This window comes from Pseudomonas sp. PA-7-1E, from assembly GCF_021605325.1.
Taxonomy (GTDB): Bacteria; Pseudomonadota; Gammaproteobacteria; order Pseudomonadales; family Pseudomonadaceae; genus Aquipseudomonas; species Aquipseudomonas fluorescens_BV.
The window spans coordinates 1-57,671 of sequence record NZ_WKFA01000010.1 but is presented as its reverse complement, the minus strand read 5'-3'; the positions used below and the strand labels follow the sequence as shown (position 1 = coordinate 57,671).

Below are 57,671 nucleotides of genomic sequence, written 5' to 3'. Positions count from 1 at the left end.
CCCGGAACAGGTGGTGACCCACTACATCAAGCGCCTGATCGAAATTCCAGGTGCGTTGCAAGTCATCGACTTCGCCGAAGGCAAAGCGCAACTGGTGGCAGTGAAGGCCTATTACGGCGGGCCGCTGGTGGGCCAGCAACTGCGCCAGCTGCGTGAGCACATGCCAAACGTGGAAACCCGCGTCGCCGCGATTTTCCGCCGTGACCGGCCGATCCTGCCCCAGGGCGACACGGTGATCGAGGCTGACGACGAAGTGTTTTTCATCGCCGCCAAGGCGAACATTCGTGCGGTCATGAGCGAAATGCGCAGGCTCGACGAGAGCTACAAACGCATCGTCATCGCCGGCGGTGGGCAGATTGGCGAGCGTTTGGCCGAAGCCATCGAAAGCCGCTATCAGGTGAAGATCATCGAGATGAGCCCGACGCGGTGTCGGCATTTGTCCGACACCCTCGACAGCACTGTCGTACTGCAAGGCAGCGCCTCGGACCGTGATCTCCTGATGGAAGAGAACATCGCCGACGCGGATATCTTCCTGGCCCTGACCAACGATGACGAAGCCAACATCATGTCGTCGTTGCTGGCCAAGCGGCTGGGGGCGAAGAAGGTGATGACCATCATCAACAACCCGGCCTATGTGGACCTGATCCAGGGCGGCGATATCGACATTGCCATCAGCCCGCAGTTGGCGACCATCGGTACCTTGCTCGCCCACGTGCGCCGTGGCGACATTGTCAGCGTGCACTCGTTGCGCCGTGGCGCAGCGGAAGCCATCGAGGCGATTGCCCACGGTGACTCCAAGTCCAGCAAAGTGATTGGCAAGGCGATCCGCGATATCGGCCTGCCGCCCGGTACCACCATTGGCGCGATCATTCGCGATGAAGAAGTGATCATTGCCCATGACGATACGGTGATCGCCACCGGAGACCACGTGATTTTGTTCCTTGTGGATAAAAAATATATTCGCGATGTTGAGAAGCTGTTCCACGTGGGGCTGAGTTTTTTCTGATTAAAAAATTGTGTGAGCCTGCCGCCGCCATCGCGGGCAAGCCCGCTCCCACATGTGATCGCGCTCCAAGTGTGGGAGCGGGCTTGCCCGCGATGACGATATCGAAACCGCTATGTAGCTAAAGGATGCACAGCCATGCTCGAATCCCTGGAAAAAATGCTCGCCAAGGGTGTGGATAATTCATTGCTGCGCTTTGGCCTGGGCAAGGGTTATCTGGACCTGAAGGACAACGCAAAGGCGGCCGAGCATTTGCAGCGATGCGTCGAGTTCGATCCGAAGTATTCGGCGGCGTGGAAGTTGTTGGGCAAGGCGCGGCTGGGATTGGAAGATCGCGCGGCAGCACACCTGGCATGGGAGAAGGGCATCGAAGCCGCCCAGGCCCATGGCGACAAACAGGCCGAAAAAGAAATGACGGTGTTCCTGAAGAAACTTGATCGCCAAACCTGAGGTGATCACCTGTGGGAGCTGGCTTGCCTGCGATGCAGACACCTCGGTATATCAGGCACTCCGAGGTGATGCTATCGCAGGCAAGCCAGCTCCCACATTTGATCTCCATTGGGCTGGAGGTCAGCGGTGAGTCAGTACCACCGCGCCTCACCCGGCGGGCGTTTCTTGAAGCGCTTCATGCTCCACATGTACTGGCTTGGGTAAGCACCTACATAGCGCTCAACTACCTTGCTCATCGCCGCACAGGACGTCGCGGTATCGGTGCTGTACATGTCCTCCGGCGCCGCTTCCAGGATCACCTTGTAGCCCGAGCCGTCCGGCAGGCGCAGGGCGTGCAGGAATACGCCAACGGCCTTGTGGCCCGCGAGCATGTTCGGCACGAATTTACTGGTGAGCGCCTGGGTGGCAAAAAACGGTACGAAGATCCCGGCGGACTCAGCCGGCTCCGGGTCGGCAGGAATACCCACCTGGCCGCCTTTGCGCACTTCCTTGATCACACTGAGAATGCCTTCCTTGGTGGAAGCCGCCACGCGGTTGCCCAACTGCACGCGCTGCTTGCGCAGCAACTCGTCCACGGCCTTGAGCTTGGGCGGGCGATAGAAAATGATCGGTTTGCACTGGCTGCAGTAGAAGTGGTTCAACACTTCCCAGTTGCCCAGGTGGCTGGTGATGCCCACCACGCCTTTGCCAGAAGCCAGGGCCTCGTGCAGCACTTCCAGGCCCTCGACTTCGCGGACCAGGTCGATGGAGCGCTGCGCCGGCCAGATCCACGCGCAGGCGCTTTCGGTGAGGGACTTGCCGATGTCCATCAGGCTGCGGCCCACCAGGCGCTCGCGCTCTGCCGGGTCCATGTCCGGGAAGCATTTGGAGAGGTTGATCCGCACCGTATCGCGGGAACGGTTGGGGGTTTTCCACATGATCCAGCCGATCCCTGTGCCGACGGCTTGTACAGCGCGCCAGGGCAGCAGGGCAAACAACCGAAGAGCGCCTACCAGCAAGGCGCCTTTAAACTTTTCCACAGGTCACTCCTGATCGTGTGTGGTGCGCAAAGCCGGCATTCTAACCGGCGTTGACCAAGTCCGCGTAACGGTCGCAGTCCTGGGTGTGGTCCATGACCATGCCCGAGGCCTGCATGAAGGCGTAGCAGATGGTCGGCCCGACGAAAGTGAAGCCGGCCTTTTTCAAGGCTTTGCTCATGGCTTCGGCTTCGGGCGTGATCGCCGGGACGTCGCTGCGATCCTTGAAGTGATTGACCTTGGGTTTGCCGCCGACAAACGACCACAGCAACCCCACCGGGTCTTCCAGCGCCAGCCAGGCCGCGGCGTTGCGCCGGGTAGCGTTGAGCTTCAAGCGATTGCGCACGATGCCCGGGTCCTGCATCAGCACCTCGATTTCTTCATCGCTCAATTGCGCCAGACGCTGCGCGTCAAAGCCGAACAACACCTTTCGATAATGCTCGCGTTTGCGTAAAACGGTGATCCAGGACAGGCCTGCCTGGAACCCTTCGAGCAAAAGCAACTCGAACAAACCCTGCGCATCGCGCAGCGGCGTTCCCCACTCTTGATCGTGATAAGCCATGTACAGCGGATCTTCAGAACACCAAAAGCAGCGTGGCATAAGGCTCCAGGGAGTGGTGGCGGGGCCGAATCGGGTATACTCCCGCTCTTTAAATCGCAGCCCAAGTAACAGGTGAATTTCGTGAGCCAGCCTACGCCAGCCGTGCGTACCTTCCAAGACTTGATCCTCGCCCTCCAGCAATACTGGGCCGAGCAAGGTTGTGTGGTACTTCAGCCCTACGATATGGAAGTAGGCGCCGGCACTTTCCACACCGCTACATTCCTGCGGGCCATCGGCCCGGAAACCTGGAACGCCGCTTATGTGCAGCCCAGTCGCCGCCCGACTGACGGCCGCTACGGCGAAAACCCGAACCGTCTGCAGCACTACTACCAGTTCCAGGTGGTATTGAAGCCCAACCCGGACAACTTCCAGGAGCTGTACCTGGGCTCGCTCAAGCATGTGGGCCTGGACCCACTGGTGCACGACATTCGTTTCGTCGAAGACAACTGGGAATCGCCAACCCTGGGCGCCTGGGGCCTGGGCTGGGAAGTCTGGCTCAATGGCATGGAAGTGACGCAGTTCACCTATTTCCAGCAAGCCGGCGGCATCGAGTGCTACCCGGTCACTGGCGAGATCACCTATGGCCTTGAGCGCCTGGCCATGTACCTGCAAGGCGTGGACTCGGTCTACGACCTGGTATGGGCTGACGGCCCGTTCGGCAAGGTGACCTACGGCGATGTGTTCCATCAGAACGAGGTGGAGCAGTCCACCTACAACTTCGAACACGCCAACGTCGACAAGCTGTTCGAACTGTTCGACTTCTATGAAAGCGAAGCCAAGCGCCTGATCGAACTCGACCAGCCGCTGCCGTTGCCAAGCTATGAAATGGTGTTGAAGGCGTCCCATACCTTCAACCTGCTGGATGCCCGCCGTGCTATTTCGGTTACTGCGCGCCAGCAATACATCCTGCGTGTGCGCACCCTGGCGCGTTCCGTCGCCCAAGCCTACCTGCTGGCTCGCGCCAAGCTGGGCTTCCCGATGGCAACCCCGGATTTGCGTGATGAAGTGTTGGCTAAGCTGGAGGCTGCACAATGAGTGCTCAAGATTTCCTGGTTGAACTGGGCACCGAAGAGCTGCCACCCAAGGCACTCAATACCCTGGCCGATGCGTTCCTGGCCGGTATCGAAAAAGGCCTGCAGACTGCCGGCCTGAAGTTTGAAACCAAAAAAGTCTACGCCGCGCCGCGCCGTCTGGCTGTGCTGCTGACCGCGCTGGAAACCCAGCAGCCGGACCGCAACATCAACCTGGACGGCCCACCGCGTCAGGCAGCTTTCGATGCCGACGGCAACCCGACCCAGGCCGCCCTTGGCTTTGCCAAGAAGTGTGGCGTAGAGCTGAGCGAGATCGACCAAAGTGGCCCGAAACTGCGTTTCAGCCAGGTCATCACCGGCAAGCCGACCGCCAGCCTGTTGCCGACCATCGTTGAAGACTCCCTGAACGACCTGCCTATCCCCAAGCGCATGCGCTGGGGTGCGCGCAAGGAAGAGTTCGTGCGTCCGACCCAATGGCTGGTGATGCTGCTCGGTGACCAGGTCATCGATTGCACCATCCTCGCCCAGAAGGCCGGTCGTGAGTCCCGTGGTCACCGCTTCCATCATCCAGAAAGCGTGCGTATCACTTCGCCGGCCAACTACCTCAACGACCTGCGCGCTGCTTATGTGCTGGCCGACGCCAATGAGCGTCGCGAGCTGATCAGCAAGCGCACCGAAGAATTGGCCCGCCTGCAGGAAGGCACCGCCATCGTGCCGCCAAGCCTGCTGGACGAAGTGACCGCCCTGGTGGAATGGCCGGTGCCGCTGGTGTGCTCGTTCGAAGAGCGTTTCCTCGATGTGCCGCAAGAAGCCTTGATTACCACCATGCAGGACAACCAGAAATACTTCTGCCTGCTGGATGTGGACGGTAAGTTGTTGCCGCGTTTTATCACCGTCGCCAACATCGAAAGCAAAGACCCGCAGCAGATCATCGCCGGTAACGAAAAAGTCGTGCGCCCGCGCCTGACCGACGCCGAGTTCTTCTTCAAGCAAGACAAGAAGCAGAAGCTGGAAGACTTCAACCTGCGCCTGCAAAACGTGGTGTTCCAGGAAAAACTCGGCAGCGTCTACGACAAGGCCGTGCGTGTGTCCAAGCTGGCGGCCTACATTGCCCCACGTATTGGCGGTGATGCCGCATGGGCTGCGCGTGCCGGCTTGCTGTCCAAGTGCGATCTGGCCACCGAAATGGTCGGCGAGTTCCCTGAGATGCAAGGTGTTGCCGGTTACTACTACGCCCTCAACGACGGCGAGCCGGACGATGTCGCCCTGGCCCTGAACGAGCAGTACATGCCACGCGGTGCCGGTGCAGAACTGCCGACCACCCTGACGGGTGCGGCTGTGGCGATTGCCGACAAGCTCGATACGCTGGTGGGTATCTTCGGTATCGGCATGCTGCCCACCGGCAGCAAAGACCCGTATGCCCTGCGCCGTGCGGCATTGGGCGTGCTGCGTATCCTGATCGACAAGAAGCTGGACCTCGACCTGACCCAGGCCGTGGTATTCGCCGTCGGCCAGTTCGGCACCAAGGTCAAGCAAGCCGGCCTGGCCGAGCAAGTGCTGGAGTTCGTGTTCGACCGCCTGCGTGCGCGTTACGAAGACGAAGGCGTGGACGTTTCCGTCTACCTGTCGGTACGTGCCCTGCAACCGGGTTCGGCACTGGACTTCGACCAGCGTGTACAAGCCGTGCAAGCGTTCCGCAAGCTGCCGGAAGCCGATGCCCTGGCCGCCGTGAACAAGCGCGTGTCGAACCTGCTGAGCAAGGCCGATAACCGCGGCAGTGCCGAAGTCGACCCTGGCCTGTTTGCCGACGCCAAGGAGTTCTCGCTGAACTCGGCCATCGCCAAGGCAGAGAACGCCGTGAAGCCGCTGATCGCCGAGCGTGACTACGCGCAAGCGTTGGCGCGCCTGGCGTCTCTGCGTGAACCGGTAGACGCGTTCTTCGAAGCGGTGATGATCAATGCCGACGATGCCGGCGTACGGAAAAACCGCTACGCGATGCTCGCGCGTCTGCGTGGCCTGTTCATCAATATCGCCGACATTTCCGTACTGGGCTGATCATGTTGAAACTGCTGATTCTCGATCGGGACGGGGTGATCAACTACGACTCCGACGCTTACATCAAGTCGGTGGAGGAGTGGATCCCGCTGCCCGGTTCGATCGAGGCCATCGCGCAGTTGAGCAAAGCCGGCTGGACAGTGGCCATCGCCACCAACCAGTCCGGCATCGCCCGCGGTTACTACGACATCGCCACCCTGGACGCCATGCACGCGCGGTTGCGCACGTTAGTGACCGAGCAGGGCGGTGAGGTGGGGCTGGTGGTCTACTGCCCCCACGGGCCGGACGAAGGCTGCGATTGCCGCAAGCCCAAGCCTGGCATGTTGAAAATTATTGCAGAACATTACAAGGTGCCCTTGGCTGGGATATGGTTCGTCGGGGACAGCCTCGGTGACCTGGAGGCGGCCAAAGCCGTCGACTCTCAGCCAGTTTTGGTTAAAACCGGAAAAGGCGAAAAGACCCAGGCTAAAAACCTGCCGGTAGGCACCTTGATTTTTGACGATCTGGCGGCCGTTGCCGCAGAACTTATCAACAACTAGCCGCCCTCGACTTCCTGACCAAGGACTGTTCGGGAGTGCGCTTTTAACAGGCGGGCCGTGTCCCGCAACGGTAAATGCCGCCATGTCGATCTTGCAGGCCATCAGAACCTTTTTCTTTTACCTGCTGCTGGGCACCAGTTCGTTTCTCTGGTGCACCCTGAGCTTTTTTATTGCACCCTTCCTGCCCTTCAAGGCGCGCTATCGCTTTATCAACGTCTACTGGTGCCGCTGCGCGTTGTGGCTGAGCAAGGTGTTCCTGAATATTCGTTTCGAGGTCAAGGGCGCTGAAAACGTTCCTGATCAGCCGTGCGTGATTCTCTCGAACCACCAAAGCACTTGGGAGACGTTCTTCCTCTCTGCGTATTTCTCGCCGTTGAGCCAGGTGCTCAAGCGCGAGTTGCTGTATGTGCCATTCTTCGGCTGGGCCATGGCCATGTTGCGTCCGATCGCCATCGACCGGGACAACCCCAAGGCTGCGCTCAAGCATGTCGCCAAGAAGGGCGATGAGTTGCTCAAGGACGGCGTCTGGGTGCTGATCTTCCCTGAGGGCACGCGGGTCCCCTACGGCACAGTGGGCAAGTTCTCACGCGGTGGTACCGCCCTGGCGGTCAACGCCAACCTGCCTGTGCTGCCGATTGCGCATAACGCTGGCAAGTTCTGGCCCAAGACTGGCTGGGCTAAACGCCCAGGCACTATCACTGTAGTGATCGGCGAACCGATGTATGCAGAAGGCGAAGGACCACGTGCCATCGCCGCCCTGAACGACCGCGCTGCGGCGTGGAATGAGGCGCAGCAACGGGCCATGGGCTCCCTGCCTCCGGAACCGGTGGTGGTGGAGACGCCGGCCGTTTGAGCATCTGTGGATAACCTGTGTACGCTTTGTTGGCGAATTGGCTTTTTTGCTTCATAACAAGCTGATTTAATTACATATTTCTGAAGCTCATAAAATTCAGAAAAACGTGCATAAGTTTTTTCTTCATAAAAAAACCGGTCCTTGTGACCGGTTTTTTATGCACAGCAAAAAAGCCGCTTTTTCAGTCCTCCAATAGCGGCAGCAGCAGGATAAACGTCGAGCCCCTGCCTAGCTCACTTTCGCACACGATCCGCCCTCCATGCCGTTCTACTACCGCCTTGACCATGGTCAGGCCCAACCCAAGACCTTCACTGCCCTGGGCCGAATCGAAACGTCGGTATTGGTTGAACAACTCCGGTAGATCCTTCGGCGCAATCCCCGGCCCCTGATCACTTATCCCGCATTCCAACCAGCCTTGCGCACTGCCATGCCTTAACCTGACGGTGGTGCCGGATGGGGAGTATTTGATCGCATTCTCCAGCACATTGAACAATGCCCGGGTGAGCAGCGATTGGTCGGCATAGACCATGGCTTCATCCGCCTCATCCAGGTCGTGGACCAAATGGATGCCCTTCAACTGCGCAATCACCGCCACTTGATCAAAGGCGTCCATCACCAGCATGGCAAACAGGGTGGGCTGGAACTGGTAACCGTCCGCTTCAGCCTTGGCCAATTGCACAAAGGATTCGGTCAGACTCAAGGCTCGCCGTACCTGCTGTTCGATCTGAGTAAACACCGGGGACTCCCCGTTGTGCACGTCCAGCAGGGCGAGGATCGCTGAATGCGGCGCACGCAGGTCGTGGGAAAGGAAACGCAGCATGGTCTCGCGATGCTGCTGGGCTTCACGCTCCTTGCTCAGGTCCGTCAGGCTCAACAACCAGCCGAGGGCGAAATCCCCTTCGGCAGGCAGCAAAGGGGCCAGTTCCATGCGCAAACTGCGTTGGTGGATATCGCGAAACTCGACCAGCTCCAGCGCCGAGAGGGCAGGGCGTACACCATTATGCAGCGGGGGATAACCCAGATCGGCGAGCTGTTCGACGAGGTTTTCGCCGACCAGGTCATTGCCGAATACTTCACGGGCCACGCGGTTGGCCAACAGGATACTGCCCTGGGGATCGGTAATCAGGGTCGCTACCGGCAGGCACTCCAAGCCATCAGCCATAAAGCGCCGCGTATCGCGGGTACGGCTGACGGCTTGTTCAAGGGCAAAGATCCGCCCTTGCAGCACATCGCCCTTACTGGCGGGCGCGCGACGACGTTCCGGAAGCACCTTGGGCTCGTTATCCAGGCGTGCCAGTTCCCAGCCAAAGTAGGCGAGGATCACGCTCAGACGTCGCCAATTCCAGATCAGGTAACTCAGCAACAAACCGATCAGACACGCTGCGGGGCTCCACCAGTGGCCCAGGCGCAATAACGCCCATGAGCCCAGCAAAGCCACGGCCATGCCTGCCAAGGTCATCCACAGGGCGTAGCGTGGGCGCACAAGCAGAAGGCCCAACAGCAGGGCCACCAGGGACGTTGCCAGCAACGCCGCCAGCCAGCCGGGCAAATCGACGATGCTGCGGCCCTGCAATAAACCATTCAGTACGTCCGCCTGGATCTCAACGCCCGCTGTAGTACCTACGGTGGAAGAGAGGGGCGTCACGAAACGATCGGCCATGCCATAGGCTGAGGCGCCGATCAGAACCAGGCGACCACGCAGCGACTCGGGAGGTACCTCGCCGCGCAATACGCTGACGTAGGACACACTGGGAAAATGGTCTGGTTCCGAAGTGAACGGCACACGGATTTCATGTTCCTGGTGCCAGTGACCTCCAGTAGGCTCTTGCGGCAGGCCCGGCATCGTCTCGGCGTGCTCGCTCATGGCGAATGCCAGCCACGCCAACTGAGGAAGTGTGCTTCCCGGAGGGCCTTCACGTAGATACACGCTGCGCACCACTCCGTCGTTATCCGCTTCGACGTTGATGTGCCCGACGCCCTTGGCGCACTTGAGCAGTGGCGACAACGGCGTTACCTGGGCCCTGGGGCTGACGCTGCTGTCCCCGGCGATGGGCAGCAATACATTGCCGGCTTTGCAGACGGCATCGGCCAGTTGTTGGTCGTCATTATTGTCGCCGGGCTCACTGAAGATCACGTCAAACAAAATGCCCGCTGGCTGTGCGGCGTTCAGGCGTTCAATCAGCTCGGCATGCACGCTGCGCGGCCAGGGCCACGGGCCTAACGCTTCCAGGCTGGGCGTATCAATGGTCACCAGAACGATCCGTGGATCTGCCGGTAACGGCGTCAGGCGGCGCAGGCTGTCATAGAGCGGATTGTTGAGTGCCAGCCCCGCACTCAAGGATAAGTACGCGGTGAAGGGCAGGAGCACCAAACCGATCAACAGCCATTCACGAACCAGCCCATGAAACAAAAGCTGCGCCTGGGTAGGTTGGCGTTTCTCGGCTTTGCGCCATAGGTTCACAGGGCTACCGCCAAAAGGGTGCCAAGGAGTCGATGGTCATTGAGTAAAGATTTCATAAGCCCAGGATCCCTCTCCATGGGGTTGCGATGAAGTGCATACGGTGTTCTGAAACCAGTGAAGCTTATTTGGGTCTCATTGGAGGAGTTCCCGCGGCCGCGCAATGAACGATACCGCACATTCAAGCAGGCATTACGCACCAGCGAGGCGATCGGCACCGACCCTTTTCCTGACCGACTGGAGCCGGTATCTTTCTTTGAGGACGTAGTGGGTGGCGTTTACGGCGCTTTCAGCGTATCGAGAGATACGAGCACCGTAAAATCCGCCCATAATTATTCAGATTCAGAGGCCGGCATTTGTACAGCATGTGCCCCTATCCAAATCCAAGCTCTCGTTTTTTGTAGGAAGGACCCCACCCATGCGTGTCGCAATACTGGATGACGAACCCGCGGAGTTGCGACGGGTGGAACAGACACTGCGACAGATTCCCGGCCCGGCTGAACAGCCTTGGTCGCTGCATTTTTTCGAACGTGGTGAAGACCTGCTGCGCCAGCTACGCCGGGAAACCTTTGACCTGCTGATTCTTGACTGGCAACTGCCGGACATCTCCGGGATCGCGTTATTGCGCTGGACTCGCGAGCACATGGAATCGCCCCCTGCCGTGATCATGCTCACCAGTCGCGATGCCGAGAGTGACATCGTCACGGCGTTGAATAGCGGGGCGGATGATTATGTCAGCAAGCCGTTTCGGCCCAACGAACTCAAAGCCCGAGTCAGCGCCGTCCTGCGGCGCCACGGTTTGCAAAAGTCGGCTACCCAAGAAGTGCAGAGCTTTAACGATCTGACGTTCGACGATGCCGAACTGACCGTCACCCGAGCGGGCAAACCCATCAACCTGACAGAACGAGAATACCGTTTGGCAAGTTGTCTATTTGCCAACCTGGCCCGACCGTTGTCTCGCGAGTACCTGTATGAGCGATTCTGGAGCCACGAAGAAATGGTGTCGTCGCGGCCGTTGGACACGCATATCTACCGCCTGCGTAACAAGCTAGGGCTGACAGCTGATCGCGGTTGGCAGCTGTTGACGATCTATGGGTACGGGTATCGGTTGGAGAGTGTGACACCCGCCGCGCAAAATTGAGTACGCCGATGTTCCACGTGGAGCATTTAAGAATTCGAGTCTGCAGACCAATAAAAAAGGCCAACGCTAAGCGTTGGCCTTTTGTTTTTAGCTGATGTGCCTGATCAGAAGTCCAGGTTAGACACCGCCAAGGCATTGCTCTCAATGAAGTCACGACGAGGCTCGACCGCATCACCCATCAGGGTGTTGAAGATCTGGTCTGCGCCAATGGCGTCTTCGATGGTCACGCGCAGCATGCGACGTTGAGCAGGGTCCATGGTGGTTTCCCACAGCTGATCAGGGTTCATCTCGCCCAGACCTTTATAGCGCTGGATGGTATGACGCTTGGTGCTTTCCGCCATCAACCAGTCCAAGGCTTCCTTGAACTCCTTGACCTGCTTCTTGCGTTCGCCACGCTGAATGTAAGCACCGTCGTCCAGCAGGGTGCTCAGTTGAGCACCGAGGGTGACTACGGTCTTGTAGTCGTTGCTGCCGAAGAAGTCGCGGTTGAAGGTGACGTAGTTGGACAGGCCGTGGGAGATCAGTTCGACCTCTGGCAGCCATACGTTACGTTCACGGTCTTCACGCAGGCTGGCTTTGTATACCAGGCCAGACTTCTCCACAGTACGCAGGCGCACTTCGTACTGGGCCAGCCAATCTTGCATGGCGGCGTGATCGCCCAACTGCTCCAGGCTCACGGCTGGCAGGTAGATGAAGTGCTCGGTCAGCTCCTGAGGGTACAGGCGCGACAAACGCTTGAGCGTCTTCATGACCATACGGAAGTCGTTGACCAGGCGCTCCAGCGACTCACCCGAGATGCCCGGCGCTTCGTCATTCAGGTGCAGGCTCGCATCTTCAAGGGCCGATTGCGTCATGTACTCTTCCATGGCGTCGTCGTCTTTGATGTATTGCTCTTGCTTGCCCTTTTTCACTTTGTACAACGGCGGCTGGGCGATGTAGATATAGCCACGCTCAATCAGCTCCGGCAACTGACGGAAGAAGAAGGTCAGCAGCAGGGTACGGATGTGCGAACCGTCGACGTCAGCATCGGTCATGATGATGATGTTGTGGTAACGCAGCTTGTCGATGTTGTACTCATCGCGGCCAATACCGCAGCCCAATGCCGTGATCAAGGTGCCGACTTCCTGGGAAGAAATCATCTTGTCAAAGCGGGCCTTCTCAACGTTGAGGATCTTGCCCTTCAACGGCAGGATGGCCTGGGTGCGACGGTTACGACCCTGCTTGGCGGAACCGCCTGCAGAGTCACCTTCCACCAGATACAGTTCGGAGAGGGCAGGGTCTTTCTCTTGGCAGTCAGCCAGTTTGCCTGGCAGGCCGGCGATATCCAGCGCACCTTTACGGCGGGTCATCTCACGGGCCTTACGCGCGGCTTCACGAGCGCGGGCAGCATCGATCATCTTGCCGACGACCAGCTTGGCTTCGTTCGGGTTTTCCAACAGGAAGTCGGAGAAGTATTTACCCATTTCCTGTTCAACCGCGGTCTTCACTTCGGAAGACACCAGCTTGTCTTTGGTCTGGGAGCTGAACTTCGGATCCGGTACCTTGACCGAGATAATCGCCGTCAGGCCTTCACGGGCATCGTCACCGGTGGTGGCGACTTTATGTTTCTTCGCCAAGCCTTCCGCTTCGATGTAGGTGTTCAGGTTACGCGTCAGCGCGGAACGGAAACCCACCAAGTGAGTACCGCCATCGCGTTGTGGAATGTTGTTGGTGAAGCACAACAGGTTCTCGTTGAAGCTGTCGTTCCACTGCAGGGCGATTTCCACGCCGATGCCGTCTTCGCGCTGAATGTTGAAGTGGAACACCTGGTTGACCGCGGTCTTGTTGGTGTTCAGGTATTCAACGAACGCACGCAGGCCGCCCTCGTACTTGAACAGCTCTTCCTTGCCGCTGCGCTCATCCTTGAGGACGATGCCGACACCGGAGTTAAGGAAAGACAGTTCACGAATCCGCTTGGCCAGGATGTCCCAGCTAAAGTGGATGTTCTTGAAGGTTTCTTCCGATGGCTTGAAGTGGATCTGGGTACCGGTGGTTTCACTGTCGCCGACAATTTTCATCGGTTCCTGTGGTACGCCGTGGACGTAGGTCTGCTCCCAAATCTTGCCGCTACGGCGGACAGTGAGGATCAGTTCTTCGGAAAGGGCGTTCACTACCGACACACCTACACCGTGCAAACCACCGGATACTTTATAGGAGTTGTCGTCGAACTTACCGCCAGCGTGGAGCACGGTCATGATGACCTCTGCCGCCGAAACGCCTTCTTCTTTGTGCACGTCTACCGGGATGCCACGACCGTTGTCACGCACGGTGATGGATTCATCCGGGTGGATGATAATGCTGATGTCGTCGCAGTGACCGGCCAGAGCTTCGTCGATGGAGTTATCGACCACCTCGAACACCATGTGGTGCAGACCGCTACCATCATCGGTGTCGCCAATGTACATACCGGGACGTTTGCGTACGGCATCCAAACCTTTCAGCACTTTAATGCTGGTCGAGTCGTACGTGTTTTCTTCGCTCATGCCTTCACTCCCGATGGTCGTGGGTCTGGGTGATACGGCCTTGTTCCACGTGGAACAAAGCGACTGGCGTTTCCGTCTGCCAGCCTTCCCTCAATAATTCGTGGTCTACACAGGTGATAAACACCTGGCAGCGTAAGTCTTCCAACAAGCGGCATAGCGAGCGGCGGTGCTGCTCGTCGAGTTCTGACGGCAAGTCATCCACCAAATAAATACACTGACCGCGTCGAGCCTGGCTAACCAAATGGCCCTGCGCGATACGCAATGCACAGACCACCAACTTCTGCTGGCCGCGGGACAAGATATCCGCAGCATTGTGTGCACCTAATCTAAGGCGCAAATCAGCGCGCTGGGGGCCGGCCTGGGTGTGTCCGATTTGCTGATCCCGTTGCAAGGACGTTGCGAGCACTGCACTCAGCTCACGCTCTTTGTCCCAACCCCGGTAATAACTCAGCGTCAGCCCCTCGAGATCCAATAACTCGCTCAAGGTCTGCTCAAAGACTGGTTTCAAGGCTTTGATATAGGCGCGGCGGTATTCATCTATTTCGTCGCTGGCCAGGCACAGTTCACGGTCCCAGGCTGCTTGCGAAGCGGCGTCAAGTGTACCATGCCGCAGCCATGAGTTCCGCTGCCGCAGGGCCTTCTGCAGGCGCTGCCAAGTGGCCATGAAGCGTGGTTCCACGTGGAACACGCCCCAGTCGAGAAACTGCCGACGGATTTTTGGGGCCCCCTCCAACAATCGAAAGCTGTCGGGGTTGATCAGTTGCAACGGCAGGATCTCGGCCAGTTGCGCTGCGCTGCGCGCATTTTGCCCGTCGATTCGGATCTGAAATTCGCCACCGCGATCACGCGATATCCCCAGGCTGCTATGTCCGCCCTCAGCCAGTTCCACTTGGCCAAATACGGTACAGGCCAATTGTTCGTACTGAATCACGGGTAACAAACGGGCACTGCGGAAGGAACGCGCAAGCCCCAGCAGGTGGATGGCTTCCAGCACGCTGGTTTTACCACTGCCGTTGGCGCCATGGAGGATGTTGATGCGGGGGGAAGGGGAGAAGGTCACCGGGTGCAGATTGCGCACCGCGGTGACCGAGACGCGACTAAGGGACATCTAGCTTCTGCTGAGCATGATTACAGGCGCATCGGCATGACAACGTAAGCCGAGTCGTCGTTGTCAGATTCTTGCACCAGGGCGCTGCTGTTGGAGTCCGACAGGATCAGACGAACCTGTTCGGTGGTCATGACACCCAGCACGTCCAACAGGTAGCTCACGTTAAAGCCGATTTCCAGCGATGCGCCGTTGTAGTCGACACCCACTTCTTCTTCCGCCTCTTCCTGTTCCGGGTTGTTGGCCTGGATTTTCAGTTGGCCGTTGGCCAGTTGCAGGCGAATACCACGGTACTTTTCGTTGGAAAGAATCGCAGTACGGCTGAAGGCTTCACGCAGGGCCTGACGATCACCGACCACCAGCTTGTCGCCACCTTTAGGCAACACACGCTCGTAGTCCGGGAACTTGCCGTCGACCAGCTTGGAGGTGAAGGTGAACTCGCCGGTGGTGGCACGAATGTGGTGCTGGCCCAACACGATGCTGACGTTGCCGTCCGGCTCGGTGAGCAAACGCGCCAGTTCAAGGATACCTTTGCGTGGAACAATCACCTGGTGACGATCCGGCTGACCGATATCGGCACGCATCGAGCACATTGCCAGACGGTGGCCGTCGGTGGCCACGGCGCGGATGATGCCTTCCGATACTTCCAGCAGCATACCGTTGAGGTAGTAACGCACGTCCTGCTGAGCCATAGCGAAGCTGGTGCGCTCGATCAAACGACGCAGCTTGCTTTGCTCCAGGCTGCACGTCAGCGAGCCCGGGCCTTCTTCTACGGTTGGAAAGTCATTGGCCGGCAAGGTCGACAGGGTGAAACGGCTACGGCCTGCCTTGACCACCAACTTCTGCTCATCCACCTTGATGTCGATCAGCGCATCGTTGGGCAGGCTTTTGCAGATATCCATCAGCTTGCGCGCCGGCACGGTGATCTCGCCCGGTTCGGCGGGCTCTTCGAGCTGGACGCGACCCACCAGTTCGACTTCCAGGTCGGTACCGGTCAAGGACAACTGCTGCCCCTCGACCACCAGTAATACGTTGGAAAGCACCGGCAAGGTCTGTCGGCGCTCGACGACGCCTGCGACCAGTTGCAGGGGTTTCAACAGGGCTTCGCGTTGAATGGTGAAATGCATGGTCTAGTCCCTTGCCTTAATAAGCTGCGCTGGTGTCATCACGTAGTGAGTGTACGCAGCAGGTTCTTGTAGTCCTCGCGAATATCCGCGTCGGATTCCTTAAGTTCATTGATCTTGCGGCATGCGTGCAAGACCGTGGTGTGGTCGCGTCCGCCGAACACATCACCGATTTCCGGCAGGCTGTGGTTGGTCAACTCCTTGGAGAGGGCCATGGCAACCTGGCGTGGACGTGCGACCGAGCGCGAACGGCGCTTGGACAGCAGGTCGGAAATCTTGATCTTGTAGTACTCGGCCACGGTGCGCTGGATGTTATCCACACTCACCAGCTTGTCCTGCAAGGCCAACAAGTCTTTCAAGGACTCGCGAATCAGCTCGATGGTGATATCGCGGCCCATGAAGTGCGAGTGAGCGATGACCCGCTTGAGCGCGCCTTCCAGCTCACGCACGTTGGAACGGATGCGTTGGGCGATGAAGAACGCAGCATCGTGCGGCAGATCGACTTTAGCCTGGTCGGCCTTCTTCATCAGGATGGCAACACGGGTTTCCAGCTCCGGTGGCTCGACTGCAACCGTCAGGCCCCAGCCGAAACGCGACTTCAGACGTTCTTCCAGGCCTTCGATTTCCTTCGGATAACGGTCACTGGTCAAGATGACCTGCTGGCCACCTTCGAGCAGGGCGTTGAAGGTGTGGAAGAACTCCTCTTGGGAACGTTCCTTGCGGGCGAAGAACTGAATGTCATCGATCAACAGGGCATCAACGGAGCGGTAGAAACGTTTGAACTCGTTGATTGCGTTGAGCTGCAAGGCCTTGACCATGTCGGCCACGAAGCGCTCCGAATGCAGGTAAACCACCTTGGCATTCGGGTTCTTCTTTAATAGGTGGTTACCGACGGCGTGCATCAAGTGCGTCTTACCCAAGCCCACGCCGCCATAAAGGAAGAGCGGGTTGTAACCATGCTTGGGATTATCGGCGACCTGCCAGGCGGCCGCTCGGGCCAGTTGGTTGGACTTGCCTTCGACAAAGTTCTCGAAGGTAAAGGTGCGGTTCAGGTAACTGGTGTGCTTGAGCGCGCCTTCTACCTGCACAGTACGTTGCTCGGAGCGCACAGGCGCCTGTTGGGAGCTGGCACCAGCCATCGGGTCGAAGCTGTCGCGGGACGGCTCCTCATTCTCTGGCGCATTTTTGCGCGAAGACGGCTTGGACGGCGCAGATGTCGGTGCAGGTGCTGCGGCGACAGGCGCCACTGCGGCCTGGGCTTGCGACGCAGCGGCGGCCAATGGCGCATTCGGCGCGGCGCGGGGAGCCGAGCTGCGCTTGCTGCCTATTAATAAGGAGAGAGCAGGCGCCAGACCGTTGCCATGTTCATCGAGCAATTCGAGAACGCGGCCCAGGTACTTCTCGTTGACCCAGTCGAGGACAAAACGATTGGGCGCATAGACACGCAACTCGTCGCCTTCGGCTTCGACCTGTAGCGGACGGATCCAGGTGTTGAATTGCTGGGCAGGCAGCTCATCGCGCAAAAGCTCCACGCACTGCTGCCAAAGTTCCACTGACACGGAGATCCCCTAAGTTGAAAGCCGGTGAGGCAAAAACAGCCGCCATTGTAGCGGCCAGCCGTCCACTTATCCACATGTAGGTTGCTCACAGGCCACCCAAAATCAATGCTTTAACCGCTAAAAAGGCGACCAGTGGTCTGTGCATAAGCTCTGTGGATAAACCCACCTGAGCTCGTTGCACAAGTGGGGTCAAAAGTCTGTGGGTAACTGGCCTGTGGATAACTGCCCGTTCCACACACAGCTTATCCGATAGCGCAGCACAGGCAGAGCACTGCTTCTCCCCCGTGTTGTCATTCTCTGTACACCACGTGGAACAAGGGCTAAAGGCAGTTATCCACAGATGATCGCGCTCCTAGCTTTTATAAGCTTTACAGAAAAGCTTTAAATAACTTCCTTCTTTATTTTTATATCTATCGCATGCCGGATGGAAGCCAAACGGGGAGAAGGGCGTCAGGACCCCGTCGACATCTAATTAAAGGAAAAGCTGGTTGGAAATTGACCTAGAGGCTTGCTTTCTCTAGAATCGCCGGTCTCTTAAAACGGGGGCCATTCCGGCCCGTTGTGGACGAACCAGGTAACAACGCCATGAAACGTACTTTCCAACCAAGCACCATCAAACGCGCCCGTACTCACGGCTTCCGTGCTCGCATGGCTACCAAGAACGGCCGTGCTGTCCTGTCGCGTCGCCGCGCCAAAGGTCGTGCGCGTCTGGCAGTTTGATAATCCGGTACTGGTGGTGAGTCAGGACTTCAGTCGGGAAAAGCGTCTGCTAACCCCCCGGCATTTCAAGGCAGTCTTTGACTCCCCCACCGGCAAGGTTCCGGGAAAAAATCTCCTGCTCCTTGCGCGTAACAACGATCTTGATCACCCCCGTCTCGGGTTGGTGATCGGCAAGAAGAGCGTAAAGCTCTCCGTTGAGCGCAATCGCCTCAAGCGTCTGATGCGCGAATCGTTTCGCCTCCACCAGGACACTCTGGTTGGTTGGGATATTGTTATCGTCGCGCGCAAAGGCTTGGGTGATGTAGAAAACCCCGAATTGATTCAGCATTTCGGCAAGCTCTGGAAACGTTTGGCGCGTACCCACAAGCCAGCACCAGCAGTCAGCACCGAAACTGTAGGGGTAGACAGCCTTGATGCGTAAACTGGCAATCGTTCCGATCCAGTTTTATCGCTATGCCATTAGTCCTCTGATGGCCAGTCACTGTCGTTTCTACCCCAGTTGTTCCTGCTACGCGTTAGAGGCCATAGAAAATCATGGTCTTCTGCGCGGTGGCTGGCTGACCTTTCGTCGTTTAGGTCGCTGTCATCCGTGGAATCCCGGTGGTTATGACCCGGTTCCACCTATCCCTACCTCCCGTTCTTCTTCGATGGCCGAGTAATCATGGATATTAAACGCACAATCCTGATCGTCGCCCTGGCAATCGTGTCCTATGTCATGGTCCTTAAATGGAACCAGGACTACGGTCAGGCTGCCCTGCCGACTCAGAATGTTGCTACCAATCAGGCTGCGCCGGCTATTCCGGACACCCCGCTGGGTAACAATGCGTCCGCGAGTGCCGATGTACCCAGCGCGAATGGCGAGACAAGTGCCCCGTTAGAAACGCCAGTGGTCACCAACAAAGACCTCATCCACGTGAAAACGGATGTGCTCGAGTTGGCTATCGACCCACAGGGTGGTGATATCGCACAGCTGAAGCTGCCGCTGTATCCACGTCGCCAAGACCATCCGGATGTGCCGTTCCAACTGTTCGATAACGGCGGTGAACGTACTTATCTGGCACAAAGCGGCCTGACTGGTACCAATGGTCCGGATGCACGTGCTACCGGTCGTCCGGTTTATTCGACCGAACAAAAGACTTATCAACTGGCAGACGGCCAGAACCAGTTGAACGTCGACCTGAAATTCAGCCTCGACGGTGTCAACTACATCAAGCGTTTCAGCTTTACCCGCGGTTTGTACGATTTGAAGGTCACTTACCTGATCGACAACACCAGCGACAAAGCCTGGAGTGGCAACCTGTTTGCCCAGCTCAAGCGTGACGCCAGCTCCGATCCGTCTTCCAGCACCGCCACCGGCACCGCCACTTACCTGGGCGCCGCCCTGTGGACAAGTAACGAGCCGTACAAAAAAGTGTCGATGAAAGATATCGACAAGGGCACGCTGAAAGAAACCGTCCAAGGTGGCTGGGTAGCGTGGCTGCAGCACTATTTCGTGACCGCCTGGATTCCGAACAAGGGTGACGCGAACCTGGTTCAAACCCGCAAGGACAGCCAGGGCAATTACATCATTGGCTTCACTGGCCCGGCGTTGACCGTTGCTCCAGGTGCCAAGGCTGAAACCAGCGCTACCCTGTACGCCGGTCCTAAAAGCCAGGCGGTACTGAAAGAGTTGTCCCCAGGCCTGGAATTGACTGTGGACTACGGCTTCCTGTGGTTCATTGCCCAGCCGATCTTCTGGCTGTTGCAACATATCCACAGCATCGTGGGTAACTGGGGCTGGTCGATCATCTTCCTGACCATGCTGATCAAAGGGCTTTTCTTCCCTCTGTCGGCAGCCAGCTACAAGTCGATGGCGCGTATGCGTGCCGTGGCCCCGAAACTGGCCGCGCTGAAAGAACAACATGGTGATGACCGGCAGAAAATGTCGCAGGCTATGATGGAGTTGTACAAGAAAGAGAAGATCAACCCGCTGGGTGGATGCTTGCCGATTCTGGTACAGATGCCGGTGTTCCTGTCGCTTTACTGGGTATTGCTGGAAAGCGTTGAAATGCGCCAGGCGCCGTTCATGCTGTGGATAACTGACCTGTCGATCAAAGACCCGTTCTTTATCCTGCCGATCATCATGGGCGCGACCATGTTTATCCAGCAGCGTCTGAACCCAACCCCGCCGGATCCGATGCAGGCCAAGGTAATGAAAATGATGCCAATCATCTTCACCTTCTTCTTCCTGTGGTTCCCTGCTGGCTTGGTACTGTACTGGGTGGTCAACAACGTGTTGTCGATCTCTCAACAGTGGTACATCACACGTAAAATCGAAGCGGCTACCAAAAAAGCCGAGGCGTAATTTACTCTGTGGATAACCACTCAAGACGCCCCCTAGTGGGGCGTTTTGCTTTCCGTCACTTTTGTTCTGGAACCCGCTGATGAGCGCTCCTCGTGAAACCATTGCTGCTGTCGCTACCGCTCAAGGTCGGGGCGGTGTCGGCATCGTTCGAATTTCCGGGCCATTGGCGGGCGTGGCAGCCAAGGCTATCAGCGGCCGGGAGCTGAAACCCCGTTATGCCCATTACGGTCAGTTCCTGGATGCCGACCACAGCGTATTGGACGAGGGGCTGGCCATCTATTTTCCAGGGCCAAACTCGTTCACTGGTGAAGATGTCCTCGAACTACAAGGGCACGGTGGTCCTGTGGTGTTGGACATGCTGCTGCAGCGCTGCTTGCAATTGGGTTGCCGCCTGGCCAGACCAGGGGAATTCAGCGAACGCGCATTCTTGAACGATAAGCTCGACCTGGCCCAGGCCGAAGCCATCGCCGATTTGATCGAAGCCAGTTCTGCACAGGCTGCACGTAACGCATTGCGTTCATTGCAGGGGGCTTTTTCCCTGCGTGTGCATAACTTGACCGAGCAACTGATCAGCCTGCGCATCTACGTCGAAGCCGCGATTGATTTTCCGGAAGAAGAAATAGACTTCCTGGCGGATGGCCATGTATTGGCGATGCTGGATAAAGTCCGCGATGAGTTATCCACAGTGCTGCGCGAAGCCGGGCAGGGCGCCTTGCTGCGCGATGGTATGACGGTGGTGATTGCCGGCCGGCCCAATGCCGGCAAATCCAGCCTACTCAATGCTCTGGCAGGGCGCGAGGCGGCCATCGTCACCGAGATCGCCGGCACTACCCGGGATATCTTGCGTGAACATATCCACATCGACGGTATGCCGCTGCACGTGGTCGACACCGCAGGTCTGCGCGATACCGACGACCAGGTGGAAAAGATCGGCGTGGAACGTGCGCTCAAGGCGATCAGCGAAGCCGATCGTGTGTTGCTGGTGGTGGATGCCACTGCACCTGAAGCTGTGGATCCTTTTGCCTTGTGGCCGGAATTTCTTGAACAACGGCCAGACCCGGCCAAAGTCACCTTGATTCGTAACAAGGCCGACCTTACGGGTGAAGCCATCGCCCTGGAAACCAGTGAAGATGGCCACGTCACTATCAGCTTGAGCGCGAAATCGGCCGGCGAGGGTCTGGAATTGCTGCGCGAGCACCTTAAAGCATGCATGGGCTACGAACAGACCTCGGAAAGCAGCTTCAGTGCGCGGCGCAGGCACCTGGAAGCGCTGCGTCATGCCAGCGCGGCCCTGGAGCACGGGCGGGCCCAGCTGACCTTGGCGGGGGCTGGGGAGCTGCTGGCTGAAGATTTGCGTCAGGCGCAGCAGCTGCTGGGTGAAATCACCGGCGCTTTCAGCTCGGATGATTTGCTGGGGCGGATTTTCTCCAGCTTTTGCATTGGCAAATAGCCGAGTTATCCACCTCGTCTACCAGTTGTAAGACACCGTACCGAGCAAGGTACGGCTGTCACCCCAATAGCAACGCCCCGCATCGTTGCAACCGGATACATATTCCTTGTCGAACAGGTTCTTGGCGTTCAGGTCCACCGACCAGTGTGGGTTGATCTGATAACCCAGTGCCGCATCCACCAAGGTGACGCTTCCTGCGTCCAGCTTCCCGTAGAGCGTAGGCGGGGTGTAGGAAAAGGTACTGTCGAAATAGCGCACCCCGCCGCCCAGGGAGAAACCCTTGAGTTGGCCGTCGAGAAAGCGATATTTGCCCCACACCGAAGCCTGGTTACGCGGCACGCCTGTCATCTGACGGCCTTCTACCAGCGAAGTGGCCGAATCCTTGGTTATCCGGGCGTCAGTGTAGGTATAGGCCGCCGTCACGTTGAAGTTGGAGCTGATGTTGCTGTTGACCTCGACTTCCACGCCCTTGGCGCGACTTTCACCGACTTGGCGATAGCTGTTGGTGGTGGCATCGAGGTAGGTATCGTCCTGCTTGCGCAGGTCATACACCGACACGGTCATCGCCGTATCCCAGCCGATCGGTTCGTACTTAACGCCCACTTCATATTGGCTGCTGGTGATCGGTTTCAACGGCGAGCCGGCGTTGGAGATCTGCTGCACGGGGACAAACGCGGTGGAATAGCTGACATACGGCGTAAGGCCGTTGTCGAACTGGTACATCACCCCGCCCTGGTAAGTGAATTTACGATCCTGTGAGTTGATATTGCTCGATGGCTTGACCTTGTCTCGGTAATTGCTGTCGACCCAATCCTGGCGGCCTCCGAGCAGAAAGAGCCAATGGTCGTATTTGCTTTGGATCTGTGCATAAACCCCTTTCATCTGCTGTTCAAGCAAAGTGTTTTGCACTGCCAGGGGAGTGAGCGGGTCGCGCAGGTACACCGGGTTATACACATCGATGGTGCCGGCGAAACCCGCATCCCAGTCTTGATTGAACGAGGTTCGGTCATAGCTGGCGCCCAATAGCACTGTGTTTTCCACACTGCCCAACTGGAACTTGCCTTCGAGCTGGTTATCCAGGGAATAGACCATCGATTTGTTGTAGCGGTCATAGGCGTTCATGTTCAGCCGGGTGCCGAAGCCACCGTTATTCAATGAGCCAGGCCAGGTTTCGTGCCGGTTGATGCGTGACTGCATATAGCGCGAGTTCTGACGGAACTGCCAGTCATCATTGAAGCTGTGGCTGAACTCATAGCTGGTGCTCCACGCTTCGCGTTCAAATGTGTTCCAGTCCGGATTGCCCAGTAGGGTGTGTTTGGACAGCTTCCCGTTGGGATTTGTAAGCAGCGTACCGGCGGCGGGTAGGCCAAGTTCCAGGTTGGTATGGTCTTTCTGGTAGTTGGCCAGCAGCGTCAGGGTGTTGTAGTCGTCGAAGTTCAGGGTCAGGGATGGCGCGATATATAGACGATCGTCCGGGACGTGATCGGTCTGTGTGTCGGATTTACGCCCCAGCATCACCACCCGGCCCAGAATATTGTCACTGTCGTTGAGCGGGCCCGAGATATCCACACCCAACTGGCGTCGATTATTCGAACCATAATTCACCTGCACCTCGCCTTGCGGGGTTGCAGTCGGGTGTTTACTCACCAGATTAACCAAACCACCGGGTGCGTTTTCACCGTAGAGCAGGGAAGACGGGCCGCGGAAAATCTCGACCCGTTCCAGGCCGTAGGGTTCGCTGGTGGTGTCGTATCGATTGCCTTGAACTCGCAGGCCATCTCGCAGCAGGCCGTAGCCGTAATCCGTGGCATTGAAACCGCGAATGAAAAACAGATCGCCTGCCAAGCCGTCGCCCGCAGCGAACGGTGGGGCGAAGATTCCCGGTACGTAGCCCAACACGTCTGTCAGGGTTTGAGATTTCTGGTCCTTGATACGCTGGCCAGTGACAACGGACACCGAACGCGGAGTCTCGGACAGCGGTGTGCTGGTCTTCGTGCCGATCCGGCTGTTCTGCGCCTTGTAGCCTACATCCCCGGCGATCTCTTGATTGAAGCCGCCCTGTTGATAAGTGCTCACAGTGGTGGGTGCCAACGTGAGTCGGCCAGCAGGGGCCGCCTGTAATACATAGCTGCCGGGAGCTTGTGCGACCGCCTGCAGGTCCGAGTTCTGCAGCAGCAGCGCAAAGCCCTGGTCCACCGAATAGTCACCTTGCAGCCCCGGCGTATTCAAACGCGCGGTTTGCTGGGGGGAGAAGGACAGAATCACATTGGCCCTGGCAGCAAACTGGCTCAACGCATTGTCCAGCGGGCCAGCGGCAATTGCATAGTATTGCGTTGCGCTGGCGGCCGTGACGGCGGTGGCTAACAACACACCGGTGGTAGCGGTGATGAACTGCAGACCGTAGGTCATGCTGTGGCAGGAAAGTCGTTTGCGGAGCGGGGTGGGAAGGCGCATAGGTGAGTAAGCCCTGAAGGTAGCGTCGTGATTACCTGTAGGGCCGCACCAGGTCAAAAAAAGATAACCCTCTGTGGATTATTTTTTCGATCAGCCGATTCGGGTGACCGACACCCAATAGCGCGTAAAGTATTTCACTTGAATCGGCAGGCTCGCTTGCAGGTTAGTGAGGACGGCATCGGTTGAGTCCAGACGGAAGGTCCCGGAAACGCGTAGGCCTGCAGAGGCTGGGTCGCAGTGCAATACGCCCGGCCGATAGCGCGCCAACTCATCGATAACTTCTCCCAGCCGAGCATCGAGCACGATCAGTTGGCCATCGACCCAGGCGCCCTGTACTCCGCCATATCGCTGGGCAGCGCGCACATTGCGCCGATCAAACTCTGCGCTCTCACCCGCGCCAATAGTGCGGCGAAGTTCGGGTTGGTCGCCGGGGGATATCTCAACCCGTTCTTCCAAGACACCAACCCGCGTGGCGTCCGGCAGTTGGCGCACAGTAAACCGAGTGCCCAGCGCCTGGACCCGGCCTTGGCGAGTTTCGACATAAAACGGTAAGTGCCCACCCCGTGTGCCGGTGTGGATAAGCACTTCACCCTCGCGCAGACGGATCAAACGTTGTCGCCCATCAAATGCCACATCGATAGCGGTATGAGTATTGAGATTGATCTGCGTGCCATCCGCCAGCTCGATGCGTCGCCTCTGGCCCACCGACGTGCGGTAATCAGCCCATATGTTGCCCAGCGACGTATGTTGCTGGACGTTCCACCCCAGATAGCCACTGCCGCCGAGCACCAGCATCCACTTGAGGACCTGGCGCCGCTGTTGCGTGGTGGACAACGCGCGGCGTGTGAGGTCAGGGGACAGGGCTCCAAGGCTGCGCTGCAACTGCTCCATCTGGTTCCAAGCCGCCTGGTGGGATGGGTCACGATTAAGCCACTGCTGCCAGGCTTGATGTTGTGCGGGCGTCGGTGGTTGCGACTGAAATTGCACGTACCAACTGGCAGCGGCCTCGAACGTCTTGCGGTCGGGGCTGACCATTACCGGCTGGCCATGATCAGGGAGCATTCGGTGAGGGCGCGGATCATGTGTTTCTTCACCGTGGTCAGCGATACCTGCAGTTGATCGGCGATCTGTTGATAAGTCAGCCCTTCAATCTGTGCGAGCACGAAAATTCGCCGTGCCCGCTCACCCAGGCCAGACAGCGCTTTATCCACAGCCACTAGGGTTTCGATGATGATTGCCTTGTCTTCTTCACTGATAGCTGTGGTTTCGGGACGCTCTGCCAGGGTTTGCCTGTAGGCCTGCTCGATGGCGTGCCGCCGGTAGCGGTCAATCACCAGACCCCTGGCGATGGTCGTCAGATAGTCCCGTGGTTCACGGATCTGCGCTGCGTGACATCCACCGAGCATGCGCACGAACGTATCGTGGGCCACATCGGCTGCATCGCTGGCGTTATGCAATTTTCCCTTGAGCCATCCGCGCAACCACGAATGGTGCTGTTCATAGATGTGCTGGACCGCTGCGGTATGTGAGGAGGAAGGCATAGTCGCGACAAGGTAGGTTAATGATAATCGCTATTATTAACTGGCCCAGTGTTTTCCCACAATAGATCTGTTTTTGTCCCACCCGGGATTAATTCCCAGCTTTGCCGTGGACGAAATCGGCCGTTTCTGTGGATTAAGCCCTGTGAATAACCGCGGTTGTGCCCAGTTGATAACAGGGCCTGAAACCTGAGTAAAAACCCACCTGTGGATAACCAGTCGTTTAATCCACAGGCTTAAAGCACTTATCCAAGGGCCTCATCGGCAGATGACCACAACGTTTTGAATCTCTGTACACATTGAAAATAAAGGCCTGCAGAGATCTATCCACAGAAATGTTGCTCAGTATAAATAAACATAAAAACAAAGATTTAATAAATTTCTCTCTTTTAATTTCTATTGTCTGTGATTCATCCACAGCTGGTTAAATTTTGTGCAAAGGGTTCTTTAGGAAGGGCGAAGTCCCTATACTTGCCGCCAAAGCTGTAGAACCCTTTCAACAAACAATTCCTGATTACCTACATAAGCAGGCACGAGGTGCGTGGTGGATTTCCCTTCCCGTTTTGAAGTGATCGTCATCGGCGGCGGTCATGCCGGTACCGAGGCAGCACTGGCGTCAGCACGCATGGGCGTAAAAACCCTGTTGCTGACGCATAACGTGGAAACCCTCGGTGCCATGAGTTGCAACCCCGCAATTGGCGGGATTGGCAAAAGCCATCTGGTCAAGGAAATCGATGCCCTTGGCGGGGTAATGGCGATGGCCACCGACAAGGGTGGTATTCAATTTCGCGTGCTCAACAGCCGCAAAGGCCCGGCCGTACGTGCTACCCGGGCTCAGGCCGACCGCATCCTGTACAAGGCAGCGGTACGCGAAACCCTGGAAAACCAGCCGAACCTGTGGATATTTCAGCAGGCCGCCGATGACTTGATCGTCGAGCAGGACCAGGTACGCGGTGTCGTTACGCAAATGGGTCTGCGTTTTCATGCAGATTCGGTCGTACTGACCACGGGCACGTTCCTCGGCGGACTTATCCACATCGGTATGCAAAATTATTCCGGTGGTCGTGCCGGTGACCCGCCGTCGATTGCCTTGGCAAAACGTCTGCGTGAACTACCGCTGCGCGTCGGCCGTTTGAAAACCGGAACCCCGCCACGCATTGATGGGCGTTCTGTGGATTTCTCGATGATGACCGAGCAAGCCGGCGACACGCCGATCCCGGTCATGTCGTTCATGGGTTCCAAAGAACAGCACCCGAAACAGGTCAGCTGCTGGATTACCCACACCAACGCCCGAACCCACGAAATCATTGCCGCGAACCTTGATCGTTCGCCGATGTATTCCGGGGTGATCGAAGGCATTGGCCCGCGTTATTGCCCGTCGATCGAAGACAAGATCCACCGCTTTGCCGACAAGGAAAGCCACCAGGTCTTTATCGAACCCGAAGGCTTGACCACCCACGAGCTGTACCCCAACGGAATTTCCACTTCGCTGCCGTTCGATGTGCAAATCCAGATCGTGCAGTCGATTCGCGGTATGGAAAACGCGCACATCGTGCGTCCGGGCTACGCCATCGAGTACGACTACTTCGACCCGCGCGACCTGAAATACAGCCTGGAAACCAAAGTGATCGGCGGCCTGTTCTTCGCCGGCCAAATCAACGGCACTACCGGTTATGAAGAAGCCGGGGCCCAAGGTTTGCTGGCCGGGACCAACGCAGCATTGCGTGCACAAGGCAAAGACAGCTGGTGCCCGCGTCGCGATGAAGCCTACATCGGCGTATTGGTCGACGACCTGATTACCCTGGGTACCCAGGAACCGTACCGGATGTTCACATCTCGGGCGGAATACCGTCTGATCCTGCGCGAAGACAACGCCGACCTGCGCTTGACCGAAAAAGGTCGCGAGCTGGGCCTGGTCGATGACGCCCGCTGGGCGGCCTTCTGCAAAAAACGCGAAAGCATTGCGCTCGAAGAACAGCGTCTGAAAAGTACCTGGGTTCGCCCGGGCACGGAGCAAGGCGACGCCATTGCAGAAAAATTCGGCACGCCGTTGACCCATGAGTACAACTTGCTCAACCTGCTTTCCCGCCCGGAAATCGACTACGCTGGTCTGGTCGAAGTGACTGGCCAGGGCGCAGAAGACCCACAGGTTGCTGAACAGGTTGAAATCAAGACCAAATACGCAGGCTACATTGATCGCCAGCAGGACGAGATCGCCCGGCTGCGAGCCAGTGAAGACACCAAACTGCCTGTGGATATCGACTACAGCGGGATTTCCGGGTTGTCGAAGGAAATTCAAAGCAAGTTGGGGATAACTCGGCCGGAAACCCTCGGGCAGGCTTCACGTATCCCTGGCGTCACTCCGGCAGCCATCTCGCTGTTGATGATTCATTTGAAAAAACGCGGCGCGGGCCGTCAGTTGGAGCAAAGCGCTTGAGTTCGTTGGTCACCTCGCAACACGCCGAAGAGTTATCCACAGGAGCGCGTCAGTTGGGCGTAGCCCTGACCGAAGCCCAGCATGAGCTACTGCTGGGCTACCTGGCCCTGTTGATCAAATGGAACAAGGCTTACAACCTGACAGCAGTGCGTGACCCAGACGAGATGGTGTCGCGGCATTTGCTCGACAGCCTCAGCGTGATGCCGTTTATCGAAAATGGCCGTTGGCTCGATGTGGGCAGCGGCGGCGGCATGCCTGGCATCCCGTTGGCGATCCTGTTTCCCGAGTCCCACGTGACCTGCCTGGACAGCAACGGCAAGAAAACCCGCTTCCTGACCCAGGTCAAACTCGAACTCAAGCTGGATAACCTGCAAGTTATCCACAGTCGTGTCGAAGCATTCACGCCTGAACTGCCTTTCAACGGGATCGTGTCTCGGGCGTTCAGCAGCATGGAGAACTTCAGCAACTGGACACGCCACCTGGGCGACCGTGATACCCGCTGGTTGGCAATGAAGGGCGTTCATCCAAGCGACGAGCTGTTAGCATTGCCGGCAGACTTCCACCTCGATAGCGAACACGCCTTGGCCGTACCTGGTTGCCAAGGCCAACGCCATCTGCTGATACTGCGCCGCACGGCATGATTGGGAACACAAGCAAGAATGGCTAAGGTATTCGCGATAGCGAACCAGAAAGGTGGCGTGGGTAAAACCACCACCTGTATCAACCTCGCAGCATCCCTGGTCGCGACCAAGCGTCGGGTGCTGTTGATCGATCTCGATCCACAGGGCAACGCCACCATGGGTAGCGGTGTGGATAAACACGGCCTGGAAAACTCGGTCTACGATTTGCTGATTGGCGAATGCGACCTGGCCCAGGCCATGCACTATTCCGAGCACGGCGGTTACCAACTGCTGCCGGCCAACCGCGATCTGACCGCGGCGGAAGTGGTGCTGCTGGAAATGCAGATGAAAGAAAGCCGTCTGCGCAGCGCCCTGGCGCCCATTCGCGAAAACTACGATTACATTTTGATCGACTGCCCACCGTCGCTGTCGATGCTCACGCTTAACGCGCTGGTTGCCGCCGATGGGGTAATTATCCCCATGCAGTGCGAGTACTTCGCTCTCGAAGGCTTGAGCGACCTTGTGGATAACATCAAGCGAATTGCCGAGTTGCTCAACCCGAACCTGAAAGTCGAAGGCCTGCTGCGTACGATGTATGACCCGCGCCTGAGCCTGATGAACGATGTATCGGCGCAGCTCAAGGAGCACTTTGGCGATCAGTTGTACGACACCGTGATTCCACGCAACATCCGCCTGGCCGAAGCGCCAAGCTATGGCATGCCCGCGCTGGCGTACGACAAATCCTCGCGTGGTGCCATTGCCTACCTGGCATTGGCTGGCGAGATGGTTCGTCGCCAACGCCGTAATTCACGCACCGCTGCAGCCCAGCCAACTTAAGGAATCCCCATGGCCGTCAAGAAACGAGGTCTCGGACGTGGACTGGATGCACTGTTGAGTGGTCCGACCGTCACATCGCTTGAAGAACAAGCGGTGCAGGCCGACGAGCGCGAGCTGCAGCACTTGCCGCTGGACCTGATCCAGCGGGGCAAATACCAGCCACGTCGGGACATGGACCCCCAGGCCCTGGAAGAACTGTCCAACTCGATCAAGGCCCAGGGCGTGATGCAGCCCATCGTGGTGCGCCCCATTGGCGGTGGCCGCTTTGAGATCATCGCCGGGGAGCGCCGCTGGCGTGCCAGCCAGCAGGCCGGCAAGGAAACCATCCCGGCGATGGTGCGCGATGTACCGGATGAAACCGCGATCGCCATGGCGTTGATCGAGAATATCCAGCGTGAAGACCTCAACCCGATCGAAGAAGCGATTGCGTTGCAGCGTTTGCAGCAGGAATTCCAGCTCACCCAGCAACAAGTGGCCGAGGCAGTGGGCAAGTCCCGCGTCACCGTGTCCAACTTGTTGCGTTTGATCGCGCTGCCGGAAGTGATAAAGACCATGTTGTCCCACGGCGACCTGGAAATGGGCCATGCCCGTGCGTTGCTCGGTTTGCCGGAAAATCAACAGGTTGAAGGGGCGCGACACGTTGTCGCACGAGGCCTGACCGTGCGTCAGACTGAAGCGCTGGTGCGCCAGTGGCTCAGCGGCAAACCTGCACCGGTCGAAACCGCCAAAGCTGATCCGGATATCGCGCGACTCGAGCAGCGCCTGGCCGAGCGCCTGGGCTCTGCGGTGCAAATTCGTCACGGCAAGAAGGGCAAAGGGCAATTGGTCATCGGATATAACTCCCTTGACGAGCTTCAAGGCGTCCTTGCCCACATCCGCTGAAACATTTGCTTATGTAGCGCGTGATCGGAAATCACTACCCGACAGTTGAATAGGGGCTGAACCGCCCCTATACTCTGCGCGCATTTTGTCGGCACAAATTATGCCAAGTTATTGATTTCCGGCAGCCGACCATTGAGGAGCAAGAGTGATGGAAACCCGCACGCCAAACACGTTGCCGTTCCATCGCTTGGCTGTTTTTCCGGTTCTACTGGCTCAATTTGTCATTTTGCTGATCGCCGCATTGGCGCTTTGGTATTGGCATGGAGTCGTAGCCGGGTATTCAGGACTCTGCGGAGGCCTGATAGCCTTGCTGCCCAATATGTATTTTGCTCACAGGGCCTTTCGGTTTTCCGGCGCCCGAGCAGCCCAGGCTATCGTCCGGTCTTTTTATGCCGGCGAGGCGGGGAAACTGATTTTGACGGCAGTGCTGTTTGCACTGACCTTTGCAGGTGTGAAGCCATTGGCGCCGCTGGCTGTATTCGGCGTCTTCGTGTTGACCCAACTGGTCAGCTGGTTCGCTCCCCTGCTAATGAAAACAAGACTTTCGAAACCTTAGGGCGTTTGAGGCAACCATGGCAGAAACAACCGCTTCGGGCTATATCCAGCACCACTTGCAGAACCTGACCTTCGGTCAGCTTCCTAATGGCGGCTGGGGCTTTGCCCACACCGCAGCAGAAGCCAAAGAAATGGGTTTCTGGGCTTTCCACCTGGATACTCTGGGTTGGTCGGTCGCATTGGGCCTGATCTTCGTTCTGATTTTCCGCATGGCGGCAAAGAAGGCGACTTCCGGTCAGCCAGGTGCTTTGCAGAACTTCGTTGAAGTATTGGTCGAATTCGTCGATGGCAGCGTGAAAGACAGCTTCCATGGCCGTAGCCCGGTGATTGCACCGCTGGCACTGACCATCTTCGTCTGGGTGTTCCTGATGAACGCCGTCGACCTGATTCCGGTGGACTGGATTCCTCAGTTGGCCATGGCGATCTCCGGCGACCCGCACATTCCATTCCGCGCCGTATCCACCACTGACCCGAACGCCACACTGGGCATGGCTCTGTCGGTATTCGCGCTGATCATTTTCTACAGCATCAAGGTCAAGGGCATCGGCGGCTTCATCGGCGAACTGACCCTGCACCCGTTCGGCAGCAAGAACATCTTCGTTCAAGCCCTGCTGATCCCGGTGAACTTCCTGCTGGAATTCGTCACCCTGATCGCCAAGCCGATTTCCCTGGCTCTGCGACTGTTCGGCAACATGTATGCCGGCGAGCTGGTGTTCATTCTGATCGCTGTGATGTTCGGCAGCGGTCTGCTCTGGCTTAGCGGCCTGGGCGTAGTTCTGCAGTGGGCGTGGGCTGTGTTCCACATCCTGATCATTACCCTGCAGGCCTTCATCTTCATGATGCTGACCATCGTCTACCTGTCGATGGCGCACGAAGAGAACCATTAAGACCAGTCTCGACTAGTCTGATGTCCTTCCCGGTCAAACGGGAAGGTGGCCCAACAGGGCTATGAAACGATTTGTTTTACCGCTTTAAAATCTAAAAAACCTAAACCATACGACGTAAAAGTCGGGAGGAAAGATGGAAACTGTAGTTGGTCTAACCGCTATCGCTGTTGCACTGTTGATCGGCCTGGGCGCCCTGGGTACTGCCATTGGTTTCGGCCTGCTGGGCGGCAAATTCCTGGAAGGCGCAGCGCGTCAGCCAGAAATGGTTCCAATGCTGCAAGTTAAAATGTTCATCGTCGCCGGCCTGCTCGACGCCGTGACCATGATCGGCGTTGGTATCGCACTGTTCTTCACCTTCGCGAACCCCTTCGTTGGTCAACTCGCTGGCTAATCACTCGACTTTTCGAGTGATTGGGGTGATGGACAACGAATGAGCGAGGTGTTGGCGTGAACATTAATGCAACCCTGATTGGCCAATCCGTTGCGTTCTTCATTTTTGTAGTGTTTTGCATGAAGTTCGTGTGGCCTCCGGTCATCGCGGCTTTGCACGAACGTCAGAAGAAGATCGCGGATGGTTTGGACGCTGCCAGCCGTGCAGCTCGCGACCTGGAGTTGGCCCACGAGAAAGTGGGTCAGCAACTGCGCGAAGCTAAAGCACAGGCAGCCGAGATCATTGAGCAAGCCAAGAAACGCGGTAACCAGATCGTCGAAGAGGCTGTTGAAAAAGCCCGCGTCGAAGCTGACCGTGTGAAGGCTTCGGCTCATGCCGAGATCGAACAGGAACTGAACGGTGTCAAAGACGCGCTGCGTGCCCAACTGGGTGCTCTGGCCGTTGGCGGTGCTGAGAAGATCCTCGGTGCCACAATCGATCAAAACGCGCACGCGGAGCTGGTTAACAAACTGGCTGCTGAAATTTAAGCGAGGGCGATCATGGCAGAACTGACCACGTTGGCCCGACCTTACGCTAAGGCAGCCTTCGAGCACGCCCAGGCCCACCAGCAGCTGGCCTCTTGGTCAGCCATGCTCGGCCTGGCTGCAGCAGTGTCGCAAGACGACACCATGCAGCGCGTGCTCAAGGCCCCGCGCCTGACGAGCGCAGACAAGGCCGCCACTTTTATTGAAGTGTGCGGCGACAAGTTTGATGTGAAGGTGCAGAACTTCATCCACGTCATTGCCGAAAACGACCGTCTCCCGCTATTGCCGGAGATCGCCGCTCTGTTCGACCTGTACAAGGCCGAAGCAGAGAAATCGGTAGACGTTGAAGTGACCAGTGCTTTCGCATTGAACCAAGAACAGCAAGACAAACTCGCCAAGGTTCTCAGTGCACGACTCAATCGGGAAGTGCGCCTGCAAGCTTCGGAGGACGCATCGCTTATTGGTGGTGTTGTTATCCGTGCCGGCGACCTGGTTATCGATGGCTCGATTCGCGGCAAAATCGCGAAACTTGCCGAAGCATTGAAATCTTGAGTTTGAAGGGGCAGCAGAGCAATGCAGCAACTCAATCCTTCCGAAATAAGTGAAATTATCAAGGGCCGCATCGACAAGCTCGATGTGACCTCCCAAGCCCGTAACGAAGGCACTGTCGTCAGCGTATCTGACGGCATCGTGCGGATTCACGGTCTGGCCGACGTAATGTACGGCGAGATGATCGAGTTTCCGGGCGGCGTCTACGGTATGGCCCTCAACCTGGAGCAAGACTCCGTAGGTGCCGTTGTATTGGGCGCATACACCAGTCTGGCTGAAGGCATGAGCGCCAAGTGCACAGGCCGCATCCTGGAAGTTCCGGTTGGTAAGGAACTGCTGGGTCGCGTAGTCGACGCACTGGGTAACCCTGTTGACGGTAAAGGTCCACTGGGCAACACCGAGACCGACGCGGTCGAGAAAGTTGCTCCAGGCGTGATCTGGCGTAAGTCGGTAGACCAGCCTGTACAGACTGGCTACAAGGCTGTCGATGCCATGATCCCGGTCGGCCGTGGCCAGCGTGAGCTGATCATCGGTGACCGTCAGATCGGTAAAACCGCTCTGGCCATCGACGCGATCATCAACCAGAAAGACAGCGGCATTTTCTGCGTCTACGTAGCCATCGGTCAGAAGCAATCGACCATCGCCAACGTAGTTCGCAAGCTGGAAGAAAACGGCGCCCTGGCCAACACGATCATCGTGGCTGCCAGTGCTTCGGAATCTCCTGCGCTGCAATTCCTGGCACCGTACTCCGGCTGCACCATGGGTGAATTCTTCCGCGACCGCGGTGAAGACGCGCTGATCGTTTATGACGATCTGTCCAAGCAAGCAGTGGCTTATCGCCAGATTTCCCTGCTGCTGCGCCGTCCACCAGGCCGTGAAGCTTACCCAGGCGACGTGTTCTATCTCCACTCCCGTCTGCTGGAGCGCGCATCCCGCGTTTCCGAAGAGTACGTAGAGAAGTTCACCAACGGCGCAGTGACCGGCAAAACCGGTTCCCTGACCGCACTGCCGATCATCGAAACCCAGGCTGGCGACGTTTCCGCGTTCGTTCCGACCAACGTGATTTCCATCACTGACGGTCAGATCTTCCTGGAATCGGCCATGTTCAACTCGGGCATCCGCCCTGCAGTGAACGCCGGTGTTTCGGTATCCCGTGTGGGTGGTGCCGCTCAGACCAAGATCATCAAGAAGCTCTCCGGTGGTATCCGTACCGCTCTGGCTCAGTATCGTGAACTGGCGGCATTCGCCCAGTTCGCTTCTGACCTGGACGAAGCGACCCGTAAGCAACTTGAGCATGGTCAGCGCGTTACCGAGCTGATGAAGCAGAAGCAATACGCCCCAATGTCGATCGCTGACATGGCGTTGTCGCTGTATGCCGCTGAGCGTGGGTTCCTGACCGACGTTGAAATCGCCAAGGTCGGCAGCTTTGAACAAGCGCTGATTGCTTACTTCAACCGCGATCACGCCGAATTGATGGCGAAGATCAACGTGAAGGGTGACTTCAATGACGATATCGACGCTGGCATGAAAGCCGGTATCGAGAAGTTCAAGGCCACCCAAACCTGGTAAGCCGCAGCGGGAGCCGCAAGGCTCCCGCTTGCTAACCTGATAGGTGTTACATGGCAGGCGCAAAAGAGATTCGCAGTAAGATTGCGAGCATCAAAAGCACGCAAAAAATTACCAGCGCCATGGAAAAAGTGGCGGTCAGCAAAATGCGCAAGGCACAAATGCGCATGGCTGCTAGCCGTCCTTATGCGGAGCGTATCCGCCAGGTAATTGGGCATCTGGCCAACGCCAACCCGGAATACCGCCACCCGTTCATGATCGACCGCGCCGTCAAGCGTGTGGGTTATGTGGTAGTGAGCAGTGACCGTGGTTTGTGCGGTGGTCTGAATACCAACCTGTTCAAGGCCCTGGTCAAGGACATGGCGGTAAACCGCGAAAACGGCGTCGAGATTGATCTGTGTGTTGTTGGTAGCAAGGGTGCGGCCTTTTTCCGCAACTTCGGCGGTAACGTCGTTGCAGCTATCAGCCACCTGGGTGAAGAGCCGTCGATCAATGATTTGATCGGCAGTGTGAAGGTGATGCTGGATGCGTACCTGGAAGGCCGTATTGACCGCCTCTCCGTGGTATCCAACAAGTTCATCAACACCATGACCCAGCAGCCAACCGTGGAGCAATTGATTCCACTGGTGGCGACTCCGGATCAGGAACTCAAGCACCACTGGGACTACCTCTACGAACCAGACGCCAAAGAGCTGCTTGACGGCTTGATGGTGCGCTACGTGGAGTCGCAGGTGTACCAGGCGGTGGTCGAGAACAACGCAGCTGAACAAGCGGCGCGGATGATCGCGATGAAAAACGCTACCGATAACGCCGGTGATCTGATCAGCGATTTGCAGCTGATCTACAACAAGGCGCGTCAGGCTGCGATCACCCAAGAGATCTCGGAAATCGTCGGCGGCGCTGCCGCGGTTTAACGGTTCAAATATTCAGAGGATCCAGCTATGAGTAGCGGACGTATCGTTCAAATCATCGGCGCCGTTATCGACGTGGAATTTCCACGCGACAGCGTACCGAGCATCTATAACGCGCTGAAAGTACAAGGCGCGGAAACTACCCTGGAAGTTCAGCAGCAGCTGGGCGACGGCGTAGTTCGTACCATTGCGATGGGTTCCACCGAAGGCTTGAAGCGCGGTCTGGACGTTGTCGACACTGGCGCTGCCATCTCCGTACCGGTCGGTAAAGCGACTCTGGGCCGGATCATGGACGTACTGGGCAACCCGATCGACGAAGCTGGCCCGATTGCCACCGAAGAGCGCTGGGGCATTCACCGCGCAGCACCTTCGTTCGCAGAACAAGCGGGCGGCAACGACCTGCTGGAAACCGGCATCAAGGTTATCGACCTGGTTTGCCCGTTCGCCAAAGGCGGTAAAGTCGGTCTGTTCGGTGGTGCCGGTGTAGGCAAGACCGTAAACATGATGGAACTGATCCGTAACATCGCCATCGAGCACAGCGGTTATTCCGTGTTCGCAGGTGTTGGTGAGCGTACTCGTGAGGGTAACGACTTCTACCACGAGATGAAGGACTCCAACGTTCTGGACAAAGTGGCACTGGTTTACGGTCAGATGAACGAGCCGCCGGGAAACCGTCTGCGCGTAGCCCTGACTGGCCTGACCATGGCCGAGAAGTTCCGTGACGAAGGTAACGACGTTCTGCTGTTCGTCGACAACATCTACCGTTACACCCTGGCCGGTACTGAAGTATCCGCACTGCTGGGCCGTATGCCTTCGGCAGTAGGTTACCAGCCGACCCTGGCTGAAGAGATGGGCGTTCTGCAAGAGCGTATCACTTCGACCAAGGAAGGTTCGATCACCTCGATCCAAGCGGTATACGTACCTGCGGATGACTTGACCGACCCGTCGCCAGCCACCACCTTCGCCCACTTGGACGCCACCGTTGTTCTGTCCCGTGACATCGCTTCCCTGGGTATCTACCCAGCGGTCGATCCACTCGACTCGACTTCGCGCCAGCTGGACCCGAACGTGATCGGCCAGGAGCACTACGACACCGCTCGCGGCGTTCAGTACGTGCTGCAGCGTTACAAAGAACTGAAGGACATCATTGCGATCCTGGGTATGGACGAGCTGTCGGAAGCCGACAAGCAGTTGGTAAACCGTGCTCGTAAGATCCAGCGTTTCTTGTCGCAGCCGTTCTTCGTGGCTGAAGTCTTCACCGGTGCCTCGGGTAAATACGTTTCCCTGAAAGACACCATTGCTGGCTTCAAAGGCATCCTCAACGGTGACTACGACCACCTGCCAGAACAAGCGTTCTACATGGTCGGCGGCATCGAAGAAGCGATCGAGAAAGCCAAGAAACTGTAATCCTGGCGCCCGGAAACGGGCGCTCATCAGGTTGAGGCAATCAGATGGCTATGACAGTCCATTGCGATATCGTCAGCGCGGAAGGAGAAATTTTCTCCGGTCTGGTCGAGTTTGTAACAGCGCACGGTGACCTGGGTGATCTTGGTATCGCCATGGGTCACGCCCCGCTGATCACAAGCTTGAAGCCAGGTCCGATCACTCTGACCAAGCAAGGCGGGGAACGTGAGGTGTTTTACATCTCCGGTGGTTTCCTCGAGGTTCAGCCGAACATGGTCAAGGTACTTGCCGACACCGTGCAACGTGCTGGCGACCTGGATGAAGCCTCCGCTCAGGAAGCCGTCAAGGCTGCCGAGAAGGCGCTGAACGAAAAAGGCGCAGACTTCGACTACAGCGCTGCTGCAGTCCGTCTGGCCGAGGCCGCAGCCCAGCTGCGTACTCTCCAGCAGATCCGCAAGAAGTAAGCGGCGTCGCCGTTTTGTTTCATGCGTGATTGATTAAAAAGGGTAGCCTCGGCTACCCTTTTTCTTTTTTTGCAAAACACTTCTTTGGTCTGAACCCGGACCGCCCAGGATTGGTAGCCATTCATGTCTCTTGAAATCGTCATTCTCGCCGCAGGCCAGGGCACCCGCATGCGTTCAGCCCTGCCCAAGGTACTGCATCCGGTTGCCGGCAACTCCATGCTGGGCCATGTTATCCACAGTGCCCGCCAGTTGGACCCACAACATATTCATGTGGTGATTGGCCACGGTGCCGACGTGGTCCGTGAGCGTCTGGCTGCGGACGATCTGAATTTCGTATTGCAAGACAAGCAACTGGGCACCGGCCACGCGACCGCGCAGGCTGTGCCTTTCATCACTGCGGACACGGTATTGATCCTCTACGGCGATGTCCCGCTGATTGAAGTGGAAACCTTGCAACGCCTGCTCAAGCACGTGGTGCCTGGCCAGATGGGCCTGCTGACCGTTGAGCTGGATGACCCTACGGGCTACGGCCGCATTGTGCGCAACGCCGACGGCAAGGTGGCTGCCATCGTTGAACACAAAGATGCCAGCGAAGCCCAGCGCGCGATTACTGAAGGAAATACCGGCATTCTCGCCGTGCCCGCCAACAAGCTCGCCGACTGGATGAGCCGCCTGTCCAACAACAATGCCCAAGGCGAGTATTACCTCACAGACGTCATCGAGATGGCCGTCAGCGATGGCCTGCTGGTCGCCACCGAGCAGCCCCACCATCCGATGGAAGTGCAGGGCGCCAACGACCGCAAACAACTGGCAGAGCTGGAACGTCACTATCAACTGCGCGAAGGCCTGCGCCTGATGGCCCAGGGCGTGACCCTGCGAGACCCGGCGCGTTTCGATGTACGTGGCGAAGTCACGGTGGGCCGCGACGTCCTGATCGATATCAATGTGATCCTCGAAGGCCGCGTGATCATTGAAGACGGTGTGGTCATCGGTCCGAACTGCGTGATCAAGGACAGCACCTTGCGCAAAGGCGTGGTGGTCAAGGCCAACAGCCATATCGACGGTGCCGTGATGGGTGAGGGCAGCGATGCCGGGCCGTTTGCGCGCTTGCGTCCGGGTAGCGAGTTGGGGGCCAAGGCCCATGTGGGTAACTTTGTCGAACTGAAAAACGCTCACCTCGGCGAAGGCGCCAAAGTCGGCCACCTGACTTATCTGGGCGATGCCGTCATCGGCGCACGCACCAACATCGGCGCTGGCACCATCACCTGCAACTATGACGGTGCCAACAAGTACCAGACCACCATTGGTGAAGACGTGTTCATCGGGTCCAATAACTCGCTGGTTGCTCCCGTGACCATCGGTGATGGTTCCAACACCGCAGCGGGCTCGACCATCAACCAGGATGTGGATAAGTCCCAACTGGCCGTTGCCCGCGCTCGCCAACGCAACATCGACGGCTGGAAACGCCCGGTCAAGATCAAAAAGAGCTGAGTTATCCACAACTCGATAGGTTGAGACTCACTCCTGTGGGAGCTGGCTTGCCTGCGATAGCGGTCTGACATTCATCATGATGTCGCCTGACATGCCGCTATCGCAGGCAAGCCAGCTCCCACAGTTGTTTAGTGGCATGCCCGAAAGCTCTACAAAAATGCCTTCCGCCTCTTGACGATCTTTCCCCAATAGGTTTTGATTGCCTTCGCTATATTTCGAAACGAAACTTATCACTACCATGTCGAAACGAAACACCCCCCAGCGACGCCACAATATCCTCACCTTGCTCAACGAGCAGGGCGAAGTCAGCGTGGACGAGTTGGCCAAACATTTCGAAACTTCGGAAGTGACCATCCGCAAGGACCTTGCTGCCCTCGAAAGTAACGGCTTGCTCCTGCGTCGCTACGGCGGTGCAATCACTATGCCCCAAGAGCTGGTGGGCGACGCTGCCCAGCCCATCTCGGCCTACAAGCGCGCCATCGCCCGTGCAGCCGTGAAGCGTTTGCGTGAACATGCGCGCATCATCATCGACAGCGGCAGCACTACCGCCGCGATGATTCCCGAACTGGGCCATCAGCCGGGCCTGGTGGTGATGACCAACTCCCTGAACGTGGCCCGCGCCTTGAGCGAATTGGAACACGAGCCGGTGCTGTTGATGACCGGGGGTACCTGGGACCCACATTCGGATTCGTTCCAGGGCCAGGTCGCTGAGCAGGTGCTGCGTTCCTATGACTTTGACCAGCTGTTCATCGGTGCCGATGGCATCGACCTGCAGCGCGGTACCACTACCTTCAACGAACTGCTGGGCTTGAGCCGTGTGATGGCCGAGGTCGCCCGTGAAGTGGTGGTGATGGTCGAATCCGACAAGATCGGCCGCAAGATTCCCAACCTGGAACTGCCCTGGAGCAGCGTCCATACCCTTATTACCGATGATCGCCTGCCGCTCGAGGCCCGCGACCAGATCCAAGCCCGCGGCATTACGCTGATATGCGCGGCAATCATCTAGGAGAAACACCATGTGTGGAATTGTTGGCGCAGTCGCCGAACGTAACGTTACTGCCATCCTGATCGAAGGCCTCAAGCGCCTCGAATACCGCGGCTACGATAGCGCCGGTGTGGCCGTCTTCACCAACGCCGGCAAGCTGGAGCGCATGCGCCGCCCGGGCAAGGTCAGCGAACTGGACCAAGCCCTGGCCGGTGAGCCGCTGGCAGGCCGCCTGGGCATTGCCCACACCCGTTGGGCCACCCACGGTGCACCGTGCGAGCGTAACGCTCACCCGCACTTCTCCGGCGACCTGGCCGTGGTGCACAACGGCATCATCGAAAACCACGAAGTGCTGCGTGAACAGCTCAAGGGCCTAGGCTATGTGTTCACCTCGGACACTGACACCGAAGTGATCGCCCACCTGCTCAACCACAAGCTCAAGGATCAAAGCGACCTGACCACCGCCCTCAAGGCCACGGTCAAGGAACTGCATGGCGCCTACGGCCTGGCCGTGATCAGCGCCAGCCAGCCTGACCGCCTGGTTGCCGCACGCAGTGGCAGCCCATTGGTGATCGGCCTGGGCCTGGGCGAGAACTTCCTTGCCTCCGACCAACTGGCCCTGCGCCAAGTGACCGACCGCTTCATGTATCTGGAAGAAGGCGACATTGCCGACATCCGCCGTGAAAGCGTGCAGATCTGGGATGTGAATGGTCAGTCCGTCGAGCGCGAAGCCGTGCAATACCGCGACGGTGCCGAAGCCGCCGACAAAGGCGAGTTCCGCCACTTCATGCTCAAGGAAATCCACGAGCAGCCGTCCGTGGTACAGCGCACCCTGGAAGGTCGCCTGAGCCAGAACCAAGTATTGGTGAACGCTTTCGGCCCGCAAGCCGCCGAACTGTTCGCCAAAGTGCGCAATGTGCAAATCGTCGCCTGTGGCACCAGCTACCACGCCGGTATGGTGGCGCGTTACTGGTTGGAAGAACTGGCCGGCATCCCCTGCCAGGTCGAAGTCGCCAGCGAGTTCCGCTACCGCAAGGTGGTGGTGCAGCCCGACACCCTGTTCGTGACCATCTCCCAGTCCGGTGAAACCGCCGACACCCTGGCTGCCTTGCGCAACGCCAAGGAGCTGGGCTTCCTCGGCAGTCTGGCGATCTGCAACGTCAGCATCAGCTCCCTGGTGCGTGAATCCGACCTGACCCTGCTGACCCAGGCCGGTCGCGAAATCGGCGTGGCCTCCACCAAAGCCTTCACCACCCAACTGGTGGGCCTGTTGCTGCTGACCCTGTCCTTGGGCCAAGTGCGCGGCACCCTCGCCGAAGGTGTTGAAGCCACCCTGGTAGAAGAGCTGCGCCGCCTGCCAACTCGCTTGGGCGAAGCCCTGGCCATGGACAGCACTGTGGAAAAAGTCGCCGAGCTGTTTGCCGACAAGAACCACACCCTGTTCCTCGGCCGTGGCGCGCAGTACCCGGTGGCGATGGAAGGCTCGCTGAAACTCAAGGAGATCTCGTACATCCACGCCGAAGCCTACCCGGCCGGCGAACTGAAGCACGGCCCATTGGCCCTGGTGGACGACGACATGCCAGTGGTTACCGTGGCGCCGAACAACGAACTGCTGGAGAAGCTCAAATCCAACCTGCAGGAAGTACGCGCCCGTGGCGGCCAACTGATCGTTTTCGCAGATGAAAAAGCCGGCATGACTAACGGTGAAGGCACCCACGTCATCAACATGCCGCATATCCACGACACGCTGTCGCCGATCCTCTACACCATCCCGCTGCAGTTGCTGTCGTACTACGTGGCCGTGCTCAAAGGCACCGACGTTGACCAGCCGCGTAATCTGGCGAAGTCGGTGACGGTGGAATAAGCCTTACTGACGTACCCAATAGGGGTGGTTTTTAACAATAAAGATTGACACAAAACAATAAAGTTTGACACTGGCGAACATAGATTGACACAAGGCTCAAACCCCCGTATCTACGGGGGTTTTCCTTTCCAGGCTTTCCCTTTGGTCTGGAATCATCGCTTCAACTTTCAGCGGGTGTAGTCTAGAAAACGTTTTGTATACGGCCGCTTTGCCGGTCGTGTCCTTCTACGACTTTTTCTCGGCGCGAGGTGAAGCGGTCCGCATCGACTGAGGAGGCGTGGGTTGCGAGGTCGTAAGTTTGCATCACAGCAGGACATTGAACGGCACATTGCAAATGGATTTGGCGAAGGCGCCGGGGCAAGCTACGTGCCTTGGCTGCGGGTACAAGATGTCCCGTCGATAGGTCGTTCGCACAAGATTCAAGGCGTGAAGATCGAGAGGATTCATCACCTCCTGTCAGATCTCGAGCGTTCGTACTTCCTTGTGTGTGAATTTTCTGAAGACGTCGTGGATATACGGGAGCAATACCCTTTACTACCCACAGAGCGTGCGCAAGCGATAGCGTCGGCGATCGATGTACGCTATCCAAGATACCCTAGAACAACACTGCCTTATGTGATGACAACAGACTTCCTGTTAACTGTTAAGGACCCGAGCGGAAACTTCAAATCGGTAGCTAGGACGGTGAAGTATCGTTCCGATTTAATTGGCAATGGAAGTAAAAGAACACTTGAAAAACTTGAAATTGAAAAGCGTTTTTGGGAAAGCCAAGGTGTTGATTGGAAAATCGTAACAGACGAGTTTTTTACACGAGATTTGATTAAAAATCTTGGACTAATCAGGAGGTACTCGAAGCTCTCTCGTGATTTAATGAAAGCGCCGTTGCATTCGAGTTTTATCGAGTGCCTTGTAAACAGCCGGGAATATTCGTGGACCTTGGCCACCTGTCTAAGAAAAATAGCATCACTTCTGTCCATTTCCTATATAGACGCTCAAGCAATTTTCTTTCATCTGGTTTGGAACAAGATACTGAAAATCGATTTGGTTAACACTCCTCTCCACCTTACTGGTCTAGTTCCTGGCTTCGAAGTTTCACCGGGCCCTGTCCAAGTATCGTTGAAGGAGAAATTATCATGACTGTTCTCGTTAATGACGTTTTCGAGCCTGTAACCGATCTGTCGGTCATTGCTACGATAGCCAGGCTCCTTTACCAGGATGAAACGCATGACTTAGCAGTTTTGATGGATCTAGCTGACCCACCCCGGCAGCCGTACGCGGTTGGTCTGGATGAGCTGCGTCGCTCGATAGCGTCTGGTCACACCAAACCAGCAGCCATCACCACGCCCGAGTTTATGCTTGTGCTTGAGGAACAGTTGGATGAGAGAGCCAAGCAAGGCCGGGACGAAAAGTGGGCCGTCATCGCCCCTCTATTAGATCCTGAATACCCGGGACAAATATTTGTACGAGGTGAGTTAGGCCGGCTTGTTAGCAGACGGGCGTCAGAGCTCGGAATCCAGCGGAAAACGATCTATCGGCTTCTTTACCGATATTGGTTTTATGGTCAAGTTCGCAACTCATTGCTTAATAATTATACGGCGGTAGGTGTTGCCGATAGAAAATATGATCCGAGCAGGCCACCAGGGCGAAAGCCTAAATTTCAAGGCGTTCTTACTTCGCCTTCCAAGATGCTCAGTGCAGTTGATAAACGATGCATCCGTGTTGGATATGCTCTTTATGTAAGAGATAAGAAATCATCTATTTCGAGCGCATATGACGAAATGTTGAGACGATTCTACTCTGTTCGAGACATCTCTAAAAACAGTGAAGAAGAGCTTCGTTTGTTGCCTGGTTCAGAACTCCCCAGCTTGAGGCAGTTCCAATATTGGGGACAGATTTTTTTCGACGAGATTGAAACCGAGCGTGGCCGTAAAGGGTTGAGGAGGTGGTTAAAGGATTGCCGTCCGCTTTCAGGTACCGTTCGAGATTGGCTGCGTGGACCCTGTCATCAGTTCGAAATCGACGCAACGATTGCCGATATTTATTTGGTCAACAGCTACTCTAGACGGATGCTCATTGGTCGGCCCGTTGTTTATATCGTAGTGGATAGTTTCTCCGGAATAATTGCTGGTCTCTATGTAGGATTGGAGGGCCCTAGTTGGAATGGGGCGAGACAAGCGCTGTTCAACGCGTTTACCTCCAAAGTCGAGTTCTGCGCTCAGAACGGCGTTGACATCAATGCAGATGATTGGAATTGTCACCACCTGCCCCACCAGATTTACGCCGACCGGGGAGAGATGCTGTCACTCGCAGCAGAGGGGTTATCCTCAGGGTTGGGAATTGAGATGGGCACTGCCCCACCTTATCGGCCTGATTGGAAGCCTATGGTAGAAAGTCGGTTTGGCATTTTGAATGATTTGACGGGTATCAGGTGGCTACCTGGCGGGGTAGCTGCGCGGGACAAAGAGCGCGGCGAGCGAGATTACCGGCTCGATGCCACGCTGAACCTCAAAGAGTTCACCCAAATCCTCATCAATTGCGTGCTCCACTATAACCGTCACCATCGACAGCCTGACCGACTGACTCAAGCGATGATGAATGACGGCGTAGAACCTACGCCTAACGGTATATGGAATTGGGCCTGCGACAACGACCTGATCGAATCCAACAAACGTCCCGACGAGCTGGTTTATCTCCACCTTTTACCGCGTGAGCGCGCGACCGTTCAAAAGGGCGGAGTGATGTTTCGCGGCATGCACTACGTGTGTGATATGGCCATAGAGAAAGATTGGTTTGCCAAGGCTCGCAAAGGGGGCGTTTGGTCAATAGAGTGTTGGTTCGATCCGAACTCTGCGGCACACATTTGGATTCAAGGAGAGGCCAAGCAGTTTATCCGTTGTGATCTTCGACGATCGGATGCCGGTTACGCGAATTATCGCTCGGACGAGATTTTTGATCTGCTCGAAGCCTATCGCCAAAAACCGCCTACTCGCCGTCGAGCTGAGCTGGAAAGCCGTGTGCAGCTTAGCGATCAGGTCCACCAGATCATCAGTCACGCGCTCGCAGAACGAAAACAGGAACCTGCTCCGCCTACTAAGGCAGAGGCCACTGGAAACATCCGCGAGAACCGCGCAGAAGAACGTCTCCGCGAGCGTGAAAATGCGGTTGTTCCTGAAGGCGTCAGGGTGGAGCCAGCTTCACTTCAATCTGAAACGACACAGAAAGCGCATGATTCATATGCCGGTGAGCGCACCGCTCAGGTTATCGATTTGCTCAAAATAATTCGGCCAGGACAGGCAAAATGAAAGGTGCACAGACGTTTGCCAATTACGTCAGACAGGACATTAGTGAGTATGCGGGTAACCCGCTTATCGAAGCTTTGCCTCCGATATTGTCGGAGGCGGCGGCTGTTGAACTGATTTCGAACTTTCCTCAGCCGGTGGATCCGAAAGAGCTGACGCTCGAAGGAGCCACTCGAATTCACTGTATCGACAGGCTGAGAACCGTCGTACAGCCGTTCTTGCTACATCTGGAACTGGAGGCCCTGTTCTCACTGCTCATCCGTCGAGGGTATGTCGGGCGTAACCCGATGTCGCCCGCTACCGTCCGGCATTTGCATTCTTTATCGGGAGCTCAGCGTTACCACGATGCGTTCAAGTCCACTGCAGAAACGTTTACGGTCGTCGGCCTGAGCGGCATTGGCAAGTCAACGGCACTCCACGCCATCTTGAGCCTTTATCCACAGACAGTCCGTCATGAGCGCTATGAGGGAAAGCAGTTTGTTCATACCCAAATCACATGGCTGAAGCTTGACTGCCCTCGGGATGGATCGCTGGCTGGATTTTGCCAGCAGTTTTTTTATGCGGTTGGAGACGCTCTAGGAGACAAGGACTACCACAAGCGCTACCGGCATCGAAACATCAATGATGCGCTGCAACAGATGGAGCAGGTGGCCAGCACGTTTTTCATCGGCGCCTTGTTGATCGACGAGCTGCAAAACCTCCACCTGGCGAAAACCGGTGGTAAGGAGAGCATGCTGAATTTTTTCCTGCACTTGGTAAACAACATCGGTATCCCGGTGGTTTTCAGTGGCACGAACTCGACGATTAGCCTGTTCTCAGAAGCCATGCGGACTGCCCGCCGAGTTTGTGGTGCTGGTACGCTCGAATTCAAACGATTCGAAAAGGATGATGAGGAGTGGCGGTTGTTGGTCGAAAATCTCTGGAGCTATCAGTGGTGCAAACAGACGGCTGAGCTGACCGACGAGATTTTTGACACGCTGTATGAGCACACTCAAGGCGTCACGGATTTCCTGGTCAAGCTGCTGGTATTGAGTCAGCGTTATGCGGTCCAGAGTGGCTCGGAGTGTTTGACTGCCGAGATCCTGGTGAAGGTAAGCAACTCAAAAATGCAGATTCTAAAGCCAGCCCTTTCAGCTCTGCGTAGCCGTGATCCGAAGCGGATGCGACAGTTTGACGATTTGCTGCCGATTGAGGATCAGCTGAGCGAAATGATGGTTTTCGATGGATTGGCACGAGAGGATCGCCTCACCTTGCTTCGAAGCGTTGTATCCCGTGAGAAGCCGGTAGACCCATCTCCGACCATTTTTGCGAAAGATCACCCATCGCCGATTGCTACTGCTGTGGAAAACTCAGAGGCTAAAGCGCTTAGCGAACATGACGCTCCCCTCGACGCTCTGCGCGCTGCGGGCTGGCTCAACGAGGACCTGTTTGAGTTCTCACCGATGTATCACAAAGCGTGAGTCGGAGGGGGGGTGAAGTGCAACTTAAACTCCATTTCTTCCCCGCCGCGTTTCCCGACGAGACGCTGCACAGCGTGATTTCTCGTTATGCCCGTCTTTGCGGTGTTCGTAATTGCCAAGCAGCATTTGCCGGACTGAAATCGGCGGCAGCTTTTTCGCAAAATGTGGCATTCCCGAGTCATTTAGGGGATTTTGTCGATGCGCTACCCAGCGGTACTGAGCTATCGGTAGCCGAGGTCCTCATGCGCCACACATTATTACCCTACTATGCGCCGTTTTTGAGGATGAGCCAGGTCGAACACGCTCGGACGCTGATGACCGCTGATGGGAAAGGCTTGATGTTGAAGCTGGGCGTCAACGCGAGCCGTATTGGATTCGCCTCCCGAGTGCGGTTATGCCCAGAATGTATCGCACAAGATCAGGCTCAACGGGGAGTCGCTTACTGGCACAGGGTCCACATGCTTCCAGGCGTGCTGGTATGTCCGCATCACGGTACGTCACTCAGGATCCTTGATCCTCGCTGGTCCAGCCGCAGCTCTCGACAACTCAATCTGCCCAATGATGAGAATGTGCAAGCACACACAGTACTTCTCGACACCCCGTTGCGGTGCATGCCACCGCTTCACGAAATAGCGTTGCGCTCACTTCAGGTCCTCGAGTCTGACGTCACTGCTTTGTCGGCGGAGGCGGTGCGCTTCACGCTTTTACACAGGGCAACGCAGCTCAACCTTGCTTCTGATAACCATCGCTTGCACCTGCACATGCTGGCGCAGCACATGGCCGATTTTTTTGCTGCACTCCCGCGAGAATGGGAGTTTTCTATACTCGGAGATGTTCGTGCAGGTACACCCGCCTCATGGGTCACGAAGCTGCTTCGTACGCCTATAACCTCTCACCATCCGCTCAAATACATTTTATTGGCCGGTGCTCTGGGCGTTGAAATGGTGAGCTTGCTTCATGGTCAATGCCCAGTGAAAGAGGCGGTGGCATGTGATCCGAAAGCTCACATTCGGCTTCACGCGCGCCTTTCTCCGGTGATGCCTGGTGAAGGCCTGGACTGTTCGTCAGCCGCTGTGTGGCAACATGCTCTTGAAGGAGCTGATGCCAAAAAGATCGCTGCCGTTCTAGGCGTTTCATCAGCGTATGTCTATCGTCACATCAGAAATGTACCCGGCGGGCAAGATGCTTGGAGGGAGGCACGATTTCACACTGAGCTATGCGCAAGACGCGCGGCTTTCGAGGCTGATTATCGATTTTACAAAGCACATGCATGCAGGGGGTATGCGTGGCTGTATCGCCACGATAAGCAGTGGCTTTCGGAGTCAACTGCAAACCCAAGCCCCCATCGTACGCCTCGTCTAAATAGCACCGAAATGTTCGCTGCCCTCGATGCGAGACTGGCCGGCGAAGTCCGTCAGTGTGCCGACGCGCTTTATGCTCTTGCGGGTAAGCCTGTCCGCATTTCGCGTACCAGGATAGGTCGGGAGCTTCATGTTCTTTCTCGCTTCGAAAAGCAGCTTTGCAAGCTTCCTCTGTGTGCAGCAATGCTCGAAAAAGTATGTGAACCAATCGAAGGCTTTCACGATAGGCGTCTGCGATGGGCTAGACGCCAATTGCTCTCAGAGGGCAAGGCTGTATCACGTTCTTCGCTCTACAGGGTCGCGAGCATTCGACCCATGCTGTAATCCAGCTGGGCATTCCCCCTCCATCTAAAAAGTTCTAAATCAATTCACCATAAACCCATTATTTTTCTGTTAATGAAAAAATTCCCCTCCAGAATAGGTCCGGCATACGCTGGATCATCACGATCAGCATGTAAACGTACTAACCCGCGATCAACGGAAATAGTTTTGCAACCGGCATGGGCTGACCTACGCGGGTTTATCGATACGTGTTTTGTATTCGAGGAATACGGGCGCGGCAGGATTTAGATGAATTCACTACGATTCAAAGTTGAGCGGCTTGTCATTTCAAATCCAGACCGGATGCAGAATTTTAGGGGTTGCATATATACTGCCCCCGGATGCACATTCTCTTCGAGCCCTACCTTTAATCGGTAAATGATGTCTGATCTATTATTTTTCCCCGTTTCGATGCCGGATGAAATGCTTTACTCTCGTGTCACCCGATATCACTATCTGTCAGGTAACAGAACCGCGACGGAAACCTATCGCGATTTGTTCGCATCGAAACCCTTTTGCATCGGTGGCATCGTACCCAAGCAGATCGAGAGGCTCGCGCACAGGCTGCCGGGGCAATCGGAGAGCAATCTCGCAGAGTTGATCAGAAGCAATACTACTTTTCCTGCTTACCGACCGTTTCTTGGGGTTAAGCAGGGGCCAGAGAACGACGTAGGGCCACTGGGTTATGACGGGGTGGTACGGGTGCCCCGCAGAGAAGAGTCCACCCATGGCAAGGCTAAGCTTTGTCCTACCTGCGTTCAGGAAGATTTGATTGAGCGGGGTTTTGCCTACTGGCATCGATCTCACCAGATACCCGGTGTTGCCGTCTGTTGGCGTCATGGCGACGCATTGATCCATGCCTGCCCCGAGTGCTCTCGCCCGTTCTACCGTAAATTGAAGCTGCTTCCCAATCTGACTGAGCCATGCGCATGCGGCTGGAGCCCGTTAAACAGCGCAGCAATACACAAGGGGTCAAAGATGGAACAGAAAGTCGCTCTGTTCGCACACGATATCCTGCAACGCAATATCCCTCCGATAGGCAGTACGGTATTAAGTTCGTGCTACGTCCGCCAATGCAAGAAACGCGGATTCATTTTCGGAAAAAATGCGGGTATCGCAAAACTATTCGACAGCATCCAAAGCGCTTACGGCGATGAGCTTTTGGCGCAGATTGATCCAGCCTACAACACCGGAAAGCATGAGCAATGGATCCGGCTCAAATCAGATAAAGGTCAGCTAAATATGCCGCTCGCGCGGCATTTGATCATTGCTCTTCATTTGTTTTCCAGTGCAGATGGCTTTGAAGAGGCTCTGAAGAATGAGTCTATTCTGCTGAGTGCCGCTGTTTCTCCGCGAGCGCCCAAAGTCGAAGAATCGCGTCTTAGTCAAAAAACTAAATATCGCCAAAAAATCGAGTTGCTTTTAGCGCTACGTACCGATGCCAATATCGAGTACCTCTGGAAGAAGGCGTACAAACCTACGCAATGGATTCTAGAAAATGATAACGCATGGTTAATGGCAAAACTCCATGCCCCTAAAAAAGCTACAGTTAAGGTCGAAAAGTCCGTCGACTCAAGAGACGACGCCTATGCAGCCCTTATCGAAGCGGGCGTAGATGAGCTGTATAAAGTTACGAAAGATCCGAAGAGAGTGAACATTCGGAATTTGCAATCGCTGCTCCCAGGTTCGTTACCTCATGAGCTGGATCTACGCAAGCAGAGGTTCCCTCTTACTTATCAACAGATCAAGATTCATCAGGAGTCAGTATGGCATTTTCGTCTAAGAACTTTGGTGTGGACTGTCTCTGAACTCATCAGGATGAAGCTCCCCGTGAATTACTCGACGGTAAGATTGACCTCAGCGGTATCAAGCAAGGTTTTCCTGGTTTTTTGCAGTTTCTTCGAGTGGGATCTGGAAAGCCTGGCAAGAACCGGGGTCGACGCGGAGGCCCTGCTCAGGTCTACCGGCGTATCGAGGAATTGGGAGGGACCACCGGTTCAAATAAGCTTTTGAGGGCATCTTTGTTCCGTCAGCGTCTGCCAACCTTTGGTGTTAACAAAAATCCCATCTGGCTTGAAAGCGTAAATGCGGGGTAGCGTCCACCTTTCACATTAGTAACCTTCGCGGCAGCTTTCTGAAAGCTTTCACTTGTTACTCTTTAACTCAGTAAATTGAGCTTTAGGAGAAAATCATGAAAGCAATGACAGCAGTGAAAGCGTTTTGCGCCGCTTCGATTTTGACCTTATCTTCATTAGCCATGGCTGAAGGTGGCGGTGACCGCGTGTATGGTCGAATGATGCAAGAGAACCAACAAGCAATGGAGCAATATGCCTCAAGGAACGGCAAGACTCCTCCTGAAGTTGTTCATTATGAATATGGTATGAACCTCGATATCCACAAGGTCGTCAGTGTCACGCAAGCCAATAAAACCTGTGGGGTTGCCCCTTCGCGCATGACCTATGAAGACTCTACGGGCAAGCTTAACACCGTGGAATATAAGGTCATGGCCGACAACTGCCCCCATGGAAGCTAGACAATGAAATTATTTAAGAACTGCATAATTCTCCTTTGTCCGAAACTAGCTTACTGCTCGCTGACGTAGAAGTAATTTTCAGGAAAGCCTGAAGTTATCCATTTTATGAAATCATTCCGTCAGTCGAAGGGTTTCTAACGTGCAGTAAACAATTGCTCGACCACCTGATACATCCCGCCTCCTTGTTTTTCCTTTGGTTTGGGAGGTGGTTTAGGCGCCCTAGTGGCGCCTTTTTTACGTTCGAAATGAGCTATGTCCTCTGCACGGCCATGACCTTCACCATGCAGGAGTGAGATTAGAAGATCAGTTTTCGGGGTATTCAGCAACGACGTGGTCTGTGCCTGCCTTTGACAAGCCGATTACGTTATACGCGTCATGTTTCCCGTCCACTTCCATTCCTGGGGAGCCGGCCGGCATGCCTGGAACGGCAATCCCGAGCAGGTCATCACGTTTGCTCATCGCAATGATTTGCTCGGCGGGCACGTGACCTTCAACAAACTTTCCGTTGATGGTTGCTGTGTGACAGGACGAGAGCTCAGGAGAAATCCCGAGACCGCGCTTGATCGCGCTCATGTTGGTTTCCACGTGATCAACGACGGTAAAGCCGCTGGCTTCAAGGTGCTGGACCCATTTCTTGCAGCATCCGCAATTAGCGTCGCGATGTACATCGATCGTCAATGGCTCTGCTGCGTGACTGGCTGAACTGATGAACAGAGCCACGAGAGCAGCGAGACGAAGTGCCCGTCTGCGACGAAGAGAATTATTTCGCATGGGTATGTTCCTTCCCATCAGTATGTGTATGTGATTTGGGCTGTACGGTTGGAGTCGGGGCCGCGTCATCTGAAGCTTCCCTACCCTTATGATCGGCGTGGTCCGCAGGCTCCTTTGCAGACGGCGCTGCGGAGGGGCCATGGGCATGTGCCGTGTTTTTCTCGTCATCATTAGCGCGGACTTCCGCCCTTTGGTTGGCAGCACCTGCGCCACTTTGCCCCTGGGTCGTTCCATGTTGACCCTCATGGTTGTGCATCACGCTTTCGCCACCACCGTGTTGATGGCCACCGCTACTCGTGATCAGGGCTTTGTATTGCTCTGTATCAAGTGACGGAAGCTGCTGGAGAAATGCGACCATCCCCTATATGTACGGATCGGCCATGCTTTTGCCCCACGCGGGCATGCCGGTGGATTTGATGCCGTGCTTGATGATCCAAAAAGCTGCGGCTGGGTGCCCATCGACGCCCAGTTTTGAAAGGTTCGGAGGTGCGGGGTAAAGGCTGTTACTCAGTTCGGTGCCTGTAAGGCCCGGAGCCAAATGGCAACCGACACACATCGAGTTGTAGTTGCCAGCACCTTCACGGATGAGGGCTTCTTGGCTCAGGTCGGGGACCTGAATGTCGCGCGAGCGCACTTCGATCGAGCGATCCCGAGCAATAGAAAGTAGCGCGTAGACAGGGGCAGAGTGGGGATCATCCGCCCCGACATTGATCACGCCGAAATATACCACGCCGGCAGCCGCTGCTACGGTGGCCAGACCAGCAGCTATCAGTGCCTTCAGTGTAATCTTCATGCCCGGTTCTCAGAACCACATCCGGATACCGGCGACAAAGCGTGCCTCGCTGGCATCTTCACCTTCCTCACGTGCAAAGTCTGCCGTATTGCCATAGGAACGGCTCCAACTCACCCCGATATAAGGGGCAAATTGGCGGACAATCTCATAACGCAATCGGAGCCCCACTTCGGTGTTGGCTAATCCGGACCCTATGCCGCGCTGAGGGTCATTCTTCCCATAAAAATTGACCTCGGCCGTCGGCTGCAAGATCAATCGATTCGTCAGCAGAATGTCGTAATCGCCTTCCAGTCGAGCAGCCGATTGACCGTTCTCACCGATGTAGGCAGTCGCTTCGGCCTCGAAGTTGTAGAGGGCCATGCCCTGAATGCCGAGTGCGGCCCAGGTTTGAGGAGACCCTGGTTTGAAATCCTGTCGTACACCGGTGACGACGTCCCACCACGGTCCGATGGAGTGCCCCCAGAGCGCGGATAATTCAGCACTTTCCGTCACGCCATTGGTACGTTCGCCTTCCGAGCGCAACCACAGTCGATCAATGTCACCGCCGATCCATCCTTTCGCATCCCAAGCCAACGCACTACCGTTGTCAGCATCCTGGTATTCAAACTTATCCAGCAGCATGAAAGAGTTGATTGTTTTGTCGTGGACACCATGACCAGCGACATCTGGAAAGGCGGCTGCACGGTCAGCATCGGTAAGTACGGGGACAGGGGTTCGACTGGTTGTCGTCGTCCCTTCATCCATACTTTCCATGCCGGTCATTTGACCGTCGTCCATTTTCATCTTGCTGTGGTCCATAGCCCCCATGTTGCTATGGTCCATCGCTCCCATGGAGCCATGGTTCATCTTCGAGTGATCCATCTCTTCAGCGGCGTGAGCCACGGCAAAGAAGACAGGACTCGTAGAAACTGCCAATACCATCAACGTTGGGCGTAAAAAATTCTTGGTCATGATCTCAATCCGCCTTCTTGTTTTCATGGTCATGATCCATCGACTCATGGCGCATCTTGGTATGAGGTATCGTCGCGTGATTCGGCGTTGCCTCGTTTGACGTGGTCGCAGTCTTGTTCGGCGCATCCGCAGAAGTAGCAGGTGAAGGATCACCACGTTCTTCGACTGCCAATGCTACGCAGGAGAATCCACCCATCAGGCCAAAAGCAAAGAGGCAACCGATCAGCGATTTACGATTTAGGTGTGTGCTCACAGATCGTCTCCTTTACTCATCAACCCGTACTTCACGGAACATGCCCATTTCCATATGGAAAAGCAGGTGGCAGTGATAGGCCCAGCGACCTAAAGCATCGGCGGTTACTCGATAGCTGCGCTTGGTACCCGGTGGCATGTCGATTGTGTGCTTACGTACCATGAACTTGCCGTTTTCATCTTCAAGGTCGCTCCACATTCCATGAAGGTGGATGGGGTGCGTCATCATGGTGTCGTTTACCAAGGTGATGCGAAGACGCTCCCCGTACTTGAGACGAAGGGGCTCAGCATCAGAAAATTTGATGCCGTTGAAGGACCAGGAAAACTTTTCCATGTGACCGGTCAGATGCAGCTCAATGGTGCGATTGGGCTCTCGGCCATCAGGGTCCTGGAAAGTGCTCTTCAGATCTGAGTAAGTGAGCACCCGTCGACCGTTGTTCCGCAAACCGATACCTGGATCGTTCAGTTTTGGCGTTGGGTTCATGGCCTGCATGTCAACCAACGGGTTGTTGGTTTCGGACGCTGGGTGAGATTGCATCTCGCCTCCCATACCGCCCATCCCTGCCATCTGGCTGTGGTCCATGCCGGCCATGTCGGACATGTCGCCTTTGTCCATCCCCGCCATCTTGCTGTGGTCCATGCCGGCCATGTTGGACATGTCACCTTTGTCCATACCTGCCATCTTGCTATGGTCCATGCCGGCCATGTTGGTCATGTCACCACTGCCCATGCCGGTCATCCCGGTCATGTCACCTTGGTCCATTCCCTGCATCTTGCTGTGATCCATGCCAGCCATACCTGACATGTCACCCTGTTTCATATCGCCGCCGCCCATGCCAGCCATGCTGCCATGGTCCATGCCAGCCATACCGCCCATGCCCATGTCATCCATGGTCAACAGCGGACGCGGATCGATCGCCGGTACCGGTGCTTTCAGTCCTTCACGAACTGCCAAGGTCCCCCGCGCATAGCCGGTTCTATCCATGGACTGGGCAAAGATTGTGTAAGCCTCCTCGGTGGCAGGCTCAACAATCACATCATAGGTTTCTGCCACGGCGATTCGGAATTCATCGACACTGACTGGTTGGACATATTGGCCGTCGGCCGCCACCACGGTCATTTTCAAACCAGGAATGCGAACATCGAAATAGCTCATCGCTGAGCCATTGATAAAGCGCAGGCGTAGCTTCTCGCCAGGCTTAAAAATACCGGTCCAGTTGCCGTTCGGCGCTTGGCCATTCATGAGGTAGGTGTAAGTATCCCCGCTGACGTCTGCCAGATCAGTTGGGTTCATTTTCATTTCGGCCCACATTTTCCGGTCGGCGACGGCAGCAGACCAACCTTGCTTGCTGACGTCGTCGATGAAGTCGCCCACGGTACGTTTGTGGTGGTTGTAGTAGTCCGATTGTTTCTTGAGTTTGGCCATGACGCGCCCAGGATCCTCATCGGTCCAGTCAGTCAGCATCACCACATAGTCGCGATTGTATTGAAACGGCTCAGGCTCTTTCGAATCGATGACTATTGGCCCGTAAACACCTGCCTGCTCTTGCAACCCAGAATGGCTGTGGTACCAGTACGTGCCGTTTTGATGCACCTTGAACTTGTATTCGTACATGCCGTCGGGCGCGATGCCGTGGAAGCTCAAACCCGGTACGCCATCCATGTTGGCAGGCAAAATAATGCCGTGCCAGTGGATGGAGGTGTCTTGATCCAGACGGTTCTTCACGCGCAGAGTGACCGTCTCCCCTTCGCGCCAACGCAGCAAAGGCCCCGGCAACGAGCCATTGATGGTCATGGCTGTGCGCGGCGAGCCAGTGATGTTTACCGGCGTTTCACCAATAAACAGATCAAATTCGTTGCCGGTGAGGACGCTCGGCAGGCCGGGACTGGTCACTGCCCATACAGGAGTGCGCCACAGACCAAGGCCACCAAGGATGCCGCCGGCGGCCAGGCCTTTAACGAATGTCCGTCTAGAGGTTTTGGAATGCATGCCGTTTATTTCCAATCAGTCAAAAGGGAGCCGTTCAAATCAACCCGTGAGTTGGCAAGATGAGCTTCGCGTACCGAAAAAAAGACGAATTTTTCATTGCAAGCGAGCTCAGAAATTGCCACATCTAAACCACCTTCGTGATTACATTTCTGTCAGCTTGGCCACGTGCCTGATCGTTCAGCAGTTTTTATGGTCCATCGCTTTGGCTTTGCTTTCAGCGACAGGCGGTTGAGCGCTCTGCGTTTGAGCTACCTGGTACGATTCCATCGAATTCGTCCTGGCCACTTCCATACGTGCGAAAGTCCGGTCACCACCGCCTTCAGCCATGGCCAGAGTGGAAACAGTCAGCGCTGCGACGACGAACAAGGTTTTGATGGTGTTCATATGGGCTACCTCAGATGTGTGAAAATATCCCCTCTGAATCACATCATGGATTGGACTCTTTGGGGGTGAGCAAAAGACTCAGTTGGACTATAAGAGACACCCCCTGTCAGGAAGCTTAGGCCAATATTACAGTTGTGTCAGTTTGGAATATTTTTCTTGAAGTACACGCTATTTAATACGTATGGTCTCCATCTTTTCGCATTGCGCGACTTTTATTGAATATAAGATTGAAGTGTAATCATTGCTTTGGGTTCCATTAATTCTCACGGAGGCGATGTTCTAGGTCTCTGCATTAAAATTAATAGGAGACTTGAATGCTCTGCTGCAACAGCTGGGTGTTCAATGATCAAAGAAGATAGTAATGCCACCGAGGGTGATTAATTGTGAGTATTAATTTTGAGAAAGCATTAGGCTCCGCAGAAAGAGCGTTAGTTTATCGTGGCCAAAGAGCTGAGATCTTAAGTAACAATATCGCGAACGCTGACACTCCGAACTTCAAAGCCCAAGACTTGGATTTTTCTACTGTGCTCGCCAGCCAAACCAAAGAACCTGCTACCACTGCGTTTTCTTTGAAAACAACAAACGCAAAGCATTTTCTTAAGAAAGAATCGGCGGTGGCTATATACGGGCGCGACTTGCTTTACAGCACGCCGGCTCAGCCTGCCTTGGACCAAAATACTGTCGATCAGCAGGTCGAGGTCGCGAAATACACGGAAAACGCGATACGTTTCGATGCCGCTTTTACTCGGCTAAATGGAGCATTCAAGGGTTTGCTCAAAGCTCTGCGCGGTGACTAGCAGCATAGGCGCATGCGAGCCAACTTTGGCCGATACAGCGGCTCAGGTACTTTCGGATTCAAAGGTATTCACCATCAGACGACGCTCTACTCAGGAGCAGGCGTCTCCATTCAATGGCTGATCTTGGAAGGAAAACCAACAGCCTCCACAGCTTTACGGAGCTGTTCAGCGTTTTCGCTACTTTCAACACTCACCTTACCGGTTGATCGATCGACGGAGACCGTAGCGTTGTCGTCCAGTGCCTGGATCGCTCTGGTGATTTTGCCGACGCAGCTGCCGCAACCAATGCCTGATACATCTAAGGATGGTCTGAAGTAGTTGTGTATTTCTGGCTGACTTCAGCCCCTGCCGATTTTAAAAGCGGCAAATCGATCAAAAACGCTCAGATCACCCGCTTATTTCTGTGTTTTTAGCCGCCGCGAGCACCTC

At 56.2% G+C, this 57,671-nt stretch carries 51 protein-coding genes and 1 pseudogene (1 of these 52 running past the window's edge); 35 read left to right on the top strand and 17 right to left on the bottom strand.

The window, feature by feature from the left end:
• Both trkA and GIW79_RS09150 read left to right on the top strand, forming a co-directional pair.
• Window positions 1-1,006 carry the 3' portion of a Trk system potassium transporter TrkA gene (gene trkA, locus GIW79_RS09155; RefSeq protein WP_054898867.1) on the top strand. 368 nt of this gene lie to the left of the window's left edge, so only the last 1,006 of its 1,374 coding nucleotides appear in the window; the start codon falls outside the window, past its left edge; its stop codon occupies window positions 1,004-1,006.
• Window positions 1,007-1,141: 135 nt separating this feature from the next.
• A complete protein-coding gene (locus GIW79_RS09150; RefSeq protein WP_044270209.1) occupies window positions 1,142-1,453 on the top strand; it encodes a tetratricopeptide repeat protein in 312 nt (103 codons plus the stop codon).
• Between the two features lie 131 nt (window positions 1,454-1,584).
• Here the strand turns inward: GIW79_RS09150 and GIW79_RS09145 are convergent, their stop codons facing one another.
• Window positions 1,585-2,472, bottom strand: coding sequence for a lysophospholipid acyltransferase (locus GIW79_RS09145; RefSeq protein WP_014716285.1), 888 nt, complete (start codon window positions 2,470-2,472; stop codon window positions 1,585-1,587).
• 40 nt (window positions 2,473-2,512) lie between these two features.
• Window positions 2,513-3,070, bottom strand: a complete 558-nt coding sequence (locus GIW79_RS09140; protein ID WP_003187266.1) for a DNA-3-methyladenine glycosylase I — start codon at window positions 3,068-3,070, stop codon at window positions 2,513-2,515.
• 81 nt (window positions 3,071-3,151) lie between these two features.
• Between GIW79_RS09140 and glyQ the strand changes: the two genes are divergently transcribed.
• The 4 genes from glyQ to GIW79_RS09120 all read left to right on the top strand — a co-directional run bounded on the left by glyQ (window position 3,152) and on the right by GIW79_RS09120 (window position 7,548).
• Window positions 3,152-4,105 carry a glycine--tRNA ligase subunit alpha gene (glyQ, locus tag GIW79_RS09135; protein WP_003187265.1) on the top strand — a complete coding sequence of 318 codons (954 nt, stop codon included), beginning with the start codon at window positions 3,152-3,154 and terminating at the stop codon, window positions 4,103-4,105.
• A complete protein-coding gene (gene glyS / locus GIW79_RS09130; RefSeq protein ID WP_236453041.1) occupies window positions 4,102-6,156 on the top strand; it encodes a glycine--tRNA ligase subunit beta in 2,055 nt (684 codons plus the stop codon). The genes glyQ and glyS overlap by 4 nt, the downstream gene beginning before the upstream one ends.
• Complete coding sequence (gene gmhB / locus GIW79_RS09125) at window positions 6,156-6,695, top strand: D-glycero-beta-D-manno-heptose 1,7-bisphosphate 7-phosphatase (protein WP_172415477.1); 540 nt, start codon at window positions 6,156-6,158, stop codon at window positions 6,693-6,695. Before glyS ends, gmhB begins: the two co-directional genes overlap by 1 nt.
• Window positions 6,696-6,777: 82 nt before the next feature.
• Window positions 6,778-7,548: a lysophospholipid acyltransferase family protein gene (locus GIW79_RS09120; protein ID WP_003187258.1), complete on the top strand. Its 771-nt coding sequence runs from the start codon at window positions 6,778-6,780 to the stop codon at window positions 7,546-7,548.
• Window positions 7,549-7,729: 181 nt separating this feature from the next.
• Here the strand turns inward: GIW79_RS09120 and GIW79_RS09115 are convergent, their stop codons facing one another.
• Window positions 7,730-10,009, bottom strand: a complete 2,280-nt coding sequence (locus GIW79_RS09115) for a CHASE2 and HATPase_c domain-containing protein (protein WP_236453042.1) — start codon at window positions 10,007-10,009, stop codon at window positions 7,730-7,732.
• A gap of 415 nt (window positions 10,010-10,424) precedes the next feature.
• Here GIW79_RS09115 and GIW79_RS09110 point away from each other — a divergent pair, with 415 nt between their 5' ends.
• On the top strand, window positions 10,425-11,147 hold the full coding sequence (locus GIW79_RS09110) for a response regulator transcription factor (RefSeq protein WP_057975200.1): 723 nt from the start codon (window positions 10,425-10,427) through the stop codon (window positions 11,145-11,147).
• A gap of 104 nt (window positions 11,148-11,251) precedes the next feature.
• Here GIW79_RS09110 and gyrB read toward each other — a convergent pair whose 3' ends face one another.
• The 4 genes from gyrB to dnaA are packed head-to-tail and all read right to left on the bottom strand — an operon-like array spanning window position 11,252 to window position 17,457.
• Complete coding sequence (gyrB, locus tag GIW79_RS09105) at window positions 11,252-13,669, bottom strand: DNA topoisomerase (ATP-hydrolyzing) subunit B (protein WP_003187253.1); 2,418 nt, start codon at window positions 13,667-13,669, stop codon at window positions 11,252-11,254.
• A 4-nt stretch (window positions 13,670-13,673) separates the two neighbouring features.
• A complete protein-coding gene (gene recF, locus GIW79_RS09100; protein WP_003187251.1) occupies window positions 13,674-14,777 on the bottom strand; it encodes a DNA replication/repair protein RecF in 1,104 nt (367 codons plus the stop codon).
• 20 nt (window positions 14,778-14,797) lie between these two features.
• Window positions 14,798-15,901, bottom strand: a complete 1,104-nt coding sequence (gene dnaN / locus GIW79_RS09095; RefSeq protein ID WP_003187250.1) for a DNA polymerase III subunit beta — start codon at window positions 15,899-15,901, stop codon at window positions 14,798-14,800.
• Between the two features lie 38 nt (window positions 15,902-15,939).
• Complete coding sequence (dnaA, locus tag GIW79_RS09090; protein WP_003187249.1) at window positions 15,940-17,457, bottom strand: chromosomal replication initiator protein DnaA; 1,518 nt, start codon at window positions 17,455-17,457, stop codon at window positions 15,940-15,942.
• 585 nt (window positions 17,458-18,042) lie between these two features.
• Here dnaA and rpmH point away from each other — a divergent pair.
• From rpmH to mnmE, 5 genes are all read left to right on the top strand, one after another.
• Window positions 18,043-18,177, top strand: a complete 135-nt coding sequence (gene rpmH, locus GIW79_RS09085) for a 50S ribosomal protein L34 (RefSeq protein ID WP_003213577.1) — start codon at window positions 18,043-18,045, stop codon at window positions 18,175-18,177.
• 13 nt (window positions 18,178-18,190) lie between these two features.
• Window positions 18,191-18,598: a ribonuclease P protein component gene (gene rnpA, locus GIW79_RS09080; protein ID WP_020302575.1), complete on the top strand. Its 408-nt coding sequence runs from the start codon at window positions 18,191-18,193 to the stop codon at window positions 18,596-18,598.
• Window positions 18,591-18,836: a membrane protein insertion efficiency factor YidD gene (gene yidD / locus GIW79_RS09075; RefSeq protein ID WP_019816912.1), complete on the top strand. Its 246-nt coding sequence runs from the start codon at window positions 18,591-18,593 to the stop codon at window positions 18,834-18,836. Before rnpA ends, yidD begins: the two co-directional genes overlap by 8 nt.
• Before the next feature lie 2 nt (window positions 18,837-18,838).
• On the top strand, window positions 18,839-20,521 hold the full coding sequence (gene yidC, locus GIW79_RS09070) for a membrane protein insertase YidC (protein ID WP_054898311.1): 1,683 nt from the start codon (window positions 18,839-18,841) through the stop codon (window positions 20,519-20,521).
• Window positions 20,522-20,600: 79 nt separating this feature from the next.
• Window positions 20,601-21,971 (top strand): tRNA uridine-5-carboxymethylaminomethyl(34) synthesis GTPase MnmE, encoded by a 1,371-nt coding sequence (gene mnmE / locus GIW79_RS09065; RefSeq protein ID WP_014720595.1) that lies wholly within the window; start codon window positions 20,601-20,603, stop codon window positions 21,969-21,971.
• Between the two features lie 18 nt (window positions 21,972-21,989).
• On the opposite strand, the gene GIW79_RS09060 is transcribed toward mnmE, so the two are convergent.
• The 3 genes from GIW79_RS09060 to GIW79_RS09050 all read right to left on the bottom strand — a co-directional run bounded on the left by GIW79_RS09060 (window position 21,990) and on the right by GIW79_RS09050 (window position 25,966).
• On the bottom strand, window positions 21,990-24,380 hold the full coding sequence (locus tag GIW79_RS09060) for a TonB-dependent siderophore receptor (protein ID WP_371262602.1): 2,391 nt from the start codon (window positions 24,378-24,380) through the stop codon (window positions 21,990-21,992).
• Window positions 24,381-24,515: 135 nt separating this feature from the next.
• Window positions 24,516-25,460 (bottom strand): FecR domain-containing protein, encoded by a 945-nt coding sequence (locus GIW79_RS09055; protein ID WP_236453048.1) that lies wholly within the window; start codon window positions 25,458-25,460, stop codon window positions 24,516-24,518.
• The gene (locus GIW79_RS09050) at window positions 25,460-25,966 is read right to left on the bottom strand and encodes a sigma-70 family RNA polymerase sigma factor (protein ID WP_057975203.1); all 507 of its coding nucleotides are present in this window, start codon (window positions 25,964-25,966) and stop codon (window positions 25,460-25,462) included. The genes GIW79_RS09055 and GIW79_RS09050 overlap by 1 nt, the downstream gene beginning before the upstream one ends.
• A 541-nt stretch (window positions 25,967-26,507) precedes the next feature.
• Between GIW79_RS09050 and mnmG the strand changes: the two genes are divergently transcribed.
• The 22 genes from mnmG to GIW79_RS08940 all read left to right on the top strand — a co-directional run bounded on the left by mnmG (window position 26,508) and on the right by GIW79_RS08940 (window position 51,304).
• Entirely contained in the window at window positions 26,508-28,400 is a 1,893-nt protein-coding gene (gene mnmG / locus GIW79_RS09045) for a tRNA uridine-5-carboxymethylaminomethyl(34) synthesis enzyme MnmG (protein WP_072445717.1), read from the top strand.
• Window positions 28,397-29,041 carry a 16S rRNA (guanine(527)-N(7))-methyltransferase RsmG gene (rsmG, locus tag GIW79_RS09040; protein ID WP_003195893.1) on the top strand — a complete coding sequence of 215 codons (645 nt, stop codon included), beginning with the start codon at window positions 28,397-28,399 and terminating at the stop codon, window positions 29,039-29,041. Before mnmG ends, rsmG begins: the two co-directional genes overlap by 4 nt.
• 18 nt (window positions 29,042-29,059) lie before the next feature.
• On the top strand, window positions 29,060-29,857 hold the full coding sequence (locus tag GIW79_RS09035; protein ID WP_005792605.1) for a ParA family protein: 798 nt from the start codon (window positions 29,060-29,062) through the stop codon (window positions 29,855-29,857).
• Window positions 29,858-29,866: 9 nt separating this feature from the next.
• Window positions 29,867-30,739: a ParB/RepB/Spo0J family partition protein gene (locus GIW79_RS09030; RefSeq protein ID WP_127880315.1), complete on the top strand. Its 873-nt coding sequence runs from the start codon at window positions 29,867-29,869 to the stop codon at window positions 30,737-30,739.
• Window positions 30,740-30,887: 148 nt separating this feature from the next.
• A complete protein-coding gene (locus GIW79_RS09025) occupies window positions 30,888-31,295 on the top strand; it encodes a F0F1 ATP synthase subunit I (RefSeq protein WP_010565865.1) in 408 nt (135 codons plus the stop codon).
• A 16-nt stretch (window positions 31,296-31,311) separates the two neighbouring features.
• Window positions 31,312-32,181, top strand: a complete 870-nt coding sequence (gene atpB, locus GIW79_RS09020) for a F0F1 ATP synthase subunit A (protein ID WP_003195886.1) — start codon at window positions 31,312-31,314, stop codon at window positions 32,179-32,181.
• A gap of 133 nt (window positions 32,182-32,314) precedes the next feature.
• Complete coding sequence (gene atpE / locus GIW79_RS09015; RefSeq protein ID WP_002555987.1) at window positions 32,315-32,572, top strand: F0F1 ATP synthase subunit C; 258 nt, start codon at window positions 32,315-32,317, stop codon at window positions 32,570-32,572.
• A 56-nt stretch (window positions 32,573-32,628) separates the two neighbouring features.
• A complete protein-coding gene (locus GIW79_RS09010; protein ID WP_003195835.1) occupies window positions 32,629-33,099 on the top strand; it encodes a F0F1 ATP synthase subunit B in 471 nt (156 codons plus the stop codon).
• 12 nt (window positions 33,100-33,111) lie between these two features.
• On the top strand, window positions 33,112-33,648 hold the full coding sequence (locus GIW79_RS09005) for a F0F1 ATP synthase subunit delta (RefSeq protein ID WP_003195833.1): 537 nt from the start codon (window positions 33,112-33,114) through the stop codon (window positions 33,646-33,648).
• Window positions 33,649-33,669: 21 nt separating this feature from the next.
• The gene (gene atpA / locus GIW79_RS09000; protein WP_003195831.1) at window positions 33,670-35,214 is read left to right on the top strand and encodes a F0F1 ATP synthase subunit alpha; all 1,545 of its coding nucleotides are present in this window, start codon (window positions 33,670-33,672) and stop codon (window positions 35,212-35,214) included.
• A 50-nt stretch (window positions 35,215-35,264) separates the two neighbouring features.
• Window positions 35,265-36,125, top strand: coding sequence for a F0F1 ATP synthase subunit gamma (atpG, locus tag GIW79_RS08995; protein WP_003233565.1), 861 nt, complete (start codon window positions 35,265-35,267; stop codon window positions 36,123-36,125).
• A gap of 27 nt (window positions 36,126-36,152) precedes the next feature.
• Window positions 36,153-37,529, top strand: coding sequence for a F0F1 ATP synthase subunit beta (gene atpD / locus GIW79_RS08990; RefSeq protein WP_003195827.1), 1,377 nt, complete (start codon window positions 36,153-36,155; stop codon window positions 37,527-37,529).
• Window positions 37,530-37,573: 44 nt separating this feature from the next.
• Window positions 37,574-37,990 carry a F0F1 ATP synthase subunit epsilon gene (locus GIW79_RS08985; protein ID WP_003195825.1) on the top strand — a complete coding sequence of 139 codons (417 nt, stop codon included), beginning with the start codon at window positions 37,574-37,576 and terminating at the stop codon, window positions 37,988-37,990.
• Between the two features lie 123 nt (window positions 37,991-38,113).
• Window positions 38,114-39,481 carry a bifunctional UDP-N-acetylglucosamine diphosphorylase/glucosamine-1-phosphate N-acetyltransferase GlmU gene (glmU, locus tag GIW79_RS08980; protein ID WP_198862139.1) on the top strand — a complete coding sequence of 456 codons (1,368 nt, stop codon included), beginning with the start codon at window positions 38,114-38,116 and terminating at the stop codon, window positions 39,479-39,481.
• Between the two features lie 238 nt (window positions 39,482-39,719).
• Window positions 39,720-40,487 (top strand): DeoR/GlpR family DNA-binding transcription regulator, encoded by a 768-nt coding sequence (locus GIW79_RS08975; RefSeq protein WP_003195822.1) that lies wholly within the window; start codon window positions 39,720-39,722, stop codon window positions 40,485-40,487.
• 10 nt (window positions 40,488-40,497) lie between these two features.
• Window positions 40,498-42,330, top strand: coding sequence for a glutamine--fructose-6-phosphate transaminase (isomerizing) (gene glmS, locus GIW79_RS08970; RefSeq protein ID WP_054898302.1), 1,833 nt, complete (start codon window positions 40,498-40,500; stop codon window positions 42,328-42,330).
• A 282-nt stretch (window positions 42,331-42,612) separates the two neighbouring features.
• The gene (locus tag GIW79_RS08965; RefSeq protein WP_045061250.1) at window positions 42,613-43,467 is read left to right on the top strand and encodes a TnsA endonuclease N-terminal domain-containing protein; all 855 of its coding nucleotides are present in this window, start codon (window positions 42,613-42,615) and stop codon (window positions 43,465-43,467) included.
• On the top strand, window positions 43,464-45,632 hold the full coding sequence (locus GIW79_RS08960; protein WP_236453043.1) for a Mu transposase C-terminal domain-containing protein: 2,169 nt from the start codon (window positions 43,464-43,466) through the stop codon (window positions 45,630-45,632). The genes GIW79_RS08965 and GIW79_RS08960 overlap by 4 nt, the downstream gene beginning before the upstream one ends.
• Window positions 45,629-47,089 carry an ATP-binding protein gene (locus tag GIW79_RS08955; protein ID WP_236453044.1) on the top strand — a complete coding sequence of 487 codons (1,461 nt, stop codon included), beginning with the start codon at window positions 45,629-45,631 and terminating at the stop codon, window positions 47,087-47,089. Before GIW79_RS08960 ends, GIW79_RS08955 begins: the two co-directional genes overlap by 4 nt.
• A gap of 17 nt (window positions 47,090-47,106) precedes the next feature.
• Entirely contained in the window at window positions 47,107-48,774 is a 1,668-nt protein-coding gene (locus tag GIW79_RS08950) for a TnsD family Tn7-like transposition protein (RefSeq protein ID WP_082060923.1), read from the top strand.
• A gap of 378 nt (window positions 48,775-49,152) precedes the next feature.
• Window positions 49,153-50,784: a TniQ family protein gene (locus tag GIW79_RS08945; RefSeq protein WP_236453047.1), complete on the top strand. Its 1,632-nt coding sequence runs from the start codon at window positions 49,153-49,155 to the stop codon at window positions 50,782-50,784.
• A gap of 187 nt (window positions 50,785-50,971) precedes the next feature.
• Entirely contained in the window at window positions 50,972-51,304 is a 333-nt protein-coding gene (locus GIW79_RS08940) for a DUF2790 domain-containing protein (RefSeq protein ID WP_032872197.1), read from the top strand.
• Between the two features lie 303 nt (window positions 51,305-51,607).
• Here the strand turns inward: GIW79_RS08940 and GIW79_RS08935 are convergent, their stop codons facing one another.
• The 6 genes and pseudogenes from GIW79_RS08935 to GIW79_RS08910 all read right to left on the bottom strand — a co-directional run bounded on the left by GIW79_RS08935 (window position 51,608) and on the right by GIW79_RS08910 (window position 56,445).
• Window positions 51,608-52,075, bottom strand: a complete 468-nt coding sequence (locus tag GIW79_RS08935; RefSeq protein ID WP_032872163.1) for a DUF411 domain-containing protein — start codon at window positions 52,073-52,075, stop codon at window positions 51,608-51,610.
• Window positions 52,065-52,868: pseudogene (locus GIW79_RS08930) on the bottom strand (c-type cytochrome). Before GIW79_RS08930 ends, GIW79_RS08935 begins: the two are co-directional and overlap by 11 nt.
• Before the next feature lie 9 nt (window positions 52,869-52,877).
• Window positions 52,878-53,852, bottom strand: a complete 975-nt coding sequence (locus GIW79_RS08925; protein ID WP_019816897.1) for a copper resistance protein B — start codon at window positions 53,850-53,852, stop codon at window positions 52,878-52,880.
• The gene (locus tag GIW79_RS08920) at window positions 53,824-54,072 is read right to left on the bottom strand and encodes a hypothetical protein (RefSeq protein WP_131670796.1); all 249 of its coding nucleotides are present in this window, start codon (window positions 54,070-54,072) and stop codon (window positions 53,824-53,826) included. The genes GIW79_RS08925 and GIW79_RS08920 overlap by 29 nt, the downstream gene beginning before the upstream one ends.
• Before the next feature lie 12 nt (window positions 54,073-54,084).
• Complete coding sequence (locus GIW79_RS08915; protein WP_034115529.1) at window positions 54,085-56,061, bottom strand: copper resistance system multicopper oxidase; 1,977 nt, start codon at window positions 56,059-56,061, stop codon at window positions 54,085-54,087.
• 177 nt (window positions 56,062-56,238) lie between these two features.
• Window positions 56,239-56,445 carry a co-regulatory protein PtrA N-terminal domain-containing protein gene (locus tag GIW79_RS08910; protein WP_019816895.1) on the bottom strand — a complete coding sequence of 69 codons (207 nt, stop codon included), beginning with the start codon at window positions 56,443-56,445 and terminating at the stop codon, window positions 56,239-56,241.
• A gap of 383 nt (window positions 56,446-56,828) precedes the next feature.
• Here GIW79_RS08910 and flgB point away from each other — a divergent pair, with 383 nt between their 5' ends.
• Window positions 56,829-57,242, top strand: a complete 414-nt coding sequence (gene flgB, locus GIW79_RS08905; protein WP_019816894.1) for a flagellar basal body rod protein FlgB — start codon at window positions 56,829-56,831, stop codon at window positions 57,240-57,242.
• Between the two features lie 110 nt (window positions 57,243-57,352).
• Here the strand turns inward: flgB and GIW79_RS08900 are convergent, their stop codons facing one another.
• Entirely contained in the window at window positions 57,353-57,568 is a 216-nt protein-coding gene (locus tag GIW79_RS08900; protein WP_236453050.1) for a heavy-metal-associated domain-containing protein, read from the bottom strand.
• Window positions 57,569-57,671 lie beyond the last annotated feature (103 nt).

Bases quoted from the DNA above. Each gene is read 5' to 3' on its own strand.
- GIW79_RS09150 (WP_044270209.1), top strand. From the start codon at position 1,142: ATGCTCGAATCCCTGGAAAAAATGCTCGCCAAGGGTGTGGATAATTCA.
- GIW79_RS09140 (WP_003187266.1), bottom strand. From the start codon at position 3,070: ATGCCACGCTGCTTTTGGTGTTCTGAAGATCCGCTGTACATGGCTTAT.
- glyS (WP_236453041.1), top strand. From the start codon at position 4,102: ATGAGTGCTCAAGATTTCCTGGTTGAACTGGGCACCGAAGAGCTGCCA.
- GIW79_RS09120 (WP_003187258.1), top strand. From the start codon at position 6,778: ATGTCGATCTTGCAGGCCATCAGAACCTTTTTCTTTTACCTGCTGCTG.
- GIW79_RS09110 (WP_057975200.1), top strand. From the start codon at position 10,425: ATGCGTGTCGCAATACTGGATGACGAACCCGCGGAGTTGCGACGGGTG.
- gyrB (WP_003187253.1), bottom strand. From the start codon at position 13,669: ATGAGCGAAGAAAACACGTACGACTCGACCAGCATTAAAGTGCTGAAA.
- recF (WP_003187251.1), bottom strand. From the start codon at position 14,777: ATGTCCCTTAGTCGCGTCTCGGTCACCGCGGTGCGCAATCTGCACCCG.
- dnaN (WP_003187250.1), bottom strand. From the start codon at position 15,901: ATGCATTTCACCATTCAACGCGAAGCCCTGTTGAAACCCCTGCAACTG.
- rpmH (WP_003213577.1), top strand. From the start codon at position 18,043: ATGAAACGTACTTTCCAACCAAGCACCATCAAACGCGCCCGTACTCAC.
- yidD (WP_019816912.1), top strand. From the start codon at position 18,591: ATGCGTAAACTGGCAATCGTTCCGATCCAGTTTTATCGCTATGCCATT.
- yidC (WP_054898311.1), top strand. From the start codon at position 18,839: ATGGATATTAAACGCACAATCCTGATCGTCGCCCTGGCAATCGTGTCC.
- mnmE (WP_014720595.1), top strand. From the start codon at position 20,601: ATGAGCGCTCCTCGTGAAACCATTGCTGCTGTCGCTACCGCTCAAGGT.
- GIW79_RS09060 (WP_371262602.1), bottom strand. From the start codon at position 24,380: ATGACCTACGGTCTGCAGTTCATCACCGCTACCACCGGTGTGTTGTTA.
- GIW79_RS09055 (WP_236453048.1), bottom strand. From the start codon at position 25,460: ATGGTCAGCCCCGACCGCAAGACGTTCGAGGCCGCTGCCAGTTGGTAC.
- GIW79_RS09050 (WP_057975203.1), bottom strand. From the start codon at position 25,966: ATGCCTTCCTCCTCACATACCGCAGCGGTCCAGCACATCTATGAACAG.
- GIW79_RS09035 (WP_005792605.1), top strand. From the start codon at position 29,060: ATGGCTAAGGTATTCGCGATAGCGAACCAGAAAGGTGGCGTGGGTAAA.
- GIW79_RS09030 (WP_127880315.1), top strand. From the start codon at position 29,867: ATGGCCGTCAAGAAACGAGGTCTCGGACGTGGACTGGATGCACTGTTG.
- GIW79_RS09025 (WP_010565865.1), top strand. From the start codon at position 30,888: ATGGAAACCCGCACGCCAAACACGTTGCCGTTCCATCGCTTGGCTGTT.
- atpB (WP_003195886.1), top strand. From the start codon at position 31,312: ATGGCAGAAACAACCGCTTCGGGCTATATCCAGCACCACTTGCAGAAC.
- atpE (WP_002555987.1), top strand. From the start codon at position 32,315: ATGGAAACTGTAGTTGGTCTAACCGCTATCGCTGTTGCACTGTTGATC.
- GIW79_RS09005 (WP_003195833.1), top strand. From the start codon at position 33,112: ATGGCAGAACTGACCACGTTGGCCCGACCTTACGCTAAGGCAGCCTTC.
- atpA (WP_003195831.1), top strand. From the start codon at position 33,670: ATGCAGCAACTCAATCCTTCCGAAATAAGTGAAATTATCAAGGGCCGC.
- atpG (WP_003233565.1), top strand. From the start codon at position 35,265: ATGGCAGGCGCAAAAGAGATTCGCAGTAAGATTGCGAGCATCAAAAGC.
- atpD (WP_003195827.1), top strand. From the start codon at position 36,153: ATGAGTAGCGGACGTATCGTTCAAATCATCGGCGCCGTTATCGACGTG.
- GIW79_RS08985 (WP_003195825.1), top strand. From the start codon at position 37,574: ATGGCTATGACAGTCCATTGCGATATCGTCAGCGCGGAAGGAGAAATT.
- glmU (WP_198862139.1), top strand. From the start codon at position 38,114: ATGTCTCTTGAAATCGTCATTCTCGCCGCAGGCCAGGGCACCCGCATG.
- GIW79_RS08975 (WP_003195822.1), top strand. From the start codon at position 39,720: ATGTCGAAACGAAACACCCCCCAGCGACGCCACAATATCCTCACCTTG.
- glmS (WP_054898302.1), top strand. From the start codon at position 40,498: ATGTGTGGAATTGTTGGCGCAGTCGCCGAACGTAACGTTACTGCCATC.
- GIW79_RS08960 (WP_236453043.1), top strand. From the start codon at position 43,464: ATGACTGTTCTCGTTAATGACGTTTTCGAGCCTGTAACCGATCTGTCG.
- GIW79_RS08955 (WP_236453044.1), top strand. From the start codon at position 45,629: ATGAAAGGTGCACAGACGTTTGCCAATTACGTCAGACAGGACATTAGT.
- GIW79_RS08945 (WP_236453047.1), top strand. From the start codon at position 49,153: ATGTCTGATCTATTATTTTTCCCCGTTTCGATGCCGGATGAAATGCTT.
- GIW79_RS08940 (WP_032872197.1), top strand. From the start codon at position 50,972: ATGACAGCAGTGAAAGCGTTTTGCGCCGCTTCGATTTTGACCTTATCT.
- GIW79_RS08935 (WP_032872163.1), bottom strand. From the start codon at position 52,075: ATGCGAAATAATTCTCTTCGTCGCAGACGGGCACTTCGTCTCGCTGCT.
- GIW79_RS08925 (WP_019816897.1), bottom strand. From the start codon at position 53,852: ATGACCATGAAAACAAGAAGGCGGATTGAGATCATGACCAAGAATTTT.
- GIW79_RS08915 (WP_034115529.1), bottom strand. From the start codon at position 56,061: ATGCATTCCAAAACCTCTAGACGGACATTCGTTAAAGGCCTGGCCGCC.
- GIW79_RS08910 (WP_019816895.1), bottom strand. From the start codon at position 56,445: ATGAACACCATCAAAACCTTGTTCGTCGTCGCAGCGCTGACTGTTTCC.